This window comes from Paenibacillus sp. FSL R5-0473, assembly GCF_038004565.1.
Taxonomy (GTDB): domain Bacteria; phylum Bacillota; class Bacilli; order Paenibacillales; family Paenibacillaceae; genus Paenibacillus; species Paenibacillus amylolyticus.
Window position 1 is genome coordinate 6,113,169 of sequence record NZ_JBBORL010000001.1, and the last position, 57,671, is coordinate 6,170,839.

General features: G+C 45.6%; 52 protein-coding genes and 1 pseudogene (1 of these 53 only partly in view). 34 read left to right on the plus strand and 19 right to left on the minus strand.

The genetic code is table 11. The annotated features are described in order from the left end of the window. Positions 1-895 carry the 5' portion of a 5'-nucleotidase C-terminal domain-containing protein gene (locus tag MKY28_RS26865; protein WP_340937475.1) on the minus strand. It extends 1,376 nt beyond the left edge of the window, so 895 of the gene's 2,271 nt are visible here — the first part of the coding sequence; its start codon is at positions 893-895; the stop codon falls past the left edge of the window. Positions 896-1,156: 261 nt separating this feature from the next. Between MKY28_RS26865 and MKY28_RS26870 the strand changes: the two genes are divergently transcribed. Beyond that, on the plus strand, positions 1,157-2,119 hold the full coding sequence (locus tag MKY28_RS26870) for an endo-1,4-beta-xylanase (protein WP_100526707.1): 963 nt from the start codon (positions 1,157-1,159) through the stop codon (positions 2,117-2,119). 137 nt (positions 2,120-2,256) lie between these two features. On the opposite strand, the gene MKY28_RS26875 is transcribed toward MKY28_RS26870, so the two are convergent. The 3 genes from MKY28_RS26875 to MKY28_RS26885 form a co-directional block, all read right to left on the minus strand. Further along, positions 2,257-3,417 (minus strand): MFS transporter, encoded by a 1,161-nt coding sequence (locus tag MKY28_RS26875; RefSeq protein ID WP_340937476.1) that lies wholly within the window; start codon positions 3,415-3,417, stop codon positions 2,257-2,259. Positions 3,418-3,729: 312 nt separating this feature from the next. Continuing rightward, entirely contained in the window at positions 3,730-5,070 is a 1,341-nt protein-coding gene (locus MKY28_RS26880; RefSeq protein ID WP_340937477.1) for a glycoside hydrolase family 30 protein, read from the minus strand. Positions 5,071-5,380: 310 nt separating this feature from the next. After that, complete coding sequence (locus MKY28_RS26885) at positions 5,381-6,898, minus strand: leucine-rich repeat domain-containing protein (RefSeq protein WP_340937478.1); 1,518 nt, start codon at positions 6,896-6,898, stop codon at positions 5,381-5,383. 502 nt (positions 6,899-7,400) lie between these two features. On the opposite strand from MKY28_RS26885, the gene MKY28_RS26890 reads away from it, so the two are divergent. The 7 genes from MKY28_RS26890 (at position 7,401) to MKY28_RS26920 (ending at position 13,470) form a co-directional block, all read left to right on the plus strand. Then, positions 7,401-8,291, plus strand: coding sequence for a diacylglycerol/lipid kinase family protein (locus tag MKY28_RS26890; protein WP_076252022.1), 891 nt, complete (start codon positions 7,401-7,403; stop codon positions 8,289-8,291). Between the two features lie 147 nt (positions 8,292-8,438). After that, positions 8,439-9,356, plus strand: coding sequence for an aldo/keto reductase (locus MKY28_RS26895; protein ID WP_076213731.1), 918 nt, complete (start codon positions 8,439-8,441; stop codon positions 9,354-9,356). A gap of 272 nt (positions 9,357-9,628) precedes the next feature. Next, positions 9,629-11,011, plus strand: coding sequence for a hypothetical protein (locus MKY28_RS26900; RefSeq protein ID WP_036671761.1), 1,383 nt, complete (start codon positions 9,629-9,631; stop codon positions 11,009-11,011). 241 nt (positions 11,012-11,252) lie between these two features. Continuing rightward, the gene (locus MKY28_RS26905) at positions 11,253-11,423 is read left to right on the plus strand and encodes an aspartyl-phosphate phosphatase Spo0E family protein (protein WP_017691550.1); all 171 of its coding nucleotides are present in this window, start codon (positions 11,253-11,255) and stop codon (positions 11,421-11,423) included. A 99-nt stretch (positions 11,424-11,522) separates the two neighbouring features. Continuing rightward, complete coding sequence (locus tag MKY28_RS26910; protein WP_036611682.1) at positions 11,523-11,903, plus strand: GntR family transcriptional regulator; 381 nt, start codon at positions 11,523-11,525, stop codon at positions 11,901-11,903. Next, positions 11,900-12,775 carry an ATP-binding cassette domain-containing protein gene (locus tag MKY28_RS26915; RefSeq protein WP_036671759.1) on the plus strand — a complete coding sequence of 292 codons (876 nt, stop codon included), beginning with the start codon at positions 11,900-11,902 and terminating at the stop codon, positions 12,773-12,775. The genes MKY28_RS26910 and MKY28_RS26915 overlap by 4 nt, the downstream gene beginning before the upstream one ends. Beyond that, a complete protein-coding gene (locus MKY28_RS26920) occupies positions 12,772-13,470 on the plus strand; it encodes a hypothetical protein (protein WP_036671757.1) in 699 nt (232 codons plus the stop codon). The genes MKY28_RS26915 and MKY28_RS26920 overlap by 4 nt, the downstream gene beginning before the upstream one ends. Positions 13,471-13,633: 163 nt before the next feature. Here the strand turns inward: MKY28_RS26920 and MKY28_RS26925 are convergent, their stop codons facing one another. From MKY28_RS26925 to MKY28_RS26935, 3 genes are all read right to left on the minus strand, one after another. Further along, positions 13,634-14,152, minus strand: coding sequence for a hypothetical protein (locus MKY28_RS26925; protein WP_340937480.1), 519 nt, complete (start codon positions 14,150-14,152; stop codon positions 13,634-13,636). A 50-nt stretch (positions 14,153-14,202) separates the two neighbouring features. Further along, positions 14,203-14,976: an isocitrate lyase/PEP mutase family protein gene (locus MKY28_RS26930; RefSeq protein WP_036671753.1), complete on the minus strand. Its 774-nt coding sequence runs from the start codon at positions 14,974-14,976 to the stop codon at positions 14,203-14,205. Between the two features lie 73 nt (positions 14,977-15,049). Beyond that, positions 15,050-16,114 (minus strand): bifunctional transcriptional activator/DNA repair enzyme AdaA, encoded by a 1,065-nt coding sequence (locus MKY28_RS26935; protein ID WP_340937481.1) that lies wholly within the window; start codon positions 16,112-16,114, stop codon positions 15,050-15,052. A 304-nt stretch (positions 16,115-16,418) separates the two neighbouring features. On the opposite strand from MKY28_RS26935, the gene MKY28_RS26940 reads away from it, so the two are divergent. Further along, positions 16,419-16,796, plus strand: coding sequence for a LysM peptidoglycan-binding domain-containing protein (locus MKY28_RS26940; protein ID WP_076252012.1), 378 nt, complete (start codon positions 16,419-16,421; stop codon positions 16,794-16,796). A 180-nt stretch (positions 16,797-16,976) separates the two neighbouring features. Further along, positions 16,977-17,546, plus strand: coding sequence for a hypothetical protein (locus tag MKY28_RS26945; protein WP_083669973.1), 570 nt, complete (start codon positions 16,977-16,979; stop codon positions 17,544-17,546). A gap of 108 nt (positions 17,547-17,654) precedes the next feature. Here MKY28_RS26945 and MKY28_RS26950 read toward each other — a convergent pair whose 3' ends face one another. Next, entirely contained in the window at positions 17,655-18,572 is a 918-nt protein-coding gene (locus tag MKY28_RS26950; RefSeq protein WP_076252010.1) for a phosphatidate cytidylyltransferase, read from the minus strand. A gap of 96 nt (positions 18,573-18,668) precedes the next feature. Here MKY28_RS26950 and MKY28_RS26955 point away from each other — a divergent pair, with 96 nt between their 5' ends. Next, positions 18,669-19,223 (plus strand): hypothetical protein, encoded by a 555-nt coding sequence (locus MKY28_RS26955; protein WP_076252008.1) that lies wholly within the window; start codon positions 18,669-18,671, stop codon positions 19,221-19,223. Between the two features lie 91 nt (positions 19,224-19,314). On the opposite strand, the gene MKY28_RS26960 is transcribed toward MKY28_RS26955, so the two are convergent. After that, on the minus strand, positions 19,315-19,776 hold the full coding sequence (locus MKY28_RS26960; protein WP_340388083.1) for a VOC family protein: 462 nt from the start codon (positions 19,774-19,776) through the stop codon (positions 19,315-19,317). Positions 19,777-19,937: 161 nt separating this feature from the next. On the opposite strand from MKY28_RS26960, the gene MKY28_RS26965 reads away from it, so the two are divergent. The 4 genes from MKY28_RS26965 (at position 19,938) to MKY28_RS26985 (ending at position 30,403) form a co-directional block, all read left to right on the plus strand. Next, positions 19,938-20,372 (plus strand): Lrp/AsnC family transcriptional regulator, encoded by a 435-nt coding sequence (locus tag MKY28_RS26965; protein WP_036671743.1) that lies wholly within the window; start codon positions 19,938-19,940, stop codon positions 20,370-20,372. Positions 20,373-20,375: 3 nt separating this feature from the next. Beyond that, positions 20,376-21,533, plus strand: coding sequence for a glycerate kinase family protein (locus MKY28_RS26970; RefSeq protein ID WP_340937483.1), 1,158 nt, complete (start codon positions 20,376-20,378; stop codon positions 21,531-21,533). Between the two features lie 500 nt (positions 21,534-22,033). Further along, complete coding sequence (locus MKY28_RS26980) at positions 22,034-26,053, plus strand: S-layer homology domain-containing protein (protein WP_340937484.1); 4,020 nt, start codon at positions 22,034-22,036, stop codon at positions 26,051-26,053. Between the two features lie 384 nt (positions 26,054-26,437). Continuing rightward, entirely contained in the window at positions 26,438-30,403 is a 3,966-nt protein-coding gene (locus tag MKY28_RS26985; RefSeq protein WP_340937485.1) for a DUF4073 domain-containing protein, read from the plus strand. 225 nt (positions 30,404-30,628) lie between these two features. Here the strand turns inward: MKY28_RS26985 and MKY28_RS26990 are convergent, their stop codons facing one another. After that, positions 30,629-31,201: a GbsR/MarR family transcriptional regulator gene (locus tag MKY28_RS26990; RefSeq protein WP_340937486.1), complete on the minus strand. Its 573-nt coding sequence runs from the start codon at positions 31,199-31,201 to the stop codon at positions 30,629-30,631. 198 nt (positions 31,202-31,399) lie between these two features. Between MKY28_RS26990 and MKY28_RS26995 the strand changes: the two genes are divergently transcribed. The 7 genes from MKY28_RS26995 to MKY28_RS27025 all read left to right on the plus strand — a co-directional run bounded on the left by MKY28_RS26995 (position 31,400) and on the right by MKY28_RS27025 (position 38,624). After that, complete coding sequence (locus tag MKY28_RS26995) at positions 31,400-32,275, plus strand: carbohydrate ABC transporter permease (protein ID WP_036671737.1); 876 nt, start codon at positions 31,400-31,402, stop codon at positions 32,273-32,275. A 59-nt stretch (positions 32,276-32,334) separates the two neighbouring features. Then, positions 32,335-33,180, plus strand: coding sequence for a carbohydrate ABC transporter permease (locus MKY28_RS27000; RefSeq protein ID WP_223199815.1), 846 nt, complete (start codon positions 32,335-32,337; stop codon positions 33,178-33,180). Between the two features lie 37 nt (positions 33,181-33,217). Next, positions 33,218-34,591, plus strand: coding sequence for an ABC transporter substrate-binding protein (locus tag MKY28_RS27005; protein WP_192135348.1), 1,374 nt, complete (start codon positions 33,218-33,220; stop codon positions 34,589-34,591). Between the two features lie 95 nt (positions 34,592-34,686). Continuing rightward, entirely contained in the window at positions 34,687-35,457 is a 771-nt protein-coding gene (locus MKY28_RS27010; protein ID WP_235193851.1) for an HAD family hydrolase, read from the plus strand. Further along, complete coding sequence (locus tag MKY28_RS27015; protein WP_340937489.1) at positions 35,454-35,792, plus strand: DMT family transporter; 339 nt, start codon at positions 35,454-35,456, stop codon at positions 35,790-35,792. The genes MKY28_RS27010 and MKY28_RS27015 overlap by 4 nt, the downstream gene beginning before the upstream one ends. Then, positions 35,792-36,886, plus strand: coding sequence for a metallophosphoesterase family protein (locus MKY28_RS27020; RefSeq protein ID WP_036671735.1), 1,095 nt, complete (start codon positions 35,792-35,794; stop codon positions 36,884-36,886). Before MKY28_RS27015 ends, MKY28_RS27020 begins: the two co-directional genes overlap by 1 nt. Before the next feature lie 280 nt (positions 36,887-37,166). Continuing rightward, positions 37,167-38,624, plus strand: coding sequence for a carboxylesterase/lipase family protein (locus MKY28_RS27025; RefSeq protein ID WP_340937491.1), 1,458 nt, complete (start codon positions 37,167-37,169; stop codon positions 38,622-38,624). Positions 38,625-38,788: 164 nt separating this feature from the next. Here the strand turns inward: MKY28_RS27025 and MKY28_RS27030 are convergent, their stop codons facing one another. Next, complete coding sequence (locus MKY28_RS27030; RefSeq protein WP_340937492.1) at positions 38,789-39,940, minus strand: VanZ family protein; 1,152 nt, start codon at positions 39,938-39,940, stop codon at positions 38,789-38,791. Positions 39,941-40,175: 235 nt separating this feature from the next. On the opposite strand from MKY28_RS27030, the gene MKY28_RS27035 reads away from it, so the two are divergent. From MKY28_RS27035 to MKY28_RS27055, 5 genes are all read left to right on the plus strand, one after another. Further along, positions 40,176-40,517, plus strand: a complete 342-nt coding sequence (locus MKY28_RS27035) for a zinc ribbon domain-containing protein YjdM (protein ID WP_340937494.1) — start codon at positions 40,176-40,178, stop codon at positions 40,515-40,517. A gap of 146 nt (positions 40,518-40,663) precedes the next feature. Beyond that, positions 40,664-41,476, plus strand: a complete 813-nt coding sequence (locus MKY28_RS27040; RefSeq protein WP_340937495.1) for a class I SAM-dependent methyltransferase — start codon at positions 40,664-40,666, stop codon at positions 41,474-41,476. Positions 41,477-41,585: 109 nt separating this feature from the next. After that, the gene (locus MKY28_RS27045; RefSeq protein WP_047840923.1) at positions 41,586-41,843 is read left to right on the plus strand and encodes a hypothetical protein; all 258 of its coding nucleotides are present in this window, start codon (positions 41,586-41,588) and stop codon (positions 41,841-41,843) included. Beyond that, positions 41,840-42,226, plus strand: a complete 387-nt coding sequence (locus MKY28_RS27050; RefSeq protein WP_340937496.1) for a retropepsin-like aspartic protease — start codon at positions 41,840-41,842, stop codon at positions 42,224-42,226. The genes MKY28_RS27045 and MKY28_RS27050 overlap by 4 nt, the downstream gene beginning before the upstream one ends. A 155-nt stretch (positions 42,227-42,381) precedes the next feature. Further along, positions 42,382-43,443 carry an LLM class flavin-dependent oxidoreductase gene (locus tag MKY28_RS27055; protein WP_017691578.1) on the plus strand — a complete coding sequence of 354 codons (1,062 nt, stop codon included), beginning with the start codon at positions 42,382-42,384 and terminating at the stop codon, positions 43,441-43,443. Positions 43,444-43,575: 132 nt separating this feature from the next. Here MKY28_RS27055 and MKY28_RS27060 read toward each other — a convergent pair whose 3' ends face one another. Further along, positions 43,576-44,235 carry a TetR/AcrR family transcriptional regulator gene (locus tag MKY28_RS27060; protein ID WP_076320383.1) on the minus strand — a complete coding sequence of 220 codons (660 nt, stop codon included), beginning with the start codon at positions 44,233-44,235 and terminating at the stop codon, positions 43,576-43,578. 249 nt (positions 44,236-44,484) lie between these two features. Here MKY28_RS27060 and MKY28_RS27065 point away from each other — a divergent pair, with 249 nt between their 5' ends. Continuing rightward, positions 44,485-45,300 (plus strand): SDR family NAD(P)-dependent oxidoreductase, encoded by an 816-nt coding sequence (locus tag MKY28_RS27065; protein ID WP_074092771.1) that lies wholly within the window; start codon positions 44,485-44,487, stop codon positions 45,298-45,300. 22 nt (positions 45,301-45,322) lie between these two features. Here the strand turns inward: MKY28_RS27065 and MKY28_RS27070 are convergent, their stop codons facing one another. Together MKY28_RS27070 and MKY28_RS27075 are read right to left on the minus strand one after the other, a co-directional pair. After that, positions 45,323-46,630 carry a VWA domain-containing protein gene (locus MKY28_RS27070; protein ID WP_340937498.1) on the minus strand — a complete coding sequence of 436 codons (1,308 nt, stop codon included), beginning with the start codon at positions 46,628-46,630 and terminating at the stop codon, positions 45,323-45,325. Between the two features lie 104 nt (positions 46,631-46,734). Next, a pseudogene (locus MKY28_RS27075) lies at positions 46,735-47,200 on the minus strand (DUF4385 domain-containing protein). Between the two features lie 96 nt (positions 47,201-47,296). Between MKY28_RS27075 and MKY28_RS27080 the strand changes: the two are divergent. The 4 genes from MKY28_RS27080 to MKY28_RS27095 all read left to right on the plus strand — a co-directional run bounded on the left by MKY28_RS27080 (position 47,297) and on the right by MKY28_RS27095 (position 50,755). Continuing rightward, positions 47,297-47,764, plus strand: coding sequence for a DUF1877 family protein (locus MKY28_RS27080; RefSeq protein ID WP_340018760.1), 468 nt, complete (start codon positions 47,297-47,299; stop codon positions 47,762-47,764). A 136-nt stretch (positions 47,765-47,900) separates the two neighbouring features. Continuing rightward, complete coding sequence (locus MKY28_RS27085; RefSeq protein ID WP_268745229.1) at positions 47,901-48,029, plus strand: hypothetical protein; 129 nt, start codon at positions 47,901-47,903, stop codon at positions 48,027-48,029. Positions 48,030-48,261: 232 nt separating this feature from the next. Then, the gene (locus MKY28_RS27090) at positions 48,262-49,746 is read left to right on the plus strand and encodes a copper amine oxidase N-terminal domain-containing protein (protein WP_340937499.1); all 1,485 of its coding nucleotides are present in this window, start codon (positions 48,262-48,264) and stop codon (positions 49,744-49,746) included. A gap of 223 nt (positions 49,747-49,969) precedes the next feature. Further along, entirely contained in the window at positions 49,970-50,755 is a 786-nt protein-coding gene (locus MKY28_RS27095; RefSeq protein WP_076251972.1) for a glucose 1-dehydrogenase, read from the plus strand. Between the two features lie 132 nt (positions 50,756-50,887). On the opposite strand, the gene MKY28_RS27100 is transcribed toward MKY28_RS27095, so the two are convergent. Genes MKY28_RS27100 through pdxR form a run of 3 tightly spaced genes read right to left on the minus strand, consistent with a single transcriptional unit; the run spans position 50,888 to position 53,727 of the window. Continuing rightward, complete coding sequence (locus tag MKY28_RS27100; protein ID WP_235193849.1) at positions 50,888-51,346, minus strand: GNAT family N-acetyltransferase; 459 nt, start codon at positions 51,344-51,346, stop codon at positions 50,888-50,890. Then, positions 51,343-52,263 (minus strand): D-alanine--D-alanine ligase, encoded by a 921-nt coding sequence (locus tag MKY28_RS27105; RefSeq protein ID WP_340937500.1) that lies wholly within the window; start codon positions 52,261-52,263, stop codon positions 51,343-51,345. Before MKY28_RS27105 ends, MKY28_RS27100 begins: the two co-directional genes overlap by 4 nt. A gap of 12 nt (positions 52,264-52,275) precedes the next feature. Further along, positions 52,276-53,727 carry a MocR-like pyridoxine biosynthesis transcription factor PdxR gene (pdxR, locus tag MKY28_RS27110; RefSeq protein ID WP_340031472.1) on the minus strand — a complete coding sequence of 484 codons (1,452 nt, stop codon included), beginning with the start codon at positions 53,725-53,727 and terminating at the stop codon, positions 52,276-52,278. A gap of 673 nt (positions 53,728-54,400) precedes the next feature. Here pdxR and MKY28_RS27115 point away from each other — a divergent pair. Continuing rightward, entirely contained in the window at positions 54,401-54,757 is a 357-nt protein-coding gene (locus MKY28_RS27115) for a nucleotide excision repair endonuclease (protein ID WP_036612270.1), read from the plus strand. A gap of 208 nt (positions 54,758-54,965) precedes the next feature. Beyond that, on the plus strand, positions 54,966-55,712 hold the full coding sequence (locus MKY28_RS27120) for a Bax inhibitor-1/YccA family protein (RefSeq protein WP_047841093.1): 747 nt from the start codon (positions 54,966-54,968) through the stop codon (positions 55,710-55,712). A gap of 167 nt (positions 55,713-55,879) precedes the next feature. Here the strand turns inward: MKY28_RS27120 and MKY28_RS27125 are convergent, their stop codons facing one another. Further along, complete coding sequence (locus MKY28_RS27125) at positions 55,880-56,563, minus strand: 4'-phosphopantetheinyl transferase family protein (protein WP_340937501.1); 684 nt, start codon at positions 56,561-56,563, stop codon at positions 55,880-55,882. A gap of 163 nt (positions 56,564-56,726) precedes the next feature. Then, a complete protein-coding gene (locus MKY28_RS27130) occupies positions 56,727-57,596 on the minus strand; it encodes an arylamine N-acetyltransferase family protein (protein ID WP_445670936.1) in 870 nt (289 codons plus the stop codon). Positions 57,597-57,671: the final 75 nt, after the last annotated feature.

Genomic DNA, 57,671 nt, shown 5'->3' on the forward strand with positions numbered 1-57,671 from the left:
CAACTTTGTCGCCGTCTTTTTCAAATGTCAGGTCGATTCGTGAAATATGTGAGCCATATTTATTCGGTTCGGAGATCAATACGCCGTTAACCGTTTGGGATTCAATCAAAGTATGCATGTGTCCGGCAAAAATGGCAGCCAGCTCCGGGTTGGCATTGGCGATATCCGTCACTCCGGTTCCCGGATTACCGTTCTCGTTGTCCAATCCCATATGCATGAGTCCAACCATGACATCGACTTTGCCTTTCAGCTCAGCAATGGCCTTTTTGGTCTCTTCCACAGGATCTTTGACGATGATGCCGTCCAGGTGATCCGTGCCTTTTTCAAATTCGGTAATCATAGGTGTGTTCATTCCGATAACACCCACTTTGATTCCGTCTTTCTCGATAATCGTATAGGCAGGCATGTAGCGGTCGCCGTTTTCTTTGAAAATGTTACCCACGAGAGGCTGTCCATTGAATTGGGAAGAGATCTTCTCCAGTACGTCCAGTCCAAAGTTAAACTCATGGTTACCCATAACCCATGCGTCATATTTCATTTCGTTCATTGCAACCATCATGGGAGATTGAGGTTGATCATTAAACAACTCAGCCGAGTTATCCTGAATCATGTCTCCTGCATCCAGCAGGATCGTGTTGGGATTCTCCGCACGGACTTTTTTCACAATGGTGTAGAGCTGTGTCATGCTCCCGGTTGGGTTTGGACCGTCCAGAGCATAGTCCCACGGCATAAATCGACCATGTATATCCGATGTACCCAGCAACGTAATCTTGGTCTCCTTGTCTGCCTCAGCAGCCTGAACCGGAGTGGAAGCAAACGGGGCGAACAAAATGGAGGCACATAAGAGGAAAGATAAAGGCCATCCGGCGAAACGTTTCGTTGAAATTTTGCGCATGTTGTAATCTCCCTTGTTATCTAGTGTGTGTAAAGATATGTATCATTTCATACTAGATAAACATGTGGTGAATGTAAACTCCAATGTAAGAGTTATGTTGGATTTAAGTGAGTGAAGCTATAAATAACTTCAGAAAAAGCATTTAAATCTATTTTTTTACAATAAAATACTATAATTTGACAGGTGTTAAAAACCAAAATTATCCAGTAAAATGATGTTTGTAAGCGCTTTACAAAAAAAGAATACTAAGGAGGAAAATCATTGATTAAGTCTAAGTGGTTCAAAACAGTCGGCTCACTGGCATTGGTAGGGATTCTCGCTGCTTCTGTTGCGGTTGGTAGTGTGAGCGCTGGTCTGGCGAAAGGTAGCAAATTTCTGGGCAATATTATTGCCAACCAGGTTCCTTCGAATTTTAGCCCGTATTGGAATCAGGTAACTCCGGAGAACTCTACCAAGTGGGATGCTGTTGAAGGCACACGCAACGTAATGAATTGGGGCCAGGCGGATATGGCCTACAACTATGCTAACAACAACGGGTTCCCGTTCAAGTTCCATACCCTCGTATGGGGAAGTCAGCAGCCAAATTGGATTAACAGTCTTTCAGCCGCAGATCAGAAGGCTGAAGTGACACAATGGATTAAAGCCGCAGGACAGCGCTATTCCAAGGCAGCATATGTGGATGTCGTCAATGAGCCGTTGCATGCCAAGCCTTCTTATCGCAACGCGATAGGTGGAGATGGAGCCACTGGCTGGGATTGGGTAATCTGGTCATTCCAGCAGGCGAGACAAGCTTTCCCGAACGCGAAATTGCTGATCAATGAATATGGTATTATCGGAGATCCGGCTAAAGCAGATCAATATATTCAGATTATCAACCTTTTGAAAAACAGAGGTCTAGTTGATGGTATTGGTATTCAAGCGCATCACTTCAATATGGACAACGTCTCTGTGAACACGATGAACACGGTACTGAACAAGCTCGCGGCTACGGGGCTACCAATCTATGTATCCGAGCTGGATATGACGGGCGATGATAATACACAATTGCAGCGTTATCAACAAAAATTCCCTGTACTTTGGAAGCATTCTGCCGTTAAAGGTGTGACGCTGTGGGGCTACAATCAGGGGCAAACGTGGGTAAATGGTTCACATCTGGTTAATAGCAACGGTACAGAACGTCCAGCTATGCAATGGCTGAGAAATTACCTGGCGAACAATCCTTAAGCGTGCGTATTGACGAGTCGGAGCATCCTTTGTAAATCCGGTAATCATATAACACCAAATAGCGCCTGTTCCACTTGTTAAGCATGGGAACATGGCGCTATTTGTGTTAGTGCTTTCTCTCAACAGTGTTCGGCAATTTATGGTGCAGGGAAACATTTAATTTTAATCCAAATCAAGACAAAAGCGATCAGTGCAAAGATCATTCCGCTCCAGATCAGTTGATGTATTCCCAGGTTTGCGATGAACCATCCGCCGATAGCAGTACCCAGGGTAATACCGAGGTTGGAAAAGGATACATACAAGCTGTTGCCGAATTCAGGCGCGTCCTGCGCTTCAGCGGTTAACCAGGTTTGGCTTACAATTAATCCTCCTGAATGCACGGATGCCCAGAGGATGACTACAATAACCATCCACATGAAGTGGGGACCGGCCCAATAGACGAGTGCGTAAGCTGCTACATACAGCAGGGGGAACATGAGGACAGTTCGGACCACGCTCTTACGCAGAAACTGTCCAAACCCCAAATTTCCGATGATCATGACGACACCAAAGACGGTCAGCATGACACTGATCCATGATCCGCTCATGTGGGTGACCTGTCCAAGATACTCGGCGAAATAGCTGTACACGGAGAACATGGCGGCGAATATAAAAATGACTGCGGCAACATTCAGCCATAATCCAGGTTTGCGCAGAATACCGAGCTGCTTGCCATAGGACATCTTTTCCTTCACGGGCATCGAGGGTAGCCAGATCCATATGCCGATCAAAGCGACCACACTGACCATCGCTCCAAACAGGAAGGCGATTTCGAGGGATAGGCGTTCAGCAAGATACGATGTGAGTGGCACGCCAAAAGCAAAGCCTGCGGTAACTCCGGTGAATACTTTGGCGACGGCCTGACTGCTTTTCTCTGCCGGAACAAGTTGGGCACTGGTGACCAGGGCTACGGAAAAGAAGACGGGATGGAATAACGCGGGAATGATACGGAAGATAAGCATGGTATCAAATGTTGTGGCGTAGGCATAGACCACGTTTGAAATGGCAAACATCAGCACAGCGGCTAAAAGGATAATTTTGCGATTCATCCCGGATGCCAGCAAGGTGAGAAAAGGGCCCGCAATGGCTACGACTAGCGCAAATATACTGACCAGCCAACCTGCCTGTGCAGCCGTAATGTTGAATTTATTCGCAACCTGAGGCAGTATCCCCACAATTCCCATTTCTGTTGTAATAATCCCGAATACCCCGAGTGCCAGCATCAGGATAAGGAGTGGATTGACCTGTTGTGATTTCATGTAAAGCGTACCTCCAATGAATTTAAATATACAGAAAAGTAGATATAGTATGCTGAAATGAGCCTGCCTTGCCTCCTATAATATGATGGACATGAGAGTAAGTTCTCTGGATTACATTATATCTAGATTTATAGATTTGTAAATATAAAAGGTGAAACGTCATTTCTTTAAGTTGTCTTCGGTTTGTGTTCTACAGTAGCAATCATGCTGACAATAAGCATGGTCTGGCCCATAAAAAAATAGCGACGGCCCGGGGAATCCTTGGGGCCTGACGCTATTGATGTCCGCGTTTTTAACGATGTGTTGGATTAGTTATTTCGGTTGAATAACCATGCTGTTGAATGAATCGGCTTCCAGCTCCATGTGTAGGGTCTGTCCTTCTTCAATGGTTAGATACAGGTCACGACGGTCCTGGAATGGATTGTTGATGACAATAACGAGACTGTTATTCGGGTTGCGGAAAGCAACGGATTTCCCGCTCCACGCGCCTGACAGACCGACTCTTCGAGCACCAGGAACAATATGATGCGCGAAGTGTTTCATCACATAATACTCCGGGTTACGAGTAACCTCCTTATTGTCCGGATCTATCGTAATCATGGAGTTCTGCTCCCAGCCCCATGTGCTACGGCCTTTGGGTTCCAGAACCATGTTCCAGTAGATGTACGCGTTCACTCCGTTGCTGAAGTAGTGCTGATAGAGATTATATACATACTTGGCATAGTTCCATGAGTTGTTGCCATCACCGCATTCGTTCTCGGTCTGCATATAACGCAGCTCCGGATAACTCGCCGAGGTACGTTGAATCGCATTTTTGCCTGCCCACTGATATCCAACACCTTTGATATAGGAATAGGCCTTTGAATCACTCAGGACAAGCCCGGCGTACTCATCGAAGTCATTCGTTTTTTTCTTGATTAATTCCTCCCATGGATCAGGGGCGTTGATCGTTCCCAGCCAGATCTCCGTATCCAGACCGTGTTGGTCAAAAGCCGGGCCCAGATAATCGCCGATAAACTCACGAAGCTGCTCGCCTGTCCACATGCAAGAAGGAAATTTCTGATCTGCAATCACTTCGTTCTGCACATGCACCTGATGGATCGTAATGCCTGCGTCACGGTAAGCCTGTACAAACTTTACGAAATACAGGGCGTAGGCCTCCAGAATATCTTTCTCCCAGCGCAGTGTCCCATAGTTATAGGCTTTGGGCGACTTCATCCACGTTGGCGGACTCCATGGCGAGGCGAAGAATTGCAGGTTCGGGTTATAAGTCAGAGCTTCCTTGATGTAAGGAATCAGATATTTGAAATCACGTTTGATCGAAAAATGTTCCATGGCCACGTCGCCGTCCACCTCGTTGTGGCTGTACCACTGCTCTGCATAATCACTTGCGCCGATCGGCAGGCGACAGATGTTAAACTTGTGCTCGCCCTCCGGATGGAAAAGAGAGTGAAATACCTCATGGCGCTGCTCCTCATTCAAATGGGACAGAGCCATATAACCAAGCTCGTTGAAACATCCGCCAAACCCTTCCACAAGTTGGTGCTGTTCACCCGTGAGTTTTAGGTTAGCGCTTTCATTAGTTGGCACAAAAGATAGCTCTCTCCACGGGCTGTCTTGGGTTGTGGAATAACCAGTGAGCGTGAATGTCATGTGAATTTCCTCCTCGCTTGAACCTCAGTTGTCATATATATTACGTTCAGTATAACAACTCCCACGGCAAAAGAAGATATGCTAAATCGTGTGAAATTTACCCTAATCGAAGATGGAGTATCACGAGTTCGTATTCGCATAGACAGATCGTATGCTGTATTTGCTTGTGATCGGCGATGTCCATATACCATTATCTAATGTCTTAACACAACTGTCATAACACAACAAAATCCCCGCTGATTATTCAGACGGGGACTTGCGCTATGTTTCTCATATTCTCTTATGGCTGCAAATGAACGTGAGACACAACTTAAGGCTGTACACTCTCACCAAGCTGTTTATTTTCAAAAATCAGAATCGTTTTGCTGCTTCCGATGTAACCAACAGAGGTATTGAATTGCTCCGAGATGAAGCGAACCGGTACAAAAGCTTTACCATCTTTCATCAGAAGAGGAGCATCATTGATCGCAAGTGTATCATTCACGACAACTTGTTTGTTACCCACGCTCCAGCGGATGGTCTTATCATTCTGTGTGATCACAGCTTCGCGCGTACCGCTGTTCCAGTTCACACGGGCGTTTAACTGCTCCGAGACAAAACGCAGAGGCACATAGGTCCGGCCTTCATCGATAAAAGGTGCAGCATCCAGTGCGTAAGCACGATCCCCAACATAGGCGGTGGTAGACCCTTCGATTAGACGCTGAAAGCTGCCCTGGGGCGTTCGTTTCTGCTCCCGCACATTCATCCGGTTCAGAAGTTGCATCGTATGACTGCCACTCACAACATCCAGATAATTGTTCTGCACCGTGAGTCCGGCAGGCTCAACCTCTGAGACAGAAGTCTGAATACCGGAGGATAACGAGGTAGACGCCGAGATATCCTGTATAACATTTGTCGCTGACTGATCACGGGTAAACGTAAAACCTGCGATCGGTGTCAGATCCCACACCCGGTTGTTGGATAATTTCAACACGTCCAGGCTGGAAAGTTGCCGTAAAGGTTCCAGATCATAGATCTGATTGGACTCTGCATTCAGCTCTGTCAGCCCAGTCAGTTCCTCAAGCCCCTTGAGATGCTGTACTTGGTTACCAGAGATATCAAGTGTCCGAAGGCGTGTCATATGCTCCAGTGGTGTCAGATCCGTGATTTGATTACCTGCCACATTCAGATTCCGCAGTGTATTTGGCAATTCAGCCAGTACGTCCAGCGTCTGAACCTGGTTGTTTGCTACATTGAGTTGTTGGAGTCGGGTTTTACCCATGAGCGGTGTCAGATCGTTAATCGTATTGTTCGAGATCTCAAGCCACTTCAGTGCATCCGCATCCGAGAGGGCCGCAAGACTGGCAATCTGGTTACCACTGGCGTGGAACGTATGTAATCGGTTGAACCCACGTACAACCTCTATGGAAGAAATGGAATTGTTGCTGATATACAGCCGTCCCAAGTCTTTTAATTCAGTAAGTGCGTCTATGGATGTAATGTAATTATTGCGAACATCGATCTCGCGAAGCTGGGTTAGGTGCGCCAGCGGTGTGAGATCCTCAATCTCATTCCCATATAATCGGAGGTGAGTCAGATTGGTTGCATATTCGAGACCGGACAGGCTGTGAATACCTGCATTGCTCAGATCTACCACTTCAAGCTGCTCCAGATCCGTTGAAGTTAATGGCATATCCAGAGGTTTGTTCAGGATTAACTTCAGTCCGTCCTCCAAAGCGGGATCTTCAATGATTCCCTCGCCCAAGTCCGTAGTTGTGTAAGCCATGGCTTGCCCCGATGCCCCGAGACTCAGGATGAATACTAGAAATAATAGCGTCATTCTTCTCATTGCATGCATTCCCTCCGATTTTTAGAATTATAAAATAATCCGAACAGATTGAGTTAGTTAAGTATATTGAATCAATTTCATAACTCATTAAAATGAATTTTTGTAACTAGATAAAGACAAATTGGACCATTTTGATCTATATCTAGCCTTGATTGAAGCAGCTAAAGGTATTATGAAATTGATTCTAGTATCTACACGATAACAGCGACCGGAAGGTTGTTCTGCCCACGGGAGTGTTCAGTGTGAATTGAAGAGTTTAACATATACAGGTTCGGCTCAAAGCACATCTATAGTTATTAACCCGTCAACGGGAAAAAGGAACAAGGAATTTCGTAATGGGTATTTCTCTACTTCTATTCTATATGAAACAAACCCTGCTCTGCACTCTTCAGAGACATGTTTATCAAAAAAAATAAAACATCTCCCGCAGACCCTATTCAACCCACCCTTGAAACGGGTAAAGATGAAGTAAAGATGCCATTTTGGAGGGGAAGATGTGAGTATGCGCCAAGCCATGATCATTAGTAATCCATCGTCAGGTAAGGAAGAGGCCGAGCAGTATGTGTCCCAAGTCAGAGAAATTCTGGAGTCACAGCAGTATGAGGTGGTGGTTAATGAGACGGCCGGGGAAGGTGATGCCACCAACTACTGTCTGAGCGCCTGCAAAGACGGCTGTGATCTGGTCATCTCCATCGGAGGCGACGGTACACTGCATGAGACGATTAACGGCATGATGGATCAGGATCATCGCCCCCGATTAGGCGTTATACCGCTAGGTACGGTGAATGATTTTGCGCGTGCGCTGAATATCTCGCTTGACCCGGAAGAAGCCATAAGGCAGTTACGTTCGAATCAGACCCATATCGTGGATTTGGGGGAAATCAATGATCGCCTGTTTGCCAACGTTGTGGCTGCGGGTTCTTTGGCAGAAGCTCTGTTCTCCGTATCCTCGGAAGAGAAGTCGAAGTTGGGATCATTCGCATATCTCAAAGAAGGCTTGAAAGACCTGGTGAATACACCAGCCAATCATCTAACCATTGAATATGACGGACAGCTCTGGGAGGGGGAATCGCCACTTTTTCTGGCGGCGCTGACCAATTCGGTCGGAGGATTCGAGAAGTTATCCCCGGATGCAGAGGTGGACGATGGTCTGATACATTGTTTTGTTGTTCGTAATATCAGTGTGTTCAACAGTCTGACCCTGGGCACCTCCCTATTATTTGGTAGTCTGAAAGACCATAAGGACGTGGACTATTTTACAGCCAAAGAAGTTCATGTTCGCTCAGACGAAGCCATTCGCACCAATGTAGATGGGGAAGAAGGTCCTGCCCTGCCAATTCATATCCGTGTCCTGCCAAGGCATATTGAGGTTATCATACCGGAAGAAGTATAGTTTATTCTTTTGGATCTATAGGCTGGAATGAAGAACCTATCATTTCTCCATATGAATGTAGGATAAAGCTATTGAAACCGATTGCAGATATATGTCACAATCAAAGGTAAGATACACGATAATATTCGAATATGGAGGGAAAACATCTTGAGAACGATTAAATTGGGCAGCAGTGCACTAGAAGTACCTGTAGTCGCGGTGGGCTGCATGCGGATTAATTCACTAGACGGTAAGGAAGCCGAACATTTTGTTCGTTCTGCAATGGAGGTTGGCGCAAATTTCTTTGACCATGCCGACATTTATGGTACAGGAACATGTGAGGAGATCTTCGCCGAAGCGGTACAGATGAATCCCCAAGTTCGTGAAAATATGATTCTTCAATCCAAATGCGGTATCCGCAAAGGCATGTTTGATTTCTCCAAAGAGCACATCCTGAATTCAGTCGATGGCATCCTGCAACGTCTGAAGACGGAATATCTTGACGTTCTGCTGCTGCACCGTCCAGATGCATTGGTTGAGCCGGAGGAAGTGGCTGAAGCCTTTGATCAACTGGAGCGCGAAGGTAAAGTGCGTCACTTCGGGGTATCCAACCAGAATCCGAACCAGATCGAATTGTTGAAAAAATACGTGAAACAGCCACTGGTAGCCAACCAGTTGCAGATGAGTATTACCAATACGACGATGATTGACAGTGGCATCAACGTGAACATGGAGAACGATGCCGCGGTTAACCGTGACGGTAGCATTCTTGATTACTGTCGTCTGCATGATATCACCATTCAGCCGTGGTCCCCGTTCCAGTACGGATTCTTCGAAGGTGTATTCCTGGGTAGCGACAAGTTCCCGGAGTTGAATGCAAAGATCGACGAGATTGCTGCGAAGTATGACGTGAGCAATACAACGATTGCAATCGCCTGGTTGCTTCGTCACCCTGCACAGATGCAACCTGTGACAGGCACGATGAATATTGAACGTCTGCAAGACTGTGTAAAAGCAGGAGATGTTCATCTTACGCGTCCAGAGTGGTATGAAATTTACCGTGCGGCAGGCAATATACTCCCTTAAATTCAAGTTATAGTGAGCATTCTGACTGCTGAGTCAGTTGAGAACACGAGCCCGTAGATGGCTCGTGTTTTTTGTCTATTTTCAGGTTTGATGTCAGGCGTGTTTCCGATATAAAATAAGGATAGGATTGTCCGTTTTATAAAAGGATTAAAATGGTTTTAATACAAATTAGTTGAAATTATTATATTGACCGATACTTTCTAATTACATATAATTACTTTTGCATACCGATAATCCCGTTTATGTTTTTTATTTTGGAGGGTGGTGTTCGTTTGGAGTCGACAACCACGATACGCGATCACTTGGAAAGTTATCTGAAGCGTGAGCAGATGTCCATTAGTCATTTTTCGGAAACGTCAGGGATTAATTCGGGTACGCTCAGCAATATTTTGAATAAAAATCGGCCTATTGCCATGCAGCAGTTGGATCGCATTACTTCCGCCATGAGACTGGAAGAAGGTTACTTCTATGAGTTATACATAGACGAGTGTTTTGTACACGCGACCCCGGACTGGCGAAGACTGGGACCCTTCCTTCATCGCTGTGCCGAGTTGGACAAGTTGGACTGTATTGAAGAGGTTATTCGTCTGATGATGGATAATCTATCCTATATTCCTTTGTTATTTGATGTGGCTGAAGAGTTCTACCAAGCGGGTAAATTCAAACCAGCCATTCTTCTATATGAAAACATTGCTGAAAGCGAGAAAATGCAACATTCCGAGCGGCTTGCACTCTGTCAGTATCGACTGTTCCGGTTGGGACTGACCAATGATCAGCAGCGGAATCTGATTATCGCAGCCCGGTTCGAATATTATGTGGATCGGCTGGATGAGCGCTATCAATTGGATGCGCTTAACGAACTAATTAATGCATTTGGAGCACTGCATAGATGGAACAAGGTTCAGGAGTTATCTGAAAAATTGAAAGTAAAAGCGTCCATCCATTATGAGATGAATGGCAGAAGGAAACAAGAAGAGACCAAAAGACCAATTGTCTTCTATATTCTGTACTCCGATCTAGCTGCAGGAAGTGCCTGTTATCAATTGAAGGACTACACTGAGGCACTTAAATATGTTTCTTTATATTCGGATAATCGCTGGGTGAGGAACCCGGATAAAGATGAAATCGTTGTTATGAATCAGTTTCAAGAATGGGCTGAAGCTAATCGATATATATATCATTTAATGGGTGGACAGTTTGAGGTATTACCTGATTATCTGGCGTATATCTCAACGAAGGAAAATGAGATATTCCCAGCGCTGTGTGATATTGTAACAGCGGCTAATCGTTATGATAAGGATATTGATCATGTTCTCAAACAGTATGAATCGTACTTCACTTATCAGGAACAGAGTAACCGAATTGGCAAAGTGAGCAGTCAGGTTACGGATGATCGATATTTAAGACTTTTAGCAGATTTGGGTGCATATTATTTAAAGAAAGACGAGTTTCATTTAGGTATAGAATTTGTGCTAGATAGTTTAAAATTTTCTATTGAAATTAGCAGTGGACGAGGTATGCTTAGAGGTGTCGGACTGTTCGAGCAATATCGGGAATTTGCATCTGAGACGGCGAAAAAGCAATACAAAATGATAATTAGTGAGGTGCAGAAACTCAATGAAGAGAAAGTTGGCTTTGCTGATAGCTACCTGTAGTATCGTTGTATTCATCGTAGCCCCTGCTACGGAACCTGTCCCAGGCAAGGAAATCCCGAACCCCGAAATTATGAGACCCGCTGATCATGGATTTGGAACTTAATGAAAGTAAAGAACGCTTCTGATTTATTCAGAAGCGTTCTTTTTTTTGTGTATCAAAGTGGAAGAATAAGTATGTCGTATCTCACATGCGCTTTTGATTGGCATAATACACTAAAATATGACAAAAAGGAGGGATACTATGGATCGCCTGGATTTGATATCACGGATCGAAGATGCCAGACAGTTGTTATATCGCATGCATATGGAATACGGTAGTCTGCTTCATCCGGAAGTGATCCAGCAATCCGTAGTCCTGGACGGGCTTATTAATCAATACAACAGAGCCAAGGTAGGAAAGGCAATGAATTAAGTTCGCCTATTTACATTTGCGTCTTTGTATACTATAGTTAGTTACATGAGTAACTAACCGACTAACTGACTAATGAATACGTATGAAAGTTGGAAGCACATGAAATCGACTTTGGATGAATCTCAGCCTATTTTTCATCAGATTGCCACAATGATTATGGACGATATTGTGGAAGGCAGATTGAAGGTGGAAGAACAGGTTCCCTCAACCAATGAACTGTCACGCTTCTACAATATTAATCCGGCTACAGCCCGCAAAGGACTGCAGGAACTCGTGGACAAGGGGATTATATACAAACAGCGAGGTGTTGGAATGTTTGTTGCAAAGGGAGCAAGAGAAGCATTGCTCGTTGAACGGAAGCAAGATTTTTATGAAGAATACATCAAGCCTTTACTTGAAGAAGCCAGACGGATTCACATGAATGAAGACATGATCATTGATCTGATTCGTGGCAAGAAGGATAAGGAGAGTGAGTTATGATTCATATGGAGCAGGTCAACTACAGCTACCAGAAGACGCCCGTTCTGAACCAGGTTACGCTACATGAGAGTGAGCCAATCATTAGTGCAATCTGGGGAAGAAATGGAGCGGGTAAAACAACCATGATGAGTTTACTTGCAGGGCATAACCGCCCGGACAGTGGAACCGTTCAGATCATGGGTCAAGACCCCTATAATAATCTGGCTGCCCAAGAGCATCTGTGTTACATCCAGGAGAATCATCCCCTGGGGAAAAATTGGACAGTTAGTGACATGGTTCAAATGGGACAATATTTTCATCCGCAGTGGAATCAGGATTTGGCGGAACGTTTAATCGATGTGTTCGAACTACCGACGAAGAAAAAGATCATTAAATTTTCGAAAGGCATGAAGACTGCTGCCCAGATTATATTGGGTCTTGCCAGTAATGCAAAGATAACCATTCTGGATGAGCCCACCAATGGACTCGATGCTGAGAAGCGTAAATTCTTCTATAATGCGCTACTGGAAAGTTATGAAGATAACCCGCGTCTGATTCTCATATCCAGCCACCATATTGAGGAGATTCAGCCTTTATGTGAGTCCCTTATCGTTTTGCAAGCCGGAGAGGTGTTGTTAAATCAACCGATGGAAGAGATACGCGAAAAAGGAGTTCTTCTAACAGGGGGAATTGATGATATTAACCGAGTTACAGCAGGTGTTAAAGTTATAGAGTCTTCCCAGATGGGATCAACTGTAAAAGTGATGATTGATGAGCCCTACTCGAAAATGTGGAAGGATATCGCTCATTCACAGGGGCTTTCCATTGAGAAAGCGACATTACAAGATTATTTGGTTAACAGGACCCGTAATCAAGAGGGGGTTAAACCATGAACGCAGTAAAAGGTACGAACCGACTGATTCGCGATGATATGCGTTTGTTTCTGAGCATATTTTCATCCATCGCTCTAATGCTCGCCGTTGTATATCTGGCCATTGGCTTCATATTTGATGTCTCGTATGCTACGCAACTGTTTGGTCCCATGTACGGAGGGATATGTGCGTTTGCCATCGGGGGAATGATTACACTGTTTCCGGTTGCGATTGGTATGGGCAGTACACGAATTCAATTCATGAAATCCTTCTATATGAACTCGGTATGGATGGTTGCAGGCACCATGGTCATTCTGCATGTGGCGTATTTCCTCATACACCTGCTTCAGGAAAAAGGAATTGTTGACGTAACCCTTTATCAACCAGGCATGTTGTATTCAAACAAATATCATTTTTTATCCTACCTGTGGATCGATCTGATGAGCGGCTTTCTCGTACTGGGAATCTCTGTCTTCCCAACGGTTTGCTGGATGCGCTTGGGGATGCGTAACTTCTTCATTATGTTCTTCGGGGTTGGCTTGTTCTTTACGCTGATAATTACATTGGGCGATCTTGGTGAGTTTATGTTGTGGATTGCTAGGATCAATCGCATGACATTGTTCACCGTTCTGGGATGTATTGGTGGTGCGCTACTTCTATCTACGTACCCCATGATGAAGAATGCGCCGCTTACCATGAAATCCAAAAAAGACTGACAGGAAACAGTTATAAAGGAACTGGGTAAGGAATCTAAGTGAAATCATTCCGAAATCAGAAAACACGAGTGCGAACACGCCTCGTGTTTTTTTGTATCATATTAAATCACTGAATATACCTATTCAACAATCTTTGTGCGGAATTCCAAATGAAGGTGCACCCTTAAGCCTGAGCCTGCGGTTTGAATCCTTCGTCTTTGAGATACTCGCCAGCTTCGCTACGCGTTTCAAAAGCCATATCCAGATTATCACCGGAATACACATACCACATGTCATCTTCGTATTTTAAAGTCAGCATATGTCCCTCTTCATCGATCCACGTTCCGCCACCCGTAGAGGTTGTAGACAATGTAGGGACAGTAGTTTTTACTTGTGCTGGCTCTTGGAATTCAACTGCGTTGGGATTGTGAGACATCGCTTGGATCGTTTCATCTAACAAGGTGCGCAGATCTGCTTCGGAGTAATCACGAATATTGACGAATCCTTTAGCATCGGTCTCATAGTTAGGCAGTAGCCCTGCATAGATATAACCGTTTCCGTTAGGATGAATATGGAGAGCAACAATTTTTTTATCATACGCACTACCCTCGTAGTGGAAATTAACTCGACCGAGAGAAACATCTTTGCGTTGCAGTTGGGGATACGATTGTAGCACTTCTAGCTTTTGTTCCACGTTAAGCATAATTGCCTCCTGTAAATGTTCAATAGAGGTGATTATAACATGCCCTCCTGTTAATTTCCCGATAAAATGTTTCTCCCTAGTTCTTTTAGGTGTTCCATAACTTGCAGATATGGATATGGCCCGTAACTTACACGCGCTACACCCAGTGTGGCAAGCTGTTTTGGTGAAGGCTCAGGAGACGTAACCATGACGTTAATTGGCAGCGGTGAACGCTCACACAATTCCTGAATCAGTTGGTGATCCTGCAAACCGGGTACAAACAGACCACTGGCTCCTGCATCTGCATAATGGCTCGAACGTATAAGTGCTTCCTCCAGGAGAGAGTGGTTATGGTGTTCAGGTGCATGTTGCAGAAAAATATCTGTGCGGGCGTTAATGAACAACGGGATGCCTGCCTGCTGCGCAGCTTCCCGGGCGGCGGACAATCTTGGGCATTGCTCCTCCACAGTGTACAATCCCAAGCCAGCGGGAAGTTGATCTTCAATGTTGATTCCTACAGCACCATGATCGATGACTTGCAGGATATTTCGCTTCACTTCTGACACAGACCTCCCATACCCTCCCTCTATATCGATCGTTACAGGCAGATCCACGCTCGCTGTAATCCGTGCGAGATTGGCAAGCACCAGATGGAATGGCATGGCTTCACCATCGCGTTCACCGTGGGCCGCAGCAACGGACCAGCTTCCGGTAGCAATGGCCGTTGCTCCAGCGGATTGGATGGCTTGTGCGCTTCCGGCATCCCATACATTGACCAGAACAAGTGGTTTTCCTTTCACATGGTATTGTTGGAACAACGCTGCTTTTTCTTCTAAGGTACTCATATTATGTTGACTCTCCTTTGTTATATCATGCATTCCTTTGGACATTTGATGCGTACTTCATTACTTCATTACGTTATTCGCAGCTATCCTGTTCCTGCCCCTGTTTCTCGTGAGTCAAAAGCCAGTTTTTGCGAGTTAATCCCCCGCCATATCCACCCAATTCGCCACTGGCATTAATTACACGGTGACATGGAATCACAATCGCAAGCTGATTGGCTCCATTCGCCTGTGCCACAGCTCGGCAAGCAGTCGGTTTTCCCAGTGCATTTGCAATCTCCAGATATGACCTCGTTTCCCCAGCCGGAATGGCCATTAGCTGTTCCCACACACGTTTTTGGAATGGTGTTCCTAAACAGAACAACGGTGTGTCGAATGCTGTCCGAATACCTTGAAAGTACTCGTTTAGTTCACGCTCAATGGACTGGATGGGAGCTGTAGTGCCGGGTACAATCGCTGATTTGGTTCGTTTGCGCAGACGCTCAACTTCGCGTTCCAGACCTCTGCGGTCCACAAATTCCAGTAAATATAGCGACTCCTCATCAGCAATAGCCATCATCGGGCCGAGGCGGGTGTCAATCCAGGACGCTTTTAGGATATGTCCTTCATCGACTTGTGTAGGGGCAGCACCCATGATCCGTGAAAAGGCATCGCGGAAGCCGCTGCTTGATTCATATCCAGTAGATAATTGGCTATCAATCACGGTGCGGCCGGAGCGAATATTTTTCAGGGCAAGACCCATGCGTCGGGCGCGAGCATATTCTACAAAGGTCATGCCGAACCGCTTCTTGAATTGTCGGCGAGCAGTGGATTCGTCGATGGAGAGGGCCTTGAAATCCTGTTCTTTCCAGCGTTTCTCCGGATTTTTCTCCACAGCTTCCACTAATATGCGAACGACATCGGATACTTGGTTGGGGTGAGAAAGTGGACGACAGCGCTGGCAAGGGCGATAAGAGGCCAGAAGTGCCTGTTGAGCCGTCTCATAGAATTCGCAGTTTTCGAATTTTGGCTTTCGCGCAGGGCATGTAGGACGACAGAACACACCTGTGGTTCGGACTCCAACATAGAATAAACCCTCGTATTCCGAATCCTTGGCCACAAGCGCCTCGTAATATTGTTCCTTCAGATCAGCAGAAATCATGGGGGCACGTCCTTACTCATTAGAATCTTTATCTATACCTATTATAGAAAAACGTTGCAGCAAGCATCGCCGAAAATCAGGCATGAATATTGGATAAATTGAATCTGATATAACATTGAAATTTGGTTGTTCAGAATTTGTTTAGAGTGAACTGGTAGTATAGACCTATCAGGGTAGGGTGACTTAGGAAAAGATACCTATATAGTGAAAAAGTGAGTTATTGATCGTTCATTGTTATAGGAAAAATATATAGGTAAACATGAAATTAAAGATTAGCGGAATGAAAGTCTGGAGGTCGACTAGAATGAGATATTCTACGTACAAAAGTATTTATGAATCCGTTTATACCAAAACGTCCGAGTCCCGCACCATGTATGTCAAAGATCAATTCATGCAGCGTGTGAAGACGCCAACCTGGCTAATGAAGATCGTCACTATAACTCTAATTATAATCATAGGGTGTAGTGCTGTATTCACTGCATTTGCCGGGGATGAGCAATTGTTGTCGGGGGACCAGATCGTTGTATCTCAGGGAGATACACTGTGGGGCATTTCATTGGCACATAAACCTCAGCAGATGGACACTCGTGTGTATGTAGAAGCTATCAAGAAAGTGAACAAAATTGAGCATAACGCCATTCAGATTGGACAAGTGTTGGTCTTACCTGGGTTCGATCGATAAATTAAACAGTGCATGACGTCATGAACAGAGTTCTTTTTTTACTCATCGAGGTGCAGTTACATACTGAATTTATTAATCATTTACATATAATGGAGCTTCATGTGGGACGATATGGTGTAGTGATTAATAAGTGGCGTGTTGGATATACGTGCCGAAGATGAATGAAGGGAGAATTAGATGATGAAAATAAATATAAAGAAATCTGCACTTTGCATGTCTGTGCTCTGTATTTCGCTATTCGTCAGTGCCTGTGGCACTAGTGGTGAATCGGTTCAGGAACATGCCTATCCGCAATCGAAGCAACCCGTAGAGGAAGCTGGAGAAAACTCTGTACCGAATGCGGATGCGAAGAATAACAATAGCCAAGGCAGTGCCAGTGGTGATGAGGGCAAGCCTACAGCTCAATCGGAATCCACTGAACCGTCTGAGAAGATTGATATCGTCATTGACCAGTCGGAGAAACCGAGCGAGGGTAACAGCTTTGATTTTGGAATTAAACAGGTTCCGAAGGGGTATACACTAACGGAGATGCGGTGGACGTCTAACACGGTGACGATTGTGAATTCACTACAGGAAGCCATTGAACATGGTGGAAATGGAGAAGATGGCTTTTACTTTAGCGGCAATGGACAATTCTCCGGCTTTATCTATTCGGATGAGATGAAGGGCGAGCGGGGCAAAGCGACATTTGTCTTCACAAATGATGAGGGGAACGAAATCATGTCCGAAAAAGAAATTACGTTGAAGTAAGCAGGCATATCATGAAGGCTCTGCCCAGAGCCTATTGAACAGGAAAAGCAGCCACTTGGGCTGCTTTTTTTGACATACATAATTACAAGCTCGCCGATCCATCTGTTGCTACATAAAGTCAAAGAAATAACGGACCACGTGGAACATAACCGGCGAGGTATAGGTCAGGCTATCGACCCGGCTCAGGTAGCTTTTTTTGAGCGAATCGAACTTGTTGTCATCTCCAATTAACAGATCGCGCTTCAGTACAGACACCGTCAGACTACCGAAGAATCCAGCCAAACTGATCAACACCCCGATGAACAGCGAGAATTTCCAATCAAATGGCGTCAGGTAGGGATGGATGAAATAAGACGTAGCTGTCGTTACAATAAACGCACACGCGAACCCTTCCCAGGTGACAAATGGATTGGCGGTAGGCACCACTTTTCGTTTGCCCAGATAGAGAGAGACCAGATAGTGCACCACATCATTAAGCTGTGTTAGCACGACCAAGAACAGCACCAGCTTGGAGCCGTACTCCGGTGAGGCAAATGGGAAATAGGCCAGGTGGCTCAGCCCAAACACCATCAGCATTAGTCCCCATTGTGTGGAGCTGACACTGCGCAGGAAACCGACCGTACCTTTGTTGATCAGACGTGGCAGGGGCAGCACCAGGAACACATATAGGGGAATAAACACGATAAACATGCCATACCATCCAATATAGATCCAGTAGAACTGAACCGGAATCGCCAGATACGCCCATAGGAACAGCCTGCGGTCGGCTTTGCGTGTACTGCGAATCATGGAGAAGTATTCTTTGAGTGAGAAGAATGCAAGCACCATGAGGGAGATGAGGGACACAATGGGGTTAAAAAGGGTGGCGAGGCAGAAAATCACAAACATACCCCACCAGGTTTTGATTTTTTGGCCGATGCCTGAATAGTCTTTGCTTGGCTGAAGCTTTGCAATAATTTTGTACACGATATGTATCACAAGTAAAGCTGTGAAGATTAACGTTAGTGTAAAGAGTGAACTGCTCACGTACCAATCACCTGCTTATTCAAAGTAAGATTCCATTGTAGGGTACCTATGTTATTATGAAGGAATAGTGCCAACTTGATAAGGGGAAATTTTGCTATGACAGATGAACGCTCCATCTATATCCTGCTTACGAATACAGGAACGCTGTTTACCAAGGTTATTCAGAGCTATACCCGAGCGCCATATAATCACGCATCGATCTCATTTGACCGGGAGTTAACCGAGCTGTACAGCTTCGGCCGCAAGCATCCGAGCAATCCGCTGAATGGCGGGTTTGTGAAGGAAAATATTCAGACAGGTACATACAGCAAGTATCCCAATACCACATGTGTCATATACAAGCTTCAGGTGACGGATCGTGAAGTGGAAAAGATGAAACGTGTGCTGCACATCTTCATCCGAAGCCGCCAGAAATATATGTACAATCTGCTCGGCGTGATCGGCATTACACTCAAGGAACCGGTGGAGTTCAGCAACTCCTACTTCTGCTCCCAATTTGTAGCTGAGATTCTGCAGCGTTCGGGAATCAAACTGTGGAACAAGCTGCCTGCGCTGGTGACACCGGATGATTTTCGCCAGAGTGAACGATTGCAACTGGTTTATGAAGGGAAACTAAGTGAGTATACGCTGGGGAATGCAGAGCAAGAGTAGGGTAGGTGTGTGTGCTGGTGCTTGCCAAGCAAATCCAATCATGAAATAGCCTGCTGCCACGGATAACGAGGCAACAGGCTGTTTGTGTACTTCATGTAGATGATGGTGAGGATCGGTCGAAATTAACCTCTTCAAGGAATTCGATCACTTCACCATTCGGACTGTGGACGAGCGCATTTCTAACCCGAAGTGCAGGTTCGCCAAGCGATATCCAATCCGGTTCAACGTAGGCCTTGGCTCCATAGGCGAGCGCTCGCTGATAGATATCTTCTACATCATGCACGTAAAAGGCGAAATGTAACAGTGCGCCGTGCCGGACCGCTTCAGGCGAGGTGGCAGGTTCACCCTCGGCGGGAATGACGGCTTTTGGATCAAATACCTCAATACAGGTGCGCTGATCCGGAGAGATCAGCATACATGCCTCGGTAATGTGGAAGGAAGGCAAACTCCAGGAGTGACCGACCTTGAATCCCAATACTTTTGTATAAAACGCCAGAGTATCTTCGTAATTACGAGCCTGAATGGCTACATGTGCAAGTCCAATAACACTCACATTACATCGCTCCTTCTTCAGATTGTATTCTAAATTATAGGGTTGATAACGCATTGGAACCATACAATATCAAAGGATATAATGAGATAAAATCTAACTATTTTTAGCTAATTTATCAGGGAAACCTTATTAAATAAGTCGACGACTCGGAGGTCTTGCAAATGGAACACATGATAGATGAAATCGATCAGCAGATTATGCGCTTGTTGCAACATCATGCACGTATCCCCGTTGCACAGATAAGCAAAGAAATTAACATGTCCCAACCTTCGGTTAAGGAAAGAATTCTGAAACTGGAGGAGAGAGGTGTAATAACGGGATATTCGACCATCTATAATCTAGCCCAATTAAACCGTGGAACGACGACGTTTATTTTGCTTAAAACAGAGCATTGCGACGAGTTGGTCCAGTTCTGTGAACAGGCCATCGAAGTCACGGACGTTTATCGGATTAGCGGTGAGTATAACTACCTGATCAAGGTACAGACGGCGTCCATTGAAGAACTTGCCGAATTTCAGGATTCACTGGTGAAGCTGGGACCCTCCAAATCCCATATCAGCATGAAAAATATTATGGAAAACCGTGTTCTCCTTTAAGATATGAGAGAGACAAGAGAGAAGACATTTGTTCTGGCACCGGATTCGTTCAAAGAAAGCATGACAGCAAAAGAAGTATGTATCGCGATGGAAAAAGGGTTGCGTAAAATATACCCGACAGCAGTCTATATTCATGTACCTATGGCAGATGGTGGAGAAGGTACGGTGCAGTCCCTTGTGGACGCTTCCGGCGGCGTCCTTCACCAGCACGAGGTGAGCGGACCATTGGGTCATACAGTCACTGCACAGTATGGCATTCTGGGTGGCGGAACAACGGCGGCCATCGAAATGGCGTCGGCTAGCGGCATCCACTTGGTTACCAAGGACACCTGGGACCCGCTCCGGACGACAACTTATGGAACAGGCGAGTTGATTCGCGCATGTCTTGACCTTGGCATACGCAAGATCATCATTGGCATTGGTGGTAGCGCGACCAACGACGGTGGGGCTGGCATGGCTGAAGCACTTGGTGCGAAGTTTCTGGATGCACAGGGTCAGCCGCTTGCGCGTGGGGGCGGGGCTTTGGATCAACTGGCTCAGATTGATGTATCTGGTCTGGATGAGCGTTTGCAGGAAGTGGAGTTCATTGTGGCCTGTGATGTGACCAATCCCCTATGTGGGGAGCATGGCGCATCAAGGGTGTTTGGACCACAAAAAGGGGCTACTCCAGAGATGGTTGAGCAGCTGGATGCAAATCTGTCCCATTATGCAGATGTAGTGAAACGACAGCTTCATAAAGATATCCGAGATGTACCAGGAGCCGGAGCGGCTGGAGGGTTGGGCGCGGGACTCTTGATTTTTACACAGGCTGTATTACGTAAAGGGATTGAGATTGTCATTGAATATACTGAGTTGCGTAAAAAGTTGATTACTGCGGATGTGGTATTTACGGGTGAAGGCGGTATCGACTTCCAAACGAAATTTGGCAAGACCCCTTATGGTGTTGCTCGGGCAGCCAAGGAAGCGGGTAAACCTGTGATTGCCCTTGCAGGTTGTGTGGGCGAAGGGATTGACACCCTCTACGCGGAAGGCATCGATGCCATATTTGGTATTGTGCCTGGAGCAGCAGATCTGAATCGACTATTGCGAGAAGGCCCGGAGAATGTGGAACGTACCGCCGAGAATATTGCAAGAGTACTGAAGTTGGGGTTACTTTCTTAGGTCAGTGACCATCTGGATCGTATAGGGTCGGATTGCGGATTGGAATGTGATGTGACAAAGACGGGATACGGATATGCCTGATATCAGGTGATCTGTCTCTCGTCTTTTTTGCTGTGAAGTTCCATTGTATAGTTGTCGTTCAAGTCGCTTCGTTCGCGTTATTTTTACCCTTGATGGCACAATGAAGAAATTGCACATACAGTTACGTATCTGATGGCCAATACGTTCACGACGGGCAGCACATTGTATGTGGATGGCGGGTACACCTTGATTTAAGAGTCGGAGCTATATAGGTCCCGAAGAATACTTTTTTTAAAAATGATGAATTTTGGCGAAAAAAATTGAGATCTATCCTGTTTTTGTACTACAGGGTGGATCTTTTTCCTTTTATTTGCTCTTTTTGTTTAGATTCTGTTTATCGCAGTGCACTACAATAGGCCTTACGTATCAGATGGATTGAATTTATATGTAAAAAACATGAGATAGGGAGGATCAAGTACATGAATTATAAAAAGCTGATAAGCTGCTTTTTAATTGCTGTTTTGTTATTACAGGTGGTTAGTGTGGGTGGGGTTGCAAGTGCTGACACACTTACTACGTTGGAACAACTTAACCAAATCAGAAGTTCAGATAAGGATATTGAAGTAGCTATTCCAGAAGTTCAGGGTATGTTGGAGAGCGGCAGTTTAATAGATATGACCGATATTTCCACCACCTATAATCTGCTGAATGATGAGCAAAAGAAAGAACTGACTCGAGGAATAATTCTTTTGCTACCACGTGAGGTGGATTATGAAAGTCAAAGCCAAATTGAGTATGTTTTTGCACTCCTATATGAATTAGTGAAATTTCCTAAAGTGAAGTATCCAGATACTGCAGAGTATCTACTGGAAGGAATATACGATTTGTATAGTCATGCTGAGGAATTTCTTCCTACAGATCAAGCAGGACCGATGGTTGAGGCGAGTGCTGCCTACCGCATTTTAAGCGGTGCCGATAAGGTAATGTATACAAATATTTTGATGTTTGAACCTGCTTTAGGGAATTTTGAAAAGCCAATCAATTATACTGGTCAACTCCAAGCTTTAATAGTAACGCTATCAGAATACCTTCCAATTAATACTGCGAGCAATGTTACGGACATGGAGGCCGTACTAGATGCAATGTATTGGAACCACTTTATTAGTGTAAGTTTTGTTGGGAATAACCCTAGCCTTCAACTGTATACTTTCCCCGTTAATATGGGAAAAATGTCGAACATCCAGAACGATACAACCAAAAAATCAGAACTTGCTCAGTGGATGATTGATCATAAGCCGCAAAATGGTTATGGAACGGTATCCGAAGTTCAGAAAGAATTTGATGCGTTTTTCATGGATGCAACTTGGTTGGCTCAATATAACGAGTTTAAAAAGAGGGCGAACAGGGATAACCCAGAAGACATCCAGGAAGCTGTGGTGTTGTTTAACAATGAGCAATTTGGAGTACCTAATTTTAAATCCCTATCTTTTGAAGATCAGGAGGCAGTTGCTTACTACTTATTAAGAATTGAGCCACCGACAGCTCAAGGATATACGAGCCAAAAGCAAGTTCAATATATGGTGGAATTGGCTATGCTGGCTCTTGAACTTCCTCGCAAAATTGGTGGATCAGCCTCAGGAGAAATACTTGATGAGTTTTATGGGAAATTAGCAGAGCGGATAAAGCATTTTGATTATCCTAGTGCCGAAGATGGATACTATGAACGTATAAACCTGTATCTCAAATCTGACATGATTGATAGACGTATGATCGCCTTTTTATTAGAAAGTAAACTCAGAATAAACCTTGAAATAAGAAAAATTCTTTCTTATATGGAAACCGCGGTGGATGATACTCCATTTATAAATAGAACTGAAACGACAGAAAGTATGTTGAAATCGTTGTACAAAATATATGACATTCAATCAGATGTCGAGTCATACAACTCCGAGCACCCGGAAAACCCACTTGGAAGTTTTCCTTTGGATGTAGGTAAAGTGCACGATCTTACAAACGAAGAACGGGAACAATTGGCTGATCTTATGCTTAGTGAAAGACCACTTGGTGGATATGCAAGTTTTGAAGAAATTCAGACTGCATTTAATAAATTTTTCCCGGATGATAACGAAAGCGATCCATTGAGTGTCTTAAATACTGCAAAGAGCAACAGTAATATAGCGGCTATGCGAATGGCTATGGAAGATCCGGATCTGGGTATTACTCTTCCTAACGGATACGGTGCTTTGTCTTTGCAAGTTAGAGATTTCATTGCGGGATTCCTGATCGACTATGTAAATAAAGATTACAAAAACAAAGAACAGGTCCAATATATGATTGAACTTGGTGTATTGGCACAATCTGTTTGGGAGCAGAGGGAACTCAGTGTTCTTAGGAATAAACTGGATCTGCTCGCTCAGCAATTAGTAAATGGACCTAATGACTTTAATGACCAACAGACATATGTGTTACGCAGCCTTGGACAACAACATTTGGAACGTAGCAAAGTAGATAAAGGTGTACTGGCATTCAATTACTTGCATCTAGTTGCATTCGAAAGATTGGAAGGAATGTCTAAAGGGGATATTGTTGATCCTGATATTGTCCTGAATCTCCTCTCTATGCCTATCGATTCATTTGAGCAAGCTACCTCTATACCGCGAATGGATCAATGGCTTGATAAAGCAATGAAAGATCAGATTAAAGGTGAAGCATTCTTCAGCAAATATAAATTTAATCTTAGAGGCGCTCTTGATTTATCCAAAAGGGCAGAACTCAGTCCTGAAGGCCAGAAGGAATTGGCTGAATGGGTCCTAAATGAACAAGACAGCTATGAGGATGTTGGGAATCTGCAATATGTATTTAATCGATTCTTTACGGCTCCTGATGTGAAGGGCAATGACATCAATAACACCCTAACGGGTTTGGACAGCACGATGGAGATTTCCTTTGACAATAAGTTGCACTGGATTGATGTTGCCTTCATTCAAAAAATGGACCTTAGCGGCAACAAAACGGTATGGGTTCGTTACAAAGCAATCAGCGATGAACTGCCAGGCCGCGCCGTGAAGTTTGTCTTTACACAGAATGGTGATAGCAGCACAGATAATGGCAATACTCCAACGCCTAACCCGGGTGGTAGCACAGGTGGAGGTTCGTCCACAACTACACCAGTAACCTCTACACCTGCACCAACAACGAAACAAGAGCAGATCGTGGTTGACGTTAATGGAACAAACGGCACCAACCTGACCAAAACGCCAATTACCCGTACAACCGAAACCAACGGCACGATCAAAGATCTGGTGAAAATGACTGAAGCCATTGCCAAGGAATCGGTGGAAAAAGCGAAGCAATTGAACATGAACACCGCACGCATTGTTATTCCAGATAGCAAAGATTCCGTGTCCGAGACACGCATTGAACTGCCTAAAGCAGCGGTAAAAGAACTGAATGATGGTTCACTCAAGCTGGAGATTTCCACTGAAAATGTAGTGATTTCCGTTCCGACAAATTCCATCGCCGGATTCGATCAAGACTTGTACTTCCGTGTTGTACCTTTGAAAAAGGAATCGGAGCGCAAAGAAGTTGAAGAGCGTGCGAAGAAAGAACAGTTGATTCAACAAGTTGCTCCGAATACGAATGTGCGTGTACTGGCTCGTCCGGTAGAGATCGACACGAATATGCAGAGCCGCGAAGTGACACTCACATTGCCACTGCGTGACAGTCTGCCAACCGATCCGGCTGCTCGTCAGCAAGCATTGGACAACCTGGCGATCTATATCGAACACAGTGACGGCACAAAAGAATTGATCCAAGGCAAATTGGTGAAACTCACGGATAATAGCGAAGGCATCGAATTTACCGTAACCAAATTCAGTACGTTCACCCTCGTTGTTGTGGATGGACTGAAAGCTTCACAAAGTACACACCAACCGTACATCCAAGGATTTGGTGCAGATTTCCGTCCAGATGCATTCGTAACGCGTGCACAAATGGCAGCTATGCTGGCTCGTAATCTTCCAACTGAAGCAGCAAGTTCCACGAATAGCGTGAGCTACAAGGATGTATCTGCGACACACTGGGCAACAAGTGAGATTCAAAAAGCGCAATCCGCTGGCATCATGAACGGCATGAGCAACACTCAATTTGTACCGGAAGGTTCGATCACCCGTGCACAGATGGCGACGATTGCTTATCGCTGGATGCAGCAACAAGCGAGTAATACAACAGTGAATGGTCCAGCAATTTCCTTCACAGATGTATCCGCAGACCTGTGGGCAGTAGATGCGATTGCATACGTGCAATCTGCTGGCCTGATGGTTGGTTACAACGATGGTACATTCAAACCAGACAGCAAGCTGACGCGTGCTGAAGCTGTGAAAGTGCTGAACGTGCTGTTCAACCGCACACCCCTAACTGGCGCAGTTACGCCAACGTTCAGTGATGTACCAGCAACACACTGGGCATATGCAGATATCGAAGCTGCAGCGCAAAAGTAATATTATCAAAGTAGATAAAGAAGGCCATCCTTGGGGGTGGCCTTTTGCAGTTTAACGAACTTGAATACAATCCAATGAATGTATTAGACAGAAACTTTGCTGTAACGAATCCTAAAGATTAACATACTCACTCACTTTCGCTTTCGCATTCCTCGTAAAATTCTACATGCTGAGAAGAAATACATAGGTCTATAGATTAAAATAATTACAGAAAAATGCAAGAAAAGATGAATTTCATAGGGGGATTGTTGAAAAATCACGAAAAAAATACGGAATTTTAATGTTTTTTCGCGATTTTACGCCAATTGTTCAGAATCCGTTCAGACCAAAGTACTAGAATGAAAAGTATAAATGATTCGAGCTGGGAGGCTCAAGGAGGAAATAATGAAAACATATGCGAGGAAAATAATCAGTGCGGTACTGGTGTTGCTGATGTTAATCCAAGTTGTCGCTGTAGTACCTGTTCAAGCGAATCCGATGACACCTTTGGAGAAGTTAAATTATGCAATCAGCGAGGGATCTGTTAGCGAAATACAGGAGGTACTGGAAGGGAACCTGATTGTGACTTTGCCACTTGGTTACTCTGGGTTGTCTGTACCAGAGAAAGAAGCGATAGCAAGATTGGTGGCTACTTTGCCAAAAGGGGAAGCGTATTCTAGTGAGGAACAATTAGAATATACTTTTAACTTGGCATATCAAGGCATGATTTTAATCAGTAATACGGACTTGTTTGCTATACAATTTCAAATGGATCTGGTCTACAATCTGTTGAGCCAGTCTAAAAACTACTTCACCAATGACACCACAGAAATGATGCATAAATCGGGTATGAAGTATGAAGAAATGAGCGGTGTTGATCGACAACTAATTTCTCATTTTATCCAAATGACCTTAATTTCATTTCATGGTAGTCAGGGATCAACTGAGTTAGACAACGCATTTTTCCAAGTGATATTTGGGATAACCGGGTATCCTGAAATCAATAAAGCAAAAGGCGTGGAATTGATGTTAGAGACGTTGGGCTTTAACCAGTTCTTTAAAGGGTCCATTGATGAGTTTATCAATGATAACCCTGAATCTGGTGCAGTAGCCTATCCATTAGACTTTGATAAATTGCAATCTATTCACAATGATTCGGAGAGAATGACAGAACTGGCTAATTGGATGATTGGAAAAATGCCGCAAGGTGGCTTTGTTTCAGTAGAAGATATCCAGAAAAGTTTCGATCAGTTCTTTAATTTGGCAGCACCGTTAGTAACCGTAGATGATGCTGTCAATGTCATTGTTGGTGCGGATGATACTATGGAATACACTCAGAATAATGGCGAGAACTGGTTTGATTACAGCTCCACGAACCCACCCCAGTTTGAAGGGAATACAACGGTATGGGTTCGTGTTAAGGCAAACGGAAGTAATACTGCTAGCCTCTATAAGATCCTGGTCTTTACTCAGAATAAAGAAACAGACCCGCTTGAATCATTGAATCTAGCTAAGAGTAATGAAGATGTAGAAGGTGTCCTTAGCAAAATTCAAGATTCCGCGTTAGGACTCGAACTGCCTGTAGATTTCAGTGATTGGAGCAACGATGAGAAAGAATCTGTAGCTGTATTTGTCACTTTAATGAATGGGGCAAAAGGATATGTGAGTAAAGGACAAGTACAATATGTACTCGATATGGCTGTAGAACCACGAAACCTCTTTAATAAACCTGCACTGACTGATGTTGAGGAGAATATCAATGCTTATTTTTCTAAATTATTAAATTTACCTGAAGTTTTTAGCATAAACCTCGACCCAAGTATTCAATCACTATATAAAGTAGGGAAAATGTATGAAAATTTGTCTGTTGTAGATAAACAAATTTTTGCATACCGCATGAAATTTTACTCAATGCGTGATGAAATTCCTTCTTATCAGAACAGAGATCAACTTTCTACGTCGTTATCTACTTACAATGCAATCAATGATGTGACTAATCAAACCAAGATGTATAATGCTTTGGTGCGTCTTCGTTTAGTACAGAAGGAATCAACACAGTATAACAATCTCCCTAGTACTATCAAATATATGGTAGAGTTTCCGCTTAACATGGACAAAGTAGATAGCATAGATTATGCGACATATAGAAAACTTGCCCAATGGATGATTGATAAGCGTCCAGTCGGTGGTTATGAAAACTATAAAAACATCCAAAAAACTTTTGATCAGTTCTTTAATCCAGCAGATCCTTTGAGAGTTATCAACGAAGCGAGAGCTACGAAGAATACTGATGCTATCCTGGGAGCAATTACTCAACCGGAATGGTTGGATCTTCCGGCTGGCTTTGACACTCTCCAACCTGAGGAGAAGAAAGCCATAGCTAATGTGGTAATGACCTTTTTACCGAGTGACTATACCTATAATCTTAAGAAACAAGTGCAATATGCTGTAGAAATTGGGTATAAAGGCATCCAGACGATCAAACAAACAGACAAGATTCTTTTCCAACAGCATTTGAATGAGTTCTATTCCCTTTTTGTTGAGTCAACAGAGTACTTTGAATATCCAGGGATGGAAATGTTTAAAGAGTTAGGTCAAAAATATTTAAATGCATCCAATGTGGATAAAGAGTTACTTGCTTATACTGCAAAACGTCTGTTTCAGGGTTCGGATCTTTCAATCGAACAGGTTTACGGTGCATCATTAATGTTAGTCATGAATTATTCCTACATTAATGATGCTATAGACGTTAGCGAGATGAAGAAAGCCATGCTGATGCTATACAGCTTCCAGCAATCTACTGAGATGATGGAGCCTTTCGAACCATTCCTACTTAAGTTGAATGCTATGAAGGATCTAGTAGAAGATGATACTCGAATGGGAAAACTGGCTCAATGGATGCTTGATCGCAAGCCTGCTAACGGATACAGCAGTATTAGCGAAGTGCAGACAGCATTCGATCGTTTCTTTGATCAGATCATTATTATTACGCCTACACCTACACCATCAACTGGCGGTGGAAGTGCAGGATCTACACCAGTAACGTCTACACCTGCACCAACAACGAAACAAGAGCAGATCGTGGTTGACGTTAATGGAACAAACGGTACCAACCTGACCAAAACGCCAATTACCCGTACAACCGAAACCAACGGCACGATCAAAGACCTGGTGAAAATGACCGAAGCGATTGCCAAGGAATCTGTTGAAAAAGCGAAGCAATTGAACATGAACACCGCACGCATTGTCATCCCAGACACCAAAGATGCCGTGTCCGAGACACGCATTGAACTGCCTAAAGCAGCGGTAAAAGAATTGAATGATGGTTCGCTCAAGCTGGAGATTTCCACTGAAAATGTAGTGATTTCCGTTCCGACGAATTCCATCACTGGATTCGATCAAGACTTGTACTTCCGCGTTGTACCTTTGAAAAAGGAATCGGAGCGCAAAGAAGTTGAAGAGCGTGCGAAGAAAGAGCAATTGATTCAACAAGTTGCTCCGAATACGAATGTTCGTGTATTGGCTCGTCCGGTAGAGATCGACACGAATATGCAGAGCCGCGAAGTGACACTCACGTTGCCACTGCGTGACAGTCTGCCAACCGATCCGGCTGCTCGTCAGCAAGCATTGGACAACTTGGCGATCTATATCGAACACAGTGACGGCACAAAAGAATTGATTCAAGGCAAATTGGTGCAACTCGCGGATAATAGCGAAGGCATCGAATTTACCGTAACAAAATTCAGTACGTTCACCCTCGTTGTTGTGGATGGACTGAAAGCTTCACAAAGTACACATCAACCGTACATCCAAGGATTTGGTGCGGATTTCCGCCCGGATGCATTCGTAACACGTGCACAGATGGCAGCCATGCTAGCTCGCAATCTTCCAACTGAAGCGGCAGCAGGTTCCGTGAATAGCGTGAGCTACAAGGATGTATCTGCAACACACTGGGCAACAAGTGAGATTCAAAAAGCGAAATCCGCTGGCATCATGAACGGCATGAGCAACACCCAATTTGCACCGGAAGGTTCGATCACCCGTGCACAGATGGCTACCATTGCGTATCGCTGGATGCAACAACAAGCGAGTGCAACAACCGTGAATGGTCCAGCAGTTTCCTTCACAGACGTATCCGCAGACCTGTGGGCAGCAGATGCGATTGCATACGTGCAATCGGCTGGCTTGATGGTTGGATACAACGATGGCACATTCAAACCGGATAGCAAGCTGACACGTGCGGAAGCGGTGAAAGTGTTGAACGTACTGTTCAACCGGACACCCCTAACTGGCGCAGTTACGCTAACGTTCAGTGATGTACCAGCAACACACTGGGCATATGCAGATATCGAAGCCGCAGCGCAAAAGTAATATTTTTAAAAGAAAAAAGGGGTCATTAACGCAGTAGCATATGGAAAAGAGAACCCCTAATGACGGATAGGATTTGACGATACAATAGATAGAATAAAAAAAGAGCTGTTCCAAAAGCCATACATTGGCTAGGAACAGCTCCTTTTGCACTTTAGTGTGACTTAACATTGGTCTAGGTTGGTTAGCGCTTGATCACCCATTAGTTATTCTGTTCACGCAGTTGTACTACTCTTTATCGGGCGTGTGTGAAGCATTCTCGTAAAACTTACCATCCCGCAACTGATCCACAAATCCTTGGAGCCAGACGTAGTATTGCTCCGCATGTTGGAGTTTGTGCAGATCACGCAGCGCATCCTCTCGATCTTTGGAAGAGGTATGTTCCGAAAGGATCATTGCCGACAGGTCAGGAATGACCTCACGAATGCCTTCTAACATGACATCTACTTCCCGTTGGAGCTTGGCCCCGAAGAAATTCTGGAACGTACGATAAAAGTTGGTCTCAGCCAGATATTGATCCTGGCGCTCCTTCTTTTCCTCCAGTTTATAGATCATCTGTGATTCTGTAAGCGAACGAACCGCGTAGCTCATGTTGCTCTTGCTCATATTCATCGAGTTTTTCATCTCTTCAAGTGTCATCGGTCGATCCTCAAAATACATGATGCCGTATAATTTGCCAAACGTATGATTAACCCCATATAGATCCATCGTATTAGCGATGGCCTCAATAACTCTCTCCCTCAGCGCATGCCGATCAGGTAACGAAGAATGATTCGGGTTCCCGGCGGTTTCTTTTCCCACAATGTCACCTCTGGTTTATGATAGCGTTCCCACTAGCTGCCTCATATTTTACATGACATGCTCCAATTTTAACATAAGCCGGAATTAGAATTTTCAATACGAGTGTACAATCAATTTTGTACAGAATAAATATAAAGCTGATTATACTCAAAAATTCCCAATCATTAAAGAAAAATTGGACAGTAAGGAGTGGGGGATTTGCGTTTAAAACTATGGAGGGAGTCTGAGGCGGTACTATTCACGCTGCCAGCTCTAATCCCATTGCTGATCTTCTGGCTGGGACCTCTGGGATATATCGTTTATCTCAGTTTCACCGATTGGGACTTCATGAGCCCGGACAAGTTGTTTGTTGGTTTGGACAATTACAGTTATCTGCTGACAAACTCTGAATTCTATCGATCACTGAAAGTAACCTTGTTATTCGGACTGGGGAGTGTAATCCCAACTATTGTGGGCGGATTGGCACTTGCGATGCTCATGAATAGCAAGATCAAATCATCCGGCATCTTCCGGACATTACTCTTCTCACCTTGGGTCACCCCGACAGTTGCGGTGTCTATTGCGTGGTCCTGGATCTTTGAGCCCGAAGTGGGACTCGCTAATCTTATGCTGGGCTGGGTAGGCGTATCTCCGATCGGCTGGTTGCGTGACGCGGACTGGGCATTGGTTGCTGTTCTGATCGTCACGCTCTGGAAGTCGATTGGGTGGGCAATGGTATTTTATCTCGTTGCGCTACGAAATCTACCTTCCGATCTGCTCGAAGCAGCTTCAATCGATGGTGCAAACGGTTGGGATAAGTTCAGAAGTATCACATTGCCGCTGATCTCACCAACAACATTTTTTCTCTCGATTATTCTTACAATCCAGTCCTTGCAAGCCTATGACCAGATCAATGTCATGACGCAGGGTGGACCGGCAGGATCAACGAGAACGTTGCTGTACATGTATTACCAGTCTGCATTCGAATCCTTTAACGTAGGTGAAGCTTCGTCCATCGCCGTTGTGATCATTCTGATCTGCGTGTTGCTCTCGGGAGTATCCTTCCTGCTTGGCAGACGTCTGGTGCACTACTAATGACAATGACATTGCCCAACAAAAAGTCTAAACGGATGAAGCGCAAGGAGTTGCAGAACGTGTCACAACCGAATTTTAAAATAAGTAAATTAATCCGCTACCTTCTGTTAGCCATTATCGCGCTGGGTACAGCCTTTCCCTTCTATTGGATGGTCATTAGCGGGTTCAAAACCAATGATGAGATCTGGCAGTTTCCGCCGACCTTCTGGCCGGAGACGTTCCTGTGGAGCAACTATGTGGATGCCTGGAATGCGGCACCATTTGCCCGTTACATCCTGAACAGTACCGGTGTAGCCTTAGCCATCTGTTTATTTCAGATCGTCAACTCCAGTATGATGGCGTACGCCCTGACACATATGAAATTCCGTCTCAAAGGTGTACTGACATCCCTGATTCTGGTGGGTTATATGATACCGAGTACGGCTGTGTATCTGCCTAGTTACTTGGTGCTTAGTGAGCTTAATCTGCTGGATTCCTACACCGGCTTGATTGTATCCAACTGTGTCAGCGTGTTCTCGATCTTCCTGATCCGGCAGGCGTTCATGCAGGTATCTCATGAATTGGTGGAAGCCGGACAACTGGACGGTGCATCCCACTTCCGGATTCTCTGGACGATTATTACGCCGCTTGTTCGCTCAAGCTTCGCCGTGATGGTGCTGATTACGTTTATTGAACAGTACAACAACTATTTCTGGCCTATGCTCATCACCAAAGACCCTGATTTACAGCTGGTATCGGCGGGTCTGCGTAGCTTCTTTGTAGAAGGCGGGGCATATGGACTTGCTTGGCCACAGATTATGGCTGCGAGTGCCTTCACCATCGCACCTCTACTTATTCTCTTCCTGTTCACCCAGAAGACGATCATGCAGAGCGTGAATATTACGGCTGGTGTGAACAAGAACTGATATGCACTACCATTCACCTAAAACGGGAGGAACAACAATGAATTGGAGTCAGGCAAGCATGACATGGAAAAAGAGATTGAGGTTGAACTGGAAGGGTGGCATGTCGCTGGTACTTGCGACCAGCTTTGCACTGCTGACCGCTTGTGGAACACAAGCACCCGCAGAATCAGGCACGACGGCTGCTGCCAGTGGAACCGAAGCTCAGGCGAAAGATCCGGTGGAGATTGAGTTCTGGTATGGTCTGGGTGGTAATCTGGGCGATAACATGAAAAAGACGATTGATGCGTTCAACGCCTCCCAGAACGAAGTCGTTGTAAAAGGGATTGTACAAGCAGATTACACGGAAACGGAACAGAAGCTGCAAGCAGCAATTGCTTCCAAGAAGGTTCCAGCCGCTGTACTCAGCTCCAATATAGACTGGGCACGCAAAGGATATTATGCACCCATGGATGAGATGATTGCAGCTGATCCGAATTTTAAGAAAGACGATTTCATTCAGACATTCCTGAACCAGGGACAGGTGGATGGAAAGCAATACTTTTTGCCAATGTATGGTACAACTCAGATCATGTATTACCGTATGGATACGTTCAAGGAGAACGGAATCGACCCAGCAACTCTGACGACATGGGAGAAGCTGGCTGAGGCGGCTGCGAAGATGAGCAAACAAGAAAATGGTAAGACCACATTCTACGGTTGGGAACCGATGTGGGGTAGAGACAATATGATTGATGCCGTGCTGGGTAAGGGCGGACAGATTCTTAGCGACGATGGCAAAACCGTTATGATCGACTCTCCGGAATGGATCGAGACATGGGACTTGTTCCGTAAATGGATTAACGAAGACAAGATTATGGGCATTCATTATGGAGGTCAGGGCTGGGAGTACTGGTACAAAACGATTGATGATGTGATGAAAAATAAAGCAGCAGGTTATACCGGATCTAGTGGTGACCAAGGCGACTTGGACTTTAGCGTAGTCGCTGCGATGCAACAACCAGGCTGGGAAGGTATTGGTGAAGGAAAACCGGTAGCAAGTGCCATTTCGGCAGGTATTCCGTCAGCAGCGAGTCCAGAGCAACAGCAGGCAGCTTATAAATGGCTTACGTATTTCTCTGAAACTTCGAACACAGCTTCATGGTCCATGAACACCGGATATATCGCAGTACGTCAATCGGCCCAACAAGATCCAGAGTTCATGAAATTCAGTGAGGAAAATCCACAGATCACCGTACCACTGCAACAGGCAGCTCACGCTTCGGCTCCCTTCCAGGATCCAACGGGTGGCAAGATCAATGATGCTTTAAAAGATGCAGCTGATCAGGTACAGATCAATAATATGCCAGCGGAACAAGCGCTGAAGGAAGCGAAAGAGAAAGCACAGAAGGAACTGGATCGGGTAACGAAATAAGAAACGTATACAGGCAATTGACTCACGCGATAAGGGCGGTACATGCTGTACCGTCCTTTCCGTTCATACAAGATCGCAGACAAGGAGTTTAACCAATGCAAGATGAGATGTATGTGGACGGATTACCAAATCCGATTGAAGCCGTTTTGTTCGACAAGGACGGGACATTACTTGATTTTACGGGCATGTGGGGGTTCTGGACCGATTGTGTGTTGAACGACTTCAGAGACCAGTTGGCGACCAGGGGACTTCGTATCGATACAGAGGAATTCCCACAGATCTGGGGTACATTCCACGATGACCAAGGCCGGATGAATGGGTATGACGTGCGGGGGCCACTTGCGATGGGCACGATGGATGAAGTGTATGCCGTGCTGACGTGGCATGGATATCGTGCGGGTCTCAGCTGGGCGGAAGCCAAGATTATAGTCCGGGAGTGTTTGGCGCGAGCGGAGGAAGAGATGGAACAGCATCGTCCGGCACGTCCGTTACCGGGAGTTCAAGAATTCCTTGAACAGTGCCGTAGCGAAGGTGTCGCTATGGGTGTCGTGACGGCAGATGATACACCCAGTGCAATTAAACATTTACAGTGGATGGGACTGGATTCCTTTTTTGACGTGGTGATTGGTACAGATCTGGTGGAGCGGGGCAAACCTTTTCCCGATATGCTACTGCTTGCCTGTGAACGGTTGGGTGTATCCGTGCAGTATACCGTGGTCATTGGAGATACGGACGGAGACATGGAGATGGCACGAACCGCTGGTGCGGGGTACAGGATGGGCATTGGAGAACCGGGAAAAATCCGCTTGGCGGATAGAACGATTCAATCCTTCCATGAATTGCTGAATGGTGGGCTGAATCGATGACAAACAGTCACGCCTACTTGGGCTGGGTACTGTTGGCACTGGCCATCGGGCTGGAGCTGAGCGCTACCATTTTGCTGAAAGTATCGGATGGATTCTCGCGGTTATGGCCTTCGGTGTTGATGTTTGTCTGTTATGGCGCAAGCTTTACATTTCTTAATTTTGCAGTGAAGTATTTGCCGCTGGCTGTGGCCTATGCGATCTGGTCTGGCGTGGGCATTACGCTTATTGGCGTCGTAGGGCATTACTATTTTGGTGAACGTCTGCGGCTCACGTCGATGGTCTGGATCGGTTTTATTCTGATTGGCATTATTGGACTGAAATGGAGTGATTCTTGATGAGAAATGAACATACACCGGAGCAACCTATTGCCAGCTTCCAGGTCATTACAGACACACATGTGCGAGATGAGGCAGACCATATTCATAACCGGCATCTGGACCAAGCATTAGCCGACATAGCTACATTTAGTCAGGGGAGCAGCGGGATTATGCATGTGGGCGATGTGACAGATCGGGGGCTGCCGAGCGAATATCGTGAGTTGCAACGCATATGGAAGCAACATGCGGAGAGTTTGCCGGATATTCGTTACACGGTAGGTAATCATGATATTGGAGCCGTGGTATGGCAAGATCCGCCGATCGTTTTGCTTGAGATGAAAGAGGATGAAGTAGCCGAGTTGTTGGAGCAGGAAGCAGATATAGAGCTGGTCACTAAACAAACCGCTGCTGAATCAGCTGCACTGATTGAGCAGTTATCCGGTGGAACCTATACGTTGTCTGCTGCACCTTCGGAGCAGGTGGACCAAGACGGGGGACCGATCTCTTCAGGAGTAGACCCCATTACAGTCGCAGGGTTGTGGCAGCGTCGATTAAGTGATTTTGAAAGGACGACAGGCATGAAGGGCTCTTACCACGACCATTGGATTGATGGGTATCATTATATATTCCTGGGCACCGAGCAACCTCATCCGAAGGATTGCGATATGTCGTTCGAACAATTGGAGTGGCTGGATGCGAAGTTGTCTGAGCATGCAACACTCGATCATCCCATCTTCCTATTCTTACACCAGCCGCTTATGGATACGGTAGCAGGATCGCTGAAGGAACAGGGATGGTATGGTGTGAATCAGGATGCGGAACTCAAGGTCGTTCTGGCCAATTACCCGCAAGTGATTCTCTTCTCCGGTCATACCCATTGGCAACTGGAAGCACAGCATACGATGTACGATGGTGCAGGCCACATGCCAACCATGTTCAATGCGTCGTCTGTAGGTTATCTATGGACGGATCAGGATGAACATCTGGAGGGCAGCGAAGGGCTTCATGTGGAGGTTTATAAGGATCGAGTGGTTGTAAAGGGGCGGAACTTTGTTACGAGCGAATGGATTGAGGGTGCTGAGTTTACGGTGCGTTATCCTGTAAAAGGGTAGTTATTTGGGTGGTGAAAAGGAAAGGGTTACTCTAAGGGTCAATGCCATTAAGACAAGTTAAACTTGATGACATTGCTTAATGGGTGGCCTTTTTGGTGTTCATCTTAAAGATATATATCAGATCATCCACCCCATAAAGTTCCACGTGAAACGTAGCAGGGGAGGCTAGAGTTGGGTAAAGTTGTAAATGGGTATGATTACAAACTATACTCAAATAAGTACACATGATATGCACATACTCGTTAATTTAACCTATTTACGGAGAGGAAGTAGAAGTGGCATGAGAGAACTTCAAGTTCAAACGACATATGGTACCGTTCAAGGCGAACTTTTGCGCGATGCAAGCGTATGGAAAGGCATTCCCTATGCGAAACCTCCGGTAGGTGAGCTGCGTTTCAAGGCTCCGGTACAGCCCGAGTCATGGGATGGAATCAGACAGGCCACTCAATTTGGACCTGAGAATATACAACCACGAAATCATCAACCAGAAGGCCAGACAGAAATTCCGAATGAGTCAGAAGATAGTTTATATCTGAACATCTGGGCACCTAAGGGAAAAAGAGCAACACCACTGCCGGTCATGGTATGGATTCACGGTGGTTCCTTTGTAACAGGTTCAGGTAGCCAGCCGATGTATGATGGTACACAGTTAGCGGTTCGGGGGGACGTCATCGTTGTGACGATCAACTACCGATTAGGACCTTTGGGATTCCTGCATATGGCTCCATTAGGTGATTCATATGTATCCAATGCAGGTCTGCTGGATCAGGTTGCGGCATTACAGTGGGTGAAGGATAATATCTCTGCTTTTGGTGGTAACCCGGATCAAGTTACGGTGTTCGGCGAATCAGCAGGTAGCATGAGTATTGCAGCACTGATGGCGATGCCAGCGGCCAAAGGACTGTTCCAACGTGCCATTATGGAGAGCGGTGCATCCCAGTTCATGCCGGCAGAGCAAGCTTCAGCGTTGCGGGAAGGGATGTTAAAGATTCTTGGGGTGGACCGGGACAACCTGCAGAAGTTAAATACAATTCCTGTAGAGCAGATTATTGCAGCGGGTGAAACGGTCAAACAGCAGAGCGGTGCAGCCATGGCATTGTTGTTCCAACCTGTGTTGGATGGGAATACACTACCACAGATGCCACTTCAGGCAGTGAGTGAAGGCTCAGCGCAGGATATTCCGGTGCTGATTGGTACGACATTACACGAGGGTGCACTGTTCATCCAGCCACATGTACCTTTTTCAAAAGAAATCGATATGGTTCAGGGCGTAGACTTTATGACGCCAGATCTGGAGAACCGGGTAGCCATCGCGGATAGTTATCCAAAAACGGCAGATGGACAAGCCCAAGTCATGACCGATATGTTCTTCTGGCGGTCAGCGCTGCAATATGCTGCGGCACAGCAGAAGTATGCCCCGGTGTGGATGTATCGATTTGATTGGGTGATGCCGGAACATCCCTTGTTAAAAAGAGCGATTCACAGCATCGAAATGTTCTTTGTGTTTAATACACTGCATGTCCTCAAATTCATGAATGCAGAGCCGGATGAAGCCGCGGCGGCACTTGCCCTCAAGGTACAGGATGCCTGGATTTCCTTTGCCAAGAATGGCCAACCTGAAGTTGCAGGTGTGAACTGGCCTGAATATGAGCAGGATCGTGCGACACTAATCTTCAACCATGAGATTGAGGTCGTACATGATCCGGATGCAGCCAAGCGAGAGCTGTTAGGGTTATAATCCAGGCTGATTATTTGAATGGATACTCTGAATAACTGCTATGCGCCCGATCAAAAGAGGACGTTCATCTCATAATGAACGTCCTCTTTTTGTAATCCGGCTGAATAATAAGCAGAACGTAAGCACTAATTAGAGGTACATAATGCCTTGTTATACTCCAAACATTATTTACGAGAGGCACGTGTGCGGGACACCTCATCGAAGTAGAAGGAACGTTTTCCACGGGAGAAGAGCACGATCAAGACATGAACAAAGAGTACGGCGTAGACTAACATATAGATACCGAATGTCCCCAAGGAGATCCACATTTGATAAGGCTGAAGCATAACATCCTGATGACCTGAAAAAGCATAATCGTTGACCAAGCGAATGATCGTAACGAGCAGCCATGGAACATAGAGTGCGGCAAATCTTTTGAATAACGATTCACTGGTAGGTGTGCCGGTCTGACGATTCACATAGCGGAATCGCAAGATGGCCGAGCCTGGAGTTACCCCATTTCGCACCCAAGGTATGAAGAACAGTACAATGACCATAGCAATGGATGTACTTAGCGCATCACTGATCACATCAGATGCTGTGAAGATTGATATCAGAATCGAAAGGAAGACAACAACGACTCCATCAATAATTAACGCGAGCAATTGAGGCATAGTATACACTCGGTTTTGCTCCACGATCTGTTCACTCTTCGCCTGAATGCTTGCACGTGATGGGAATAAAGCAAGCAGGATGGGCGCTGTGAAAAATCCAATGACTGCTCCCGAAGTATTCAATAACAGATCATCTACATCGAAGAGGCGGTAAGGACAATTATAATACCCGTAGAATCCGGTGATTTGAGTGATCTCGAAGAATAAGGAAAGCCCGAATCCACCAAGCAGGGCGTACTTCCAGAATGATCTCTTTTGAAAAAAATAACGGATATATACACCCAGCGGCATGAGAAGTAGGACGTTAAATAGAACTTGCAGAAAGGCTCTGCCCTGAGTCATGCTGAGATAGCTGGAAGGCTGGGTCCATACAATGGGTGTTTCCTTCATGATGTCTTTGACAAAAGTGAATGGAACCAGATTGTAGTAGATCGTGTCAGCGGCTTGCTGCGCACAGGTATCTCGCGTAGTCGGAAACGGCAGAATGACGAGGCAATAGGCGGCCAGAATATAAAAGATAAACGAAAAGCTGATGCCAAACCGTGACCAGCTGAAGAAACCGTCTTTACGATAACCATAGATCAACCACGGCACCAGCAAAAACATGGCCGCAACAACAAAGATCAAAAAAGCCATTTGCACAGGGAAAACATATGAGGACATGAGTAAGAACTCCTTTGGTATTAAATATAATAACATTCATAGAGACATTAAAATTCATGTATGTGTAGTGCGTATCTAATAGTTACATCATAAGTAGTTACCCTTAAAGTGAGGGATGCATGAACCTTAAATTTGGTTTAAATCCATCCATGCAGTGACCAAGCGTATGGAATATACCGTCGAAATCCCGTATACTTGCGGGAATGCCAATCGTAGAATGGAGAGTTTAATACATATGTCTAATTTGCCTAACTGCCCCAAATGTAATTCAGAGTACACGTACGAGGATGGTAACCTGCTGGTTTGCCCGGAGTGCGCGCATGAATGGTCTTTGGAAGCAAACAATGATAACGCAGAGGATACAAAAGTAATCCGCGATGCCAACGGAAATGTGCTAAGTGATGGCGATACCGTTACCGTCATTAAAGATCTGAAGGTTAAGGGTAGCTCGCTCGTGGTCAAACAGGGCACGAAGGTGAAGAATATCCGCCTGATTGATGGGGATCATGATATTGATTGCAAGATCGACAGCTTGGGTGCAATGAAGTTGAAGTCTGAGTTTGTGAAAAAGATATAAGATCGAAAAACGTTCAGTTCCGCATTCAATGGAAATTGAACGTTTTTTTGTTTGACAGGAAATATTTAGTAGATATATACTGGTTGGAATTTAATTTTGAACATGGTTAGGTGGTCTACATATAAGAAAAGGCAGGTGTCAGAGCGATGAAGAGAGATCATATTATTAAATATTATTCCGGGTTTGATGAGTGGGGCAGACTGGAGCGGGAACCAATTGAATTCATCATTAACATGCATTACATCAGGGAACATCTCCCCGCTACTGGTTGTATTCTGGATAATGGCGCAGGACCAGGAAAGTATGCCATGGAGCTTGCGAAGCTGGGATACCAAGTCACTTTATCGGATCTGACACCTTCCTCCGTGGATACTGCGCGGCAAAAGGCTCAGGAGTTTGGATTGACACAGCAATTCGATGGATTCCATGTCCTCGATGCCACTTCGCTCTCCGGTATGGCTGACGAGAAATATGATGCGTCCCTTATGCTGGGGCCGTTATATCATCTGCAGACAGACGAAGAGCGGATGGCTGCTGTACAGGAGTTGTACCGTGTGACCAAGCGAGGAGGCGTGGTGTTTGTAGCGATGCAGAGCCGAATGCGCATGAGTATCAATTCGCTGCAATCTCCGCAGCACTGGAAACCGAATGATAACATGGCAGCAATCCATTCTTTTGTGGAAAAGGGTATATTCAATCATCAGGATCAAGGACGATTTACGGGAGCATACTATTTTAATATTCAGGACGTTACACCCTTCATGGAGCAACATGGATTTGAAACCGTAGATTTGATTGGTTCATCCAGCCTTAGAGCGATGCTCACGGACGAGCAGCAGCAATATTGGAAAGAGCGTGGCGAGTATGATGAACTCATGCAATATATGATTGAAGCGGCCAAAGATCCTTCCATATTGGGAATCTCGTCGCACCTGTTGTACATTGGGAGGAAGAAATAATAGACTTACAGGCAATGCTCTAAAAATCTATGTATTTTAGAATTTCAGCCCGTGGAATACTGTTTCCACATGATATAATATTTCTATCTAATGGTCTGGAGGTGTCACTATGCAATGGAAGGAAGTTCAGGAGCGATTCCCTAACGAGTGGGTCGTTTTTGAGGCAACCAAGGCGCATTCTAGAGAAGGCCAGCGTTATATTGAAGAGATGGCAGTGATTGATTCATTTGATGATTCTACAAAGGCACTAAAACGTTATGGTGAATTGCATCAGGAAGATCCCAGACGGGAATACTGCTTTTTTCACACTTCACGTCCAGAAGTTGTGGCAAGAGAACGATATGTTGGCATGAGAGGTCCTCGATGAAAATTTCAGAGGTTTATGGTCTACCCTTCATAAGCATAAAACTTGAATTTAGAGGAAAAGTACTACAATTAGAAAAAGTCCTTTTGGATACCGGATCAGCTAGTACATTGTTGAATGCAGATGTAGTTCGGGAAGTAGGAATGGTTCCTGAAGAGAATGATCTCGTTGAGATTATAAGAGGTGTAGGCGGTATAGAGTATGTTTATACTAAGTCACTCGATTCTATAACTGTAGATGGAACAACGATTAATGATTTTCAAGTTGAAATAGGAAATATGGATTATGGTTTGGAGATTGACGGAATTCTGGGATTCAATTTTATGAAACAGACCGGTGTTGTAATTAATGCAAACCTGATGGAACTAAGTATAGATAAGCTGTAATCTATAGAAAATAAACATAAATGTGCCCTCTGGAAACAGGGGGTACTTGTGTTTTTCATCAAAATAGTTCAATATTAAGATACATAACAAAAGGTGATCTACTTACAATAGGTAAGATGAACAACGGATCGCTTCATATCAGGGAGGAACAGACAATGGAAATCGGAATTAGTACATTTGTGGAGACGAATCCGGATGTAAAAACAGGAGAACTTATCAGTCATGCGCAGCGCATTCGGGATGTTGTTGAAGAGATTGTTTTGGCAGATCAGGTGGGTTTGGATGTATACGGCGTGGGAGAACATCATCGTGCCGACTACGCCGCTTCATCACCAGCTGTCATTCTGGCGGCCGCAGCTTCACAGACCAAGAATATTCGCTTGACGAGTGCGGTAACCGTGCTGTCGTCGCATGATCCGGTACGGGTATATCAAGATTTCGCGACACTGGACGGCATTTCGAACGGACGTGCAGAGATTATGGCAGGGCGGGGATCATTTATCGAATCGTTCCCACTGTTTGGCTATGATCTGAACGACTACGATGAGTTATTCGACGAGAAACTCGATTTGCTGCTCAAACTGCGTGATTCGGAAAAAGTAACCTGGGAAGGCAAACACCGCCCTTCCTTTAACAATCTGGGCATCTACCCGCGCCCGGTACAGGAGAAACTTCCGGTATGGATTGGCAGTGGTGGTAATCAGGAATCTGTCGTTCGTGCAGGATTGCTCGGTTTGCCACTGGTGCTTGCCATTATCGGTGGCCGTCCGGTACAATTCGCACCACTGGTGGAACTGTACAAGAAAGCAGCTGCACATGCGGGACATGATGCTTCCAAGCTGACCGTTGCTTCTCACTCTCACGGCTTCATTGCCGATACAACAGACGAAGCCGTGGAGAAATTCTTCCCGCCAGCGCAAGCAGTCATGAACATACTGGGTCGTGAACGTGGATGGGGACACTACAGCCGTGCGACATTTGATGCGGCGCGTAGCCTGGAAGGTGCATTGTATGTAGGTGATGTGGATACCGTAGCTCAGAAAATTATTTACCTGCGCAAAGAAGTTGGGATTACACGCTTCATGTTACACACCCCCCTCGGCACAATGCCGCACAACGAGGTCATGAGAGCGATCGAACTGCTTGGTAAAGAAGTCGCTCCAATCGTGCGTAAAGAAATTGCACGTTGGGAAGCTGAGAACGAAGAGGCACGTTAATCGACTGAAACCGTTACGGAACTAGATAAAGTCAACCAAATAAAGGAGCATGCCCTAGGCGTATTACGCCAATGGGGCTGCTCCTTTTTCGTTTATCTTCTGAAAGTATCTAAAACAGCACAGATGTAATGCTTATCCATTCGCAGATGTACTCACAAGGGAGTGTATAACCATCGACAACGTATGATCATAGAGGGTTTTGGCAGCTTCTTCGCTCTCAATATGGCCTCCCAAATACAGATGAATAACACCGTGTAAGGGAGCCCAGATCATCCGAACCGCAAGCAGGGGATCTTGCACCTGAAGCATTCCCTGTTCAATCGCTACCTCAACCAAGGCAGACACTTGTTTCAGTGCAGTTGCTGTTCCCTGTAAGGTCTCTCCATCTGGTTTGAATTCGGAAAAAGATCCTCCAAACATCAGCTGATAGAAGCTGGATTGAGAAATGCCGAAGTCCCAGTAGACGTGGGCCAGATCACGGAAATATTGTTCGAACGATGCCTGCTGGGGCATAGCTTCAAAACGCTGGGCCATGAGGGAGCATCCCTCTAGATACAGATGTTTGGCTAACCCTTCTTTTTTGCCGAAGAGATTATATATGATTTTGGTGGAGCACTCCATGCGTTCAGCTACACGGCGTACCGTGACGGCTTCTGGTCCATGCTCTTGCAGTAAAGCAGCAGCAGCATGCACAATATTTTGCCGCAGATTATCCGAGTGCTGCAGTCTGGCTTCCTGAAAGGTTGTTACCGTATGTGCAGATTCCGTGGAACCCGAATTAAGATCCTTCATTGATTTCATCCTCGTAACCGTATTGTTGTTGAACAGAAACTACGTTTCCTTTTCTTAAGGTCATTCTACTGTTTTACGCCAGATAACGTCAATTTAATCCGAGTTTAGTAAGTAAGCACCCCGTTCTAGATTCAAATTTAACAAATGCATTTGACAGCGTCATGGGTTTTGGTTACGATGATTCTATAAAGAAACAGTGTTTCCTGATGAAAACAAGTGTTCAAATCATATACAGAGGATGGATGAGAGATGATAAAGGAACAGCATCAATGGGTACTTATTACAGGTGCTTCTTCAGGTATTGGGGAAATTTTTGCACTCGAGATGGCTTCTAAGGGTAAAAATATCGTGCTGGTGGCTAGAACAGAGTCCAAACTGAATCAATTGGCAGAACGTATAGAACGTACATATCAAGTAAGGGCTGAGGTAATCGTATCGGATCTTTCCGAAGTAGAGGCACCTCAGAACGTATACGAGGAATGTCAGAATCGGGGAATACACATCGATATGCTGATCAACAATGCGGGATTTGCTACCCATGGATGTTTTGAACAACTGGATGGTTCCCGGCAACAGGAGGAGATTATGTTGAACGTGCTCGCCTTGACAAACATGACGCATCTTTTCTTGCCAGGCATGTTACAGAAGAAAAATGGTGCTGTCATTAATGTCTCTTCGACGGCTGCCTTTCAACCTGATCCGTATATGGCTGTGTATGGAGCAACGAAGGCATTTGTACTTTCTTTTACAGAGGCATTATACGAAGAAAACAGGAAGCGTGGCGTTCAGTTTTTGGCACTATGCCCAGGCTCAACCGAGACCTCGTTCTTTGATGTAGTGGGTGCTGATGAAGCCTCGGTGGGCAAACGTGATACACCTGAGCATGTCGTGGCCGTAGCCATGAGGGCACTGGAGTCAGGCAAACCTTATGCTGTGCCGGGGGCCAGGAATTATTGGACAGCACAGTTCACCCGTCTCATACCACGCAAGTCCATGTTGCGAATCGTAGGAAGTATGCTCCGTCCACGTTCCGAGGGTGTTAAACCAGAAAAAGTACAAGCCTGATTAGGGGTATAGGGTAAAAGCTTTAGGCCAAAATGCCTTTGGCCCGAGCCTCCTTTATCCAACCTGGAAATTCAGTGAGGAGACGATCGTACAATTCTTCATCGCTGATCTTGGAGATGTCGTCGAGAGCAAAAAAATCAGCATTATCGATGAAACGTCCAGTCATGTCATCAAGTTTCTCGAGAATACCGTAATTGGCTTGGCCTAGGCCAACAAATTGCCAGAACAGGTTTTTGGTTGAGCTTTCGGTAATAAGCCGCATGATTTTCCCTTTTTGACTGACTCCGCCATCGCTAAAAAAGATAATATACGTTGGCATCTTCACATCGGGTTCCTCGATCGTGTATTTGCGAATGACATCCTGCATCACAGGGGGTTCGTTATTGGTACCGCCTTTGCTTCCCAGCGTATATGTGCGTTCAATATAATTCTCGAAATCCCTGGCGGTGACGCTAGGTGCACGCAAGAAGTCTTTGGCGAAGAACCAGACGTCCAGCTCTCCGTTATCATCAAAAGCGGATGCAATCGCCAGGATACGCTCGAAGGCTTCTTGCACGATGCCTTTGCGATACAGATGGTACATGGAGCCAGATGCATCAAATACAACGGCAACACGTGCCTGTATAGGTTCGATCTTTTTCTTTTGTAGAGACAGGGTTACTTTACGCTTGAGGAGATCGATCTTGGTCAGGTTAAGCGGCGGATGAACCGTGTTTGGTACAGCAACAGGTGCCAAGACTTCTGGAGAGGCCGCTGCTACTTCAGCTTGTGCCGTGAGAAGAACTTGTTCGGCTTCCGAGGTGTCGTTACTCTCAATTTCAACACCAAATGACTCTGCCAGCGGCTGCAATCCACCAAAGAAACCTCGTCCAATCGCACGAACTTTGAACCCGTCACGATACTTATAGATTTCAATAAAAATAAGAGCTGTTTCCGCAGTGACCTGCTTGATCTCATAGGTGATCTGCTGGGAACCAGCTTGTACAATCGCCTGACATGCCTGAACATCGGCGAAAGTCCCTCCCGCATCCAGAGTAGCCGTAAACACACATTTTTCCACAGGGGCCTGCCGTAATTGATTGGTATCCAGTACAAAAGACGATTTCAGTTCCTCTGCCTGTTGCAAATGCACACTTTGATGGGGATCGGCCGTCTGATTATAAAATACAAAATAGTCGTCAGATGGGACCTTTCCCTCTTCGTTCACCATAAAGCAGCTAACATCCAAGGGAGAAGGAGATGATGTACATTGAATGGTTACCTGAAGTTGGGTGGATTCGTTGATACTGATATTCTGGCCTGTGTTTAAGTGGATGAACGAATCTGTCATAATGGGATGCGCCTCTCTTCTCCAATATAATGGTTGAAAATGTACAGTAACAAGATCGATTCTGAGACAAATGTTTCCATAAGTCAATCTTTTCACTGTTGATCCTACGCCTCATCAGACTCGTACTTTTCACGATGTTCCTTCTTCATCCTCACATAGTCCGGATCGGTCTTGGCGATCTCCCATTGCGCTTTGAATATGGCCGCGGCTTCTGCCTTCACCTTATCATTCTGATAGGGCAAGATTGAGCCATCCTCCTTTGAGTATTTGCGTCCTCCTTTGTGATTTGTATACCGTCTGGCCCGTGTATAACCCATCTGGAGAAATTTGCGTGCCATATCCATACCCACGAAATCTCCCTTTTTCTTATAGTCCAAAAATAGCTCATAGATCTTCTCCGATGACTCTGTCGCAATCTCGGGTGTTTTGAACCGCCAGTGTGGCAGAATCTCGCCTTTGTACGGCTCTACCCATCAGAACACCCTGCTCGCCCCGGCCTACGGTGTACAGCTCAGGATGTTTGCGCAGATCCAACTCATCATAATTGAGACTGTAATCAAATTTTTTCATGTATACACCCTCCTTGATAGGGATTACCCCGATTCTGAACCAACAAGCACGGTTAATGGGGAACAATAGAAGGAATTACACAGGAGGGGTAGCGGTATGGGAATGTCCGGCAGATATCTTGTGGTAACTGAGGAGCTGGTTGAATCCATCAAGTCAGGTGAGGTTAGTGTGCATGATTGTGCAGTGGATCTGGATATCGATAAAACATGGCAAATGCTGCAGTTCACGCTGAACGGTAACTTGGTAGAAGGGGAGCCGCCCCTGGGATATGTTGTGCCTCTCGCAGGTGAGCAATACGTGGGAAACTATTCGGATATGGATCTGTTTTTGCTTAGTAACGAGCAGGTGCTGGAAGCCTACATGGCACTGGAACAGCTCACACCGGAAGAATTAAAGGAGCGGTATAGCCTTGACCATATGATCGCTGAAGGCGTCTATCCTGTCATGGAAGATTGGGACGCGGAAGAGACATTTCAGGAGATCGTTCAGACTGCGGATGATGTCCAGGCCTTGTTTCAGGCCACGGCTGCAAGTGGGAACGGGATCATCTTTTATGTTTTCTAAATGAGCACTAAAATTATGATGGGGATTCTATGGCCGACACTGAGGCAGGTTTGAACTACGCCTATTCGGGTTATTGATAGACACAAGGCTCAGGCCTTGATGACATGACAATCCGGTAGAAGAGAGGGAATGCGATATGACACAGGATCAGAACGAAGAGAACAAAGCGATTCAAGAGGACGAGCCGGATCAATTCGAGACTCCCGCAACTGCGGAAGATGAAGAAACGGATGAGAAACTTGCAGAAGATCAGGAGAAAGAATAACTCCCAGTATTGCACAATGAAGCAGGATGTTTTATCGAAACATACGATATGCTGAAATATAGATAGACCAGAGGTCGGACATGTTCCGGCCTTTTGGTTTATTTTTTTGCGTATCCGTTTACAAGAATTACCTATACCTTCATAATGGAAATGAACCATATTTTTCTAAGGAGGAGTTCATATTACGAATCGGAAGTTAGTCCAATGGATGGCAGTGCCACTAGTACTTTTAATGGTTGTTCTTACAGGATGTCAGGCTGTGGGTGGAGTAGACGTTGGCAAAGCAATGGCCAATGGCGCGAGTATCAAGTCCGGTGAATCCAGACAATCCATGAATATAAACATAGAACCGGCTAAGGAATTTGCTACAGAAAAAGACCTTGAAATGATCGAACTAATTAATTCCATATCCCTGGATATTGATCAAGCCAAAATGAAAGATGCGAAGACAGCATCGATCAAAGGTACACTGAGCATGGAGGGAACGAAGTTACCTTTCCACCTGTCCATGAATGAGTCCCAATTGGTCATTGATCTGGACGGAGCCCAGAAACCGCTGTACATGTCTCTGGATACGTTCCAGGATGCACAAGCGCTTCCGATGGTAGATACGAAGGCACTGGAGAAACAACTCGAGGAACTTTCCCCGAAACTGTTCTCTTTTGTCCTGAAACATCTGTCCAATCCGAAGAACATCTCCGTAACACCGGTACAGGAATCCGTGAATGGCGAAGCAATTAGCCTCTCCAAGCTGCATCTGGAAGTTAGTGGTGAAGAGATGCTTGCCATGGTTAAACCGTTCCTGACGAGTATTTCGAAGGATGAGCAAGGACTGAAAGACCTCATTGGAGATCTGTACGATGTGTTCTACCCTGTACTTGAAGCTGTGAATGAGGTAGAAGGTGGGGGAGACGACACGCTGAATTCGATCGTTCCTGAATCGAAAGATGAAGCCGTTGCGTCACTATATGCCATCATCAAAGTAGGACTGGACAGTATGCTGGTCAATTATGATCAGGAGCTGAACAACCTGTTGAATGAGACCCCTGAATTCAAAACGGTCTTTGGCACAAATACCAAACTGAAATTGGACTTTTATCTCGACAGCAAGCTGGATATTCGCAAGCAAAACTTTGAACTGAAAGTAGCGCTGCCTGCCTCCGAAGATCTGCCAGTGAACTCCGTAACCGTAAGTGGAGACAGTGAACAGTGGAATATCGGTGGCGCAGTTGCAGTTGATGAAGTGGATGTATCCGGTGGCGTTATGGATCTGATGAAGGATGATATTACGCCTGGACAGATGCTGCGCAATTTTGATTCCAATTCACTGGCATACCAATTGCTGAAAGATGAAGCTGGAATCACGAGTAAAAGCGTAGTGCTCTTCCCGGATGATGAGTACGCTGGGGCGATCACCGTTAAGAATACAACATTTGTTCCACTTCGCTACGTGTCTGAAGAACTGGATGCTGAAGTGAAATGGACCAAAGGCTCGAACCAAATCGTTGTCATTGACGACATCACTGGTGATGAGATTGTCCTGACCGTAGGTTCCAAGAAGGCAACCGTTGCTGGTAAAGAAGTGACTATGGTGGAATCCGCTTATGTAGGCAAGGACGGCAAGACGTATGTGCCGCTGCGCTTTGTGGCTGAATCCCTTGGAGCTACTGTAGATAAGGAACAAGAAACAGGCTGGATCTACATTGACCGTCCTTAATTTCTTATGACTTAAAATAATGAAATGCATGGGGAGTGCCTCTAATAGAGGTGCTCCTCTTTGTCATGTCGTTCCAGGTCAGAGGAATGGCAGGGCCAGTACGGAAGCATACTAATCCGGTTGAGAGATGGCTGTAACTGTTCCCCGTTAGATTAGAGCAAATGAAGAAATGGGTATTTACGTATGGAGGATGTCAAAAACAGCAAAGGGAGGTCTATGGATTATGACTGAACGATTTGCGGGTAAAGTGGTACTGATTACAGGCGGTGGCTCCGGTCTTGGACGATCAGCTGCTGTGGAAGTTGCACGTGAAGGGGCGAAGCTTGCCCTAGTGGATGTGAACATGAAGGCGCTGGAAGAGACCAAGCGTGTGATCTCGGAAGAGGTACAGCATGCCGAGTTTCTGTTAATCGAAGGTGACGTATCGGATGAAGAAGCTGTAAAAAAGTATGTTAGTGATACGGTCAATGAATTTGGGCGTATCGATGCATTTTTCAACAATGCAGGCATTGAAGGCAAGCAAAACCTGATCGAGAACTACGAGACGGAGATGTTCAATAAAGTTATCGACATCAATCTGAAGGGTGTATTTTTCGGGTTGAAGCACGTTCTACCTGTGATGAAAAAACAGGGCGAAGGCTACATCGTGAACGCGTCCTCTGTTGGAGGGATTCGCGCCGTGCCAAACCTGGTTGCCTACGGAGCGAGCAAACATGCCGTAGCCGGCATGACCAAAGACGCAGCGATTGAATACGCCGAGCACGGGATCAGCGTTAATGCAATTGCACCCGGAGCCATTCTGACAGATATGGTCATCGGTTCGTTCAAACAGATCAATCCGAATGACTGGGAGTCAGCATCCAAAGAGTTCGTGAAGGACAACCCGGCGAAGCGCTTGGGTGAACCGAAGGAAGTAGGGCGTCTCGTTGCCTTCCTGCTGTCCGGCGAAGCACCGTTTATCAATGGAGCTATTATTCCAATTGATGGTGCACAGTCAGCCAAATATTGATCCCATAATCATCAACAGCACATCGATGCGACATAGATATATACCGAAGAACGCCCTTTTTCGCCAATGTGCGGATTGGGGCGTTCTTTTTTTGGTTTGATATTCAAGGGGGCGTATCCCGTATCCGGCAGGTTAAGTGTGCTGTAGAATCTGCGGCTTTTTGCTAAACCCGGTACTCCCGGCTGTAAAGCCCATCTGACGATAGAATTCATGTGCAGCTTCACGTTCTGGGCGATTGCCACTGTTCAGAGACAGGGAATCCACGTTATGCGTGGCTGCCCATTGCTCAGCTTCAAGAATGAGCTGACGGCCGATGCCTGAGCCCCTGAACTGGTCGTGTACAACCAATGCCAAGATGCGGCAGTGTCTTCCGTTTTTTTCATACATATAAGAAGTCTGTAATCCGATCAGTCCAACTACGCGGCCTCGTGCTTCAGCAACGAGTGTAGTAAAGTTTGCGTCCGCAGAGATATGGGTATAGCGCTCTTCCATCTCGGCGTACGTGGTGGGATAACCAAGTTGGTCCATCAGAATGACCATATCTTGCAGATCGGTAGTGGAGCTATGTCTAATCGTCACATCCAGGCTCATAATGTTGTAACCTCCTTGGGTCTTTCCTTCAATGAAAGTTCAATAATGGTATCCAGTAGCTCTGCAAAAGAAATGCCTGCAGCGGCTGCACTTTTGGGCAGCAGACTGTTACGGGTAAGACCCGGCAGCGTGTTCACTTCAAGCACATACGGCATGCCTTCCCGAATCATCATATCCACGCGAGCGTAGACGCTGCATTTGAGCACCTGATAACAGGCCAAGGCCGCGGCTTCGACGCGATGGTGAAGGTCCAAAGGCAATTGCACAACCTGCTCATCGGCCCCGTGGTCATCATATTTGGAAGAATAATCGAAAAACTCCGCGTTCGAACGAATGGAGATCACCGGCAGCATCTTACCATCCAGAATGGCACAGGTAATCTCCTCACCTTCGATATACTGTTCAATCATGACCGTATCATCCCAGGCGAGGGCAGCCTCTACAGCAGTTGGCAGGGCGGAAGCTTCCTTCACCACTTGGGTACCGATGCTGGAACCGCCTGAATTGGGTTTGACCACCACGGGGTACGTTAATTGTTGAACAGCAATAGAGGACAGTTCCTCCATATGGCTCACTCGCAGCCATTCTCCAGTAAGTACACCTGCATGCTGCATGAGCTGTTTGGACATGTCTTTATCCATACATACACTACTTGCCAGCACACCACAGCCTGTGTAGGGAATACCCAGAGATTCTAATGTGCCTTGGACCGTACCGTCTTCGCCGTATTTGCCATGCAGGGCAAGCAGTGCCACATCGATCCCCGCTGACTTGTCGATTAGATCGCGCTTGGTATTCAGCTCGATGGGTACAACCTCGTATTTGTCTTTATTCAGGTTTGCAATCATCTCCTGTCCGGTGAGCAGGGAAATATCCCGCTCTGAAGATGTACCGCCCATAATCACGCCAACTTTCATGTGAAATCCTCCTTATCTCATTTGAGCTGCTGTCTCGCCAATGATGCGAATGCCTTTACGTATATTCTCATCGCTGACTCTGGAGAAACCCAGACGCATCGTGTTTACACCCTGACCGGGTTCCAGATAAAAGGTATCCCCTGGTGTGAACGTTACACCTTTCACTTTACAGGCTTCCAGCAGTTCACGGGTTCTGTATTCGGACGGGAACTGCACGAACAGATGCAGACCACCCGCACCGGAAATTCGGCACATTGGCAGATACTGTTTCAGGCAACGCACAACCAATTCATATTTTCGCTTATATTCGGTGCGAGCTCGCTTCAAATATTTCTCGAAATTACCGTTGCTCAGATATTGATACAATAACGATTGGTCCAGCGTGGAGGTATGGATGCTGCGTGCCCGTTTCATACTCTCCAGATAATCAATCAGCGCCGCATCCGCAATAATCCAACCCACCCGCAGACCTGGGAACAGGACTTTGGAGAAGCTGCCCAGATACACCAGTCCATTGCCTTTGCCCATGCTGGCGATCAGGGGAGAGACATGCGAACCGGAATATCGCAATTCTTCGTTAAAACCGTCTTCAATAATCGGTACCTGATACTTGTTCATCAACCGGATGATCTCTACCCGTTTCGCAGGGGACGTCACAATCCCGGTTGGATTGTGATAGGATGGCACGAGATATGCCAGATCATATGGACTTGCCTCAAGTTCATGTTCCAGTTGCTTCAAGTCCAGGCCATCCGGCTCCATGTTCACACCGGTCAGTTGAAACTGGTGCAATTTTAGATTTTTAATCGCCGTGTGATGCGTTGGATTCTCGCATAGCGCTTTTCCGCTTTTTTTGCGCAACACTCCAAGCACCAGATCGAAACCTTCAGTGAATCCGTTGGTGATCAGAATGTCCTTGCCACGGAGGTCAACACCTTTGTTCTCCATATAACGTAGTAAATAGTTCATCAGCGGTCTGTATCCTTGCGCATATCCGTAATTCAGCAGTACTTCGCCTTCAAGTGACATGCGATCCAGAAAAGCCCGCTTCACGTTGTGCAGATCAAACAGCTTTTCATCCGGCGCTATGCTGGTAAACGATATCTCACCTCGCTCTGCTCCGGAGCCGTGCTTCATCAGATCGTACTGCTCTGCCTGAATTGCATACTCGCTTACCTCTGTCGTCCAGTCCAGTTCCCAGTTCGCTGCTGCCTCAGGTGTTTCGATGGAGGCACTGACGTAATTGCCCTTGCCTTTGACTGCATAGATCAGACCTTCATCTTCAAGCTCGGCATAAGCGAGCAGGACCGTGCTGCGACTAACCTTCATGAGTGTACTGAGTTCACGGGTCGAGGGCAGCTTTTGTTTGGCTTGCAGGCCGCCTTTGAGCATCAAACGCTTCATATAATCTTTGACTTGTATATATACAGGGCGGTCCTCCGTCAGTTGCAGATCGGAATACATCCCATCACTCCCTCTACTGGTATCTTGCCATATTATAAACCCCGCAGAAAGAACCACGATACCTCTGTTTCCCTGAGCGTGTGGTTGGTTGTTCGCACAAACGCAAAAAAGCCCTAGCAGTATGCCGGGGCCTGGTGGTGAAACTTGATCCATTTTCTATAGTACTGCTGCTATAATTTCTACAGTTGTATAGCATGACTAGTCTCTCTAGGATCGATAGCTATCTGACCTTCTACGTGTGTCTATTAACTTCAGTACGACTATAATTGCAGGCTTTCTAGGTGATACTTATAATCTACAGTGAATCATGAATCTAGGTCTTTCTAGGTTTGCTTGCTGCAAGGGTCGATTAGATGATGAATCTACAATCTATAAGCTAGGGTTCTTGCTAACTGTACTCTTGTCGTGATCACGTAACAGAATTCAGCATGAAAAAGAGTTTCAATCATAGGGTACAATAGACGGAGGTAGATATAAAGACGTATGTCTCAGTGCCCAATTTCTTCCTCATACCCCTATAGTACCACTTTGAATCAGGGAAGTTAACCTTTTTTTTGAAATATTTGTCGTAATAGCGAAAATTGCGTGAATTGTACTTCATATAGATTGAAATGGTGTCCCTTTATAATATGTGATAGGATGTAAACCTATAGATAATGAGGAAGTGAGCCTATTGATTAATATTACCGTGCCAACACCGGATGTAACCATCACAAAGCAGGCTGATCCACAGCTTAGCCACATTTATGGATTTACTGATTTTCACCTGATTACCCGGGAACTAGGCGGGATTTTCATGTTTTACAATGCCGCTGGAGAATTGTTATTTGTCGGGAAAGCACGAAAATTAAGACCACGTATCAAAAAGCATTTTGAAGATACAGTATCACCAATTAAGAATCACCGCGAAGAAGTAACGAAGATTGAAGTATGCCTGGTTGAAGATCCGGTAGATCGTGAAATTTACGAGACGTATATCATCAACACGATGCGTGCGAAATACAATGTAGATAAAGTTTTGTACAAATAAGACGCTTAAAAAGCACATGAACATGCAATGTCTGGGACATATGTCCTAAGTGGTGCGCCAGTGGGTAAGGATGTAATCGAAGGATTGCATCCGATTCCTTCTGGTGCCATCCCGATCTTTTCGAGGGAGTAGCTTGTAGATTTTGAAACGTAGTACGCCCAAACTTAGTATCACAGATATATCAAATACATATGAAGAGGTGATTGTGTTGATCGGTCGTAGCGGTAACCCTACACTTAAAGACAGCACGTTTGAAAACAGAGGATATGGAGAAGATCGGTATCAGAATTACATGACGATCAACGGCACGGTGAATAAAGCGTTTATTACGCTTGTGATCCTGCTGGGCAGTGCGTTTGCAACATGGATGATGTTCTTTAACGGACAACAAGTGATGCCGCTCGCTTATGGTGGATTAATCGTTGGTTTCATTCTGGCGCTTGTCATTTCCTTCAAACCAGTAGCGGCACCGTATCTAGTACCTATCTATGCCGTGGCAGAAGGCCTTTTCCTTGGGGCACTCTCTGCAACCTATGAGTCCCTGTATAACGGAATTACCTTGCAGGCGGCTCTGTTGACCATGGCTGTATTCATCGCTCTGCTGGTGGCATACAAAACCAGATTGATCAAAGCTACGGAGAACTTCAAGTTGGGCGTTGTTGCTGCAACTGGTGGTATCATGATCATGTATCTGTTGAGCTTTGTACTGGGTTTCTTCGGCATTTCAATTCCTTATCTGCATGATAACAGCTTGATCGGCATCGGTATTTCGGTCGTTATCGTCATTGTGGCTGCCCTCAATCTGGTCCTTGATTTCGACTTCATCGAGGGTGGTGCTGAACGTGGTGCGCCCAAGTATATGGAGTGGTACGGTGCATTTGGATTGATGGTGACGCTGGTATGGTTGTACATTGAGATCATCCGCCTGCTTGGCAAATTGCGGAGTCGGGACTAGTCCTATCCATACGTCAGAGACGTAAACGGAGTGTGAATATAAAGCCAAAAAAGCTAACGCGTGATACTCACGTCGTTAGCTTTTTTGATTAACATTAGCAGGATTATCTTAATGGCGGCCTCTTACAAAACTCAACTGATTCCAACTCGTTGAGGCCCAGCACCACTCTATACTAAATCCGGATACAGATCCTCTAAGGTTATGATTTCCGGCTTGCTCGGCAGCTCTCCCCCAGCCGAACAGGCTGCCAGCATATGTCCATCATCCAGTCGCTGACTGAGAAAGAGATATGTCCCGGCCTGTTTGCAATGCCAATCTTCCCGCTCATTGGGAAGGATGGCGAAGGAATCCAGTGGCATGGACAAGCCCATACCGACTGCCTTGATATAACTTTCCTTCAGCGTCCATAGACGGTAGAAGGTTTCCAGCCGACGATCGTCAGGCTCGGCAGCCAAGAACTGGCTTTCCTTAGGAGAGAAGAAACGCTCTGCAATCTGCATGTCAATTGGAGCTATCTTTTCCACATCCACGCCTAGTTCATCTGTACTGCCGGAGATCAGAGCAATCCAATCACCAGAATGGGAGACGTTGAATTGTACATCCGAATGGTGACTGAGCGAAGGTTTGCCGTAGGAATTACGGGTAAAAGAAAGCTCAGCAGGTCTCAGTCCAGTTAACTTGCTCAAAGTCACACGAGTCAATATCTCTCCCAGCACGGAGCGATACGCGTCAGCCTGACGCACAAAACGCGAAGCCTGAGCACGTCGCTCCGCAGAAACTTGCGATAGCAATTGGTTCCAGTACGCCTCGGGCAATACTTCTGGAACTTGGAGTACACGAATAGTTATCATCATTAATCACCTGAATACGTATTCGGCGCAGTTCAGTAACTTTCCTTTATATGGAACGTCCCCTCAACTCTTCCTCCCAAATCATCACTATACGGATGCCCCTAACAAGCAAGCCGATTGTCTCGCTTTTCATGTTAAGGCCTCAGGTTTTGCATCTTCCTCTTCATGCTTCCTGTACTCGTTTCCATTCTGTATGCGCAGCCTGTATTCGCTCCCACATATCTTGGCATTCCAGTTCGCTGTAATTCACCAAGGGTTCATAGAATATTTCAGTTAATACGTTACGCCACTCGGTATAATTCCGGATCTCCTTTTTAAGGGTTCCTTCCATATCATGTGTTCGAAGCATACATCCACGTAGTTCATGACTGCGGATCTCATTCCGCTGACGAAGCAAAAATACGTTATGCCAAGGTGATTCGACTGCCCGACTGTAGAATTCATGTTTGGGAATGAACTCTTCCAGGCTGGTAATTGCTTCAGGAGCATAGTCCACACCTTCACTTGGCCCATTAGGCTCGTACTCAAGCCGCCATCCCCCAGCCACAACAGATGATGGCATCAATTGGTACGTGAACGGAGCTGAACCATAGGTTCCATAACGAAGTGGCAGAGGTTCAAAGGGCATTCCGCCGAGACCTACATCTACAATCCAGCGTTCAACTGTCGGGTCAGCATCTGGCAGAAGCACAGATAGACCGAGATGGAATGAGTTCACACGGGGTTGTTCCCCATGAGGCTGTACTCCCCCGCGATGCCAATCAACCGTATAACCCAGCGAGCGGAGAAGAACACTAAATGCACCATTTAGATGAAAGCAGTAGCCGCTACGTCCCTGTAATATAAGCTGAATTGAATCTTGAAGACTGATTTCCGCAGGAAGACCTGCAAAAATATCGAGCGTTTGCCAGGATAAATATTGCACATGTGCTCGCTGGAGTTCAAATAAGAATTCCAGTGTAGGTTCCTTTATATCATCTATGCCGATCCGTTTCAGATAGGCCTGTATTTCAGCTGTATTCAATAGTTCAATCATTATTCAGATCACCTCACGTCATATAGTGGGCTGCAGGCGATGGTTATAAACTTCTGCTGCCCTGTGTTCATT

Bases quoted from the DNA above. Each gene is read 5' to 3' on its own strand.
- MKY28_RS26980 (WP_340937484.1), top strand. From the start codon at position 22,034: ATGAATTATAAAAAGCTGATAAGCTGCTTTTTAATTGCTGTTTTGTTA.
- MKY28_RS27105 (WP_340937500.1), bottom strand. From the start codon at position 52,263: ATGAAAGTTGGCGTGATTATGGGCGGTACATCTTCAGAGCGGGATATT.
- MKY28_RS26970 (WP_340937483.1), top strand. From the start codon at position 20,376: ATGAGAGAGACAAGAGAGAAGACATTTGTTCTGGCACCGGATTCGTTC.
- MKY28_RS27080 (WP_340018760.1), top strand. From the start codon at position 47,297: ATGGGAATGTCCGGCAGATATCTTGTGGTAACTGAGGAGCTGGTTGAA.
- MKY28_RS26955 (WP_076252008.1), top strand. From the start codon at position 18,669: ATGACAGATGAACGCTCCATCTATATCCTGCTTACGAATACAGGAACG.
- MKY28_RS27070 (WP_340937498.1), bottom strand. From the start codon at position 46,630: ATGACAGATTCGTTCATCCACTTAAACACAGGCCAGAATATCAGTATC.
- MKY28_RS27055 (WP_017691578.1), top strand. From the start codon at position 42,382: ATGGAAATCGGAATTAGTACATTTGTGGAGACGAATCCGGATGTAAAA.
- MKY28_RS27095 (WP_076251972.1), top strand. From the start codon at position 49,970: ATGACTGAACGATTTGCGGGTAAAGTGGTACTGATTACAGGCGGTGGC.
- MKY28_RS26880 (WP_340937477.1), bottom strand. From the start codon at position 5,070: ATGACATTCACGCTCACTGGTTATTCCACAACCCAAGACAGCCCGTGG.
- MKY28_RS27125 (WP_340937501.1), bottom strand. From the start codon at position 56,563: ATGATAACTATTCGTGTACTCCAAGTTCCAGAAGTATTGCCCGAGGCG.
- MKY28_RS27020 (WP_036671735.1), top strand. From the start codon at position 35,792: ATGAGAAATGAACATACACCGGAGCAACCTATTGCCAGCTTCCAGGTC.
- MKY28_RS26985 (WP_340937485.1), top strand. From the start codon at position 26,438: ATGAAAACATATGCGAGGAAAATAATCAGTGCGGTACTGGTGTTGCTG.
- pdxR (WP_340031472.1), bottom strand. From the start codon at position 53,727: ATGTATTCCGATCTGCAACTGACGGAGGACCGCCCTGTATATATACAA.
- MKY28_RS27065 (WP_074092771.1), top strand. From the start codon at position 44,485: ATGATAAAGGAACAGCATCAATGGGTACTTATTACAGGTGCTTCTTCA.
- MKY28_RS26905 (WP_017691550.1), top strand. From the start codon at position 11,253: ATGGATCGCCTGGATTTGATATCACGGATCGAAGATGCCAGACAGTTG.
- MKY28_RS26875 (WP_340937476.1), bottom strand. From the start codon at position 3,417: ATGAAATCACAACAGGTCAATCCACTCCTTATCCTGATGCTGGCACTC.
- MKY28_RS27010 (WP_235193851.1), top strand. From the start codon at position 34,687: ATGCAAGATGAGATGTATGTGGACGGATTACCAAATCCGATTGAAGCC.
- MKY28_RS26890 (WP_076252022.1), top strand. From the start codon at position 7,401: ATGCGCCAAGCCATGATCATTAGTAATCCATCGTCAGGTAAGGAAGAG.
- MKY28_RS27085 (WP_268745229.1), top strand. From the start codon at position 47,901: ATGACACAGGATCAGAACGAAGAGAACAAAGCGATTCAAGAGGACGAG.
- MKY28_RS27100 (WP_235193849.1), bottom strand. From the start codon at position 51,346: ATGAGCCTGGATGTGACGATTAGACATAGCTCCACTACCGATCTGCAA.
- MKY28_RS26915 (WP_036671759.1), top strand. From the start codon at position 11,900: ATGATTCATATGGAGCAGGTCAACTACAGCTACCAGAAGACGCCCGTT.
- MKY28_RS27015 (WP_340937489.1), top strand. From the start codon at position 35,454: ATGACAAACAGTCACGCCTACTTGGGCTGGGTACTGTTGGCACTGGCC.
- MKY28_RS26920 (WP_036671757.1), top strand. From the start codon at position 12,772: ATGAACGCAGTAAAAGGTACGAACCGACTGATTCGCGATGATATGCGT.
- MKY28_RS27060 (WP_076320383.1), bottom strand. From the start codon at position 44,235: ATGAAGGATCTTAATTCGGGTTCCACGGAATCTGCACATACGGTAACA.
- MKY28_RS27025 (WP_340937491.1), top strand. From the start codon at position 37,167: ATGAGAGAACTTCAAGTTCAAACGACATATGGTACCGTTCAAGGCGAA.
- MKY28_RS26925 (WP_340937480.1), bottom strand. From the start codon at position 14,152: ATGCTTAACGTGGAACAAAAGCTAGAAGTGCTACAATCGTATCCCCAA.
- MKY28_RS27045 (WP_047840923.1), top strand. From the start codon at position 41,586: ATGCAATGGAAGGAAGTTCAGGAGCGATTCCCTAACGAGTGGGTCGTT.
- MKY28_RS27050 (WP_340937496.1), top strand. From the start codon at position 41,840: ATGAAAATTTCAGAGGTTTATGGTCTACCCTTCATAAGCATAAAACTT.
- MKY28_RS27090 (WP_340937499.1), top strand. From the start codon at position 48,262: ATGGTTGTTCTTACAGGATGTCAGGCTGTGGGTGGAGTAGACGTTGGC.
- MKY28_RS26930 (WP_036671753.1), bottom strand. From the start codon at position 14,976: ATGAGTACCTTAGAAGAAAAAGCAGCGTTGTTCCAACAATACCATGTG.
- MKY28_RS26940 (WP_076252012.1), top strand. From the start codon at position 16,419: ATGAGATATTCTACGTACAAAAGTATTTATGAATCCGTTTATACCAAA.
- MKY28_RS27035 (WP_340937494.1), top strand. From the start codon at position 40,176: ATGTCTAATTTGCCTAACTGCCCCAAATGTAATTCAGAGTACACGTAC.
- MKY28_RS26885 (WP_340937478.1), bottom strand. From the start codon at position 6,898: ATGAGAAGAATGACGCTATTATTTCTAGTATTCATCCTGAGTCTCGGG.
- MKY28_RS27030 (WP_340937492.1), bottom strand. From the start codon at position 39,940: ATGTCCTCATATGTTTTCCCTGTGCAAATGGCTTTTTTGATCTTTGTT.
- MKY28_RS26965 (WP_036671743.1), top strand. From the start codon at position 19,938: ATGGAACACATGATAGATGAAATCGATCAGCAGATTATGCGCTTGTTG.
- MKY28_RS26935 (WP_340937481.1), bottom strand. From the start codon at position 16,114: ATGATTTCTGCTGATCTGAAGGAACAATATTACGAGGCGCTTGTGGCC.
- MKY28_RS26945 (WP_083669973.1), top strand. From the start codon at position 16,977: ATGAAAATAAATATAAAGAAATCTGCACTTTGCATGTCTGTGCTCTGT.
- MKY28_RS27005 (WP_192135348.1), top strand. From the start codon at position 33,218: ATGAATTGGAGTCAGGCAAGCATGACATGGAAAAAGAGATTGAGGTTG.
- MKY28_RS26910 (WP_036611682.1), top strand. From the start codon at position 11,523: ATGAAATCGACTTTGGATGAATCTCAGCCTATTTTTCATCAGATTGCC.
- MKY28_RS27040 (WP_340937495.1), top strand. From the start codon at position 40,664: ATGAAGAGAGATCATATTATTAAATATTATTCCGGGTTTGATGAGTGG.